The 57301-nt window shown below is 71.8% G+C and carries 53 protein-coding genes and 3 tRNA genes (2 of these 56 only partly in view); 33 read left to right on the plus strand and 23 right to left on the minus strand.

Annotated features, from left to right (window positions below):
• On the plus strand, positions 1–419 hold the 3' portion of the coding sequence (locus ODJ79_RS28870; RefSeq protein WP_263026746.1) for a Xaa-Pro dipeptidyl-peptidase. The gene continues 1477 nt to the left of window position 1, outside the view; only the last 419 of its 1896 coding nucleotides appear in the window; its start codon lies beyond the left edge, outside the window; its stop codon occupies positions 417–419.
• Positions 420–549: 130 nt separating this feature from the next.
• Entirely contained in the window at positions 550–2019 is a 1470-nt protein-coding gene (locus ODJ79_RS28875) for a glycosyltransferase family 39 protein (RefSeq protein WP_263026747.1), read from the plus strand.
• A 7-nt stretch (positions 2020–2026) separates the two neighbouring features.
• Here ODJ79_RS28875 and ODJ79_RS28880 read toward each other — a convergent pair whose 3' ends face one another.
• Entirely contained in the window at positions 2027–3100 is a 1074-nt protein-coding gene (locus ODJ79_RS28880; protein ID WP_263026748.1) for an alpha/beta hydrolase, read from the minus strand.
• Positions 3076–4077, minus strand: coding sequence for a hypothetical protein (locus ODJ79_RS28885; RefSeq protein ID WP_263026749.1), 1002 nt, complete (start codon positions 4075–4077; stop codon positions 3076–3078). The genes ODJ79_RS28880 and ODJ79_RS28885 overlap by 25 nt, the downstream gene beginning before the upstream one ends.
• A 95-nt stretch (positions 4078–4172) precedes the next feature.
• On the opposite strand from ODJ79_RS28885, the gene ODJ79_RS28890 reads away from it, so the two are divergent.
• From ODJ79_RS28890 to ODJ79_RS28900, 3 genes are read left to right on the plus strand one after another with little or no spacing between them, the layout of a single operon-like run.
• Positions 4173–4616, plus strand: a complete 444-nt coding sequence (locus tag ODJ79_RS28890) for a cytidine deaminase family protein (RefSeq protein ID WP_263026750.1) — start codon at positions 4173–4175, stop codon at positions 4614–4616.
• Positions 4616–5101, plus strand: coding sequence for a gamma-glutamylcyclotransferase family protein (locus tag ODJ79_RS28895; protein WP_263026751.1), 486 nt, complete (start codon positions 4616–4618; stop codon positions 5099–5101). Before ODJ79_RS28890 ends, ODJ79_RS28895 begins: the two co-directional genes overlap by 1 nt.
• 45 nt (positions 5102–5146) lie before the next feature.
• Positions 5147–6883, plus strand: coding sequence for an MOSC and FAD-binding oxidoreductase domain-containing protein (locus ODJ79_RS28900; RefSeq protein WP_263026752.1), 1737 nt, complete (start codon positions 5147–5149; stop codon positions 6881–6883).
• Positions 6884–6917: 34 nt separating this feature from the next.
• Here ODJ79_RS28900 and ODJ79_RS28905 read toward each other — a convergent pair whose 3' ends face one another.
• Complete coding sequence (locus ODJ79_RS28905) at positions 6918–7514, minus strand: hypothetical protein (RefSeq protein WP_263026753.1); 597 nt, start codon at positions 7512–7514, stop codon at positions 6918–6920.
• A gap of 177 nt (positions 7515–7691) precedes the next feature.
• A complete protein-coding gene (locus ODJ79_RS28910; RefSeq protein ID WP_263026754.1) occupies positions 7692–8735 on the minus strand; it encodes a chitinase in 1044 nt (347 codons plus the stop codon).
• A gap of 105 nt (positions 8736–8840) precedes the next feature.
• On the opposite strand from ODJ79_RS28910, the gene ODJ79_RS28915 reads away from it, so the two are divergent.
• Positions 8841–9524: a hypothetical protein gene (locus ODJ79_RS28915; protein ID WP_263026755.1), complete on the plus strand. Its 684-nt coding sequence runs from the start codon at positions 8841–8843 to the stop codon at positions 9522–9524.
• Here the strand turns inward: ODJ79_RS28915 and ODJ79_RS28920 are convergent.
• Entirely contained in the window at positions 9521–10189 is a 669-nt protein-coding gene (locus ODJ79_RS28920; protein ID WP_263026756.1) for a response regulator, read from the minus strand. The genes ODJ79_RS28915 and ODJ79_RS28920 overlap by 4 nt on opposite strands.
• Positions 10190–10326: 137 nt before the next feature.
• Positions 10327–11463: a sensor histidine kinase gene (locus ODJ79_RS28925; RefSeq protein ID WP_263026757.1), complete on the minus strand. Its 1137-nt coding sequence runs from the start codon at positions 11461–11463 to the stop codon at positions 10327–10329.
• A 108-nt stretch (positions 11464–11571) separates the two neighbouring features.
• Here ODJ79_RS28925 and ODJ79_RS28930 point away from each other — a divergent pair, with 108 nt between their 5' ends.
• Positions 11572–12084, plus strand: a complete 513-nt coding sequence (locus ODJ79_RS28930) for a hypothetical protein (RefSeq protein WP_263026758.1) — start codon at positions 11572–11574, stop codon at positions 12082–12084.
• A gap of 534 nt (positions 12085–12618) precedes the next feature.
• Positions 12619–13818, plus strand: a complete 1200-nt coding sequence (locus ODJ79_RS28935) for a S1C family serine protease (protein WP_263026759.1) — start codon at positions 12619–12621, stop codon at positions 13816–13818.
• 11 nt (positions 13819–13829) lie between these two features.
• On the opposite strand, the gene ODJ79_RS28940 is transcribed toward ODJ79_RS28935, so the two are convergent.
• Together ODJ79_RS28940 and ODJ79_RS28945 are read right to left on the minus strand one after the other, a co-directional pair.
• Positions 13830–14306, minus strand: coding sequence for a hypothetical protein (locus ODJ79_RS28940; RefSeq protein WP_263026760.1), 477 nt, complete (start codon positions 14304–14306; stop codon positions 13830–13832).
• A gap of 143 nt (positions 14307–14449) precedes the next feature.
• Positions 14450–14599, minus strand: a complete 150-nt coding sequence (locus tag ODJ79_RS28945) for a hypothetical protein (protein WP_263026761.1) — start codon at positions 14597–14599, stop codon at positions 14450–14452.
• A gap of 113 nt (positions 14600–14712) precedes the next feature.
• Between ODJ79_RS28945 and ODJ79_RS28950 the strand changes: the two genes are divergently transcribed.
• The 3 genes from ODJ79_RS28950 to ODJ79_RS28960 all read left to right on the plus strand — a co-directional run bounded on the left by ODJ79_RS28950 (position 14713) and on the right by ODJ79_RS28960 (position 18849).
• Positions 14713–15132, plus strand: coding sequence for a Fur family transcriptional regulator (locus ODJ79_RS28950; protein ID WP_263026762.1), 420 nt, complete (start codon positions 14713–14715; stop codon positions 15130–15132).
• A complete protein-coding gene (gene katG, locus ODJ79_RS28955; protein ID WP_263026763.1) occupies positions 15132–17354 on the plus strand; it encodes a catalase/peroxidase HPI in 2223 nt (740 codons plus the stop codon). The genes ODJ79_RS28950 and katG overlap by 1 nt, the downstream gene beginning before the upstream one ends.
• 217 nt (positions 17355–17571) lie before the next feature.
• On the plus strand, positions 17572–18849 hold the full coding sequence (locus ODJ79_RS28960; protein WP_263026764.1) for a LuxR C-terminal-related transcriptional regulator: 1278 nt from the start codon (positions 17572–17574) through the stop codon (positions 18847–18849).
• On the opposite strand, the gene ODJ79_RS28965 is transcribed toward ODJ79_RS28960, so the two are convergent.
• The 4 genes from ODJ79_RS28965 to ODJ79_RS28980 form a co-directional block, all read right to left on the minus strand.
• Entirely contained in the window at positions 18830–20611 is a 1782-nt protein-coding gene (locus ODJ79_RS28965; protein ID WP_263026765.1) for a copper resistance CopC family protein, read from the minus strand. The two genes, ODJ79_RS28960 and ODJ79_RS28965, sit on opposite strands and share 20 nt — an antisense overlap.
• A gap of 12 nt (positions 20612–20623) precedes the next feature.
• A complete protein-coding gene (locus tag ODJ79_RS28970) occupies positions 20624–22573 on the minus strand; it encodes a multicopper oxidase family protein (RefSeq protein WP_263026766.1) in 1950 nt (649 codons plus the stop codon).
• Positions 22574–22712: 139 nt separating this feature from the next.
• Positions 22713–24206, minus strand: a complete 1494-nt coding sequence (gene glpK, locus ODJ79_RS28975) for a glycerol kinase GlpK (protein WP_263026767.1) — start codon at positions 24204–24206, stop codon at positions 22713–22715.
• A gap of 31 nt (positions 24207–24237) precedes the next feature.
• Positions 24238–24999, minus strand: a complete 762-nt coding sequence (locus tag ODJ79_RS28980; RefSeq protein ID WP_263026768.1) for an IclR family transcriptional regulator — start codon at positions 24997–24999, stop codon at positions 24238–24240.
• A 123-nt stretch (positions 25000–25122) separates the two neighbouring features.
• Here ODJ79_RS28980 and ODJ79_RS28985 point away from each other — a divergent pair, with 123 nt between their 5' ends.
• The 5 genes from ODJ79_RS28985 (at position 25123) to ODJ79_RS29005 (ending at position 31424) form a co-directional block, all read left to right on the plus strand.
• A complete protein-coding gene (locus ODJ79_RS28985) occupies positions 25123–25968 on the plus strand; it encodes an MIP/aquaporin family protein (protein WP_263026769.1) in 846 nt (281 codons plus the stop codon).
• Positions 25961–27478 (plus strand): glycerol kinase GlpK, encoded by a 1518-nt coding sequence (gene glpK / locus ODJ79_RS28990; RefSeq protein WP_263026770.1) that lies wholly within the window; start codon positions 25961–25963, stop codon positions 27476–27478. The genes ODJ79_RS28985 and glpK (ODJ79_RS28990) overlap by 8 nt, the downstream gene beginning before the upstream one ends.
• Positions 27478–29181 (plus strand): glycerol-3-phosphate dehydrogenase/oxidase, encoded by a 1704-nt coding sequence (locus ODJ79_RS28995; protein ID WP_263026771.1) that lies wholly within the window; start codon positions 27478–27480, stop codon positions 29179–29181. The genes glpK (ODJ79_RS28990) and ODJ79_RS28995 overlap by 1 nt, the downstream gene beginning before the upstream one ends.
• A 161-nt stretch (positions 29182–29342) precedes the next feature.
• Positions 29343–29864, plus strand: coding sequence for a hypothetical protein (locus ODJ79_RS29000; protein ID WP_263026772.1), 522 nt, complete (start codon positions 29343–29345; stop codon positions 29862–29864).
• Positions 29865–29903: 39 nt separating this feature from the next.
• Positions 29904–31424, plus strand: coding sequence for a sialidase family protein (locus tag ODJ79_RS29005; protein ID WP_263026773.1), 1521 nt, complete (start codon positions 29904–29906; stop codon positions 31422–31424).
• On the opposite strand, the gene ODJ79_RS29010 is transcribed toward ODJ79_RS29005, so the two are convergent.
• Positions 31400–34279 carry a hypothetical protein gene (locus tag ODJ79_RS29010; RefSeq protein WP_263026774.1) on the minus strand — a complete coding sequence of 960 codons (2880 nt, stop codon included), beginning with the start codon at positions 34277–34279 and terminating at the stop codon, positions 31400–31402. The two genes, ODJ79_RS29005 and ODJ79_RS29010, sit on opposite strands and share 25 nt — an antisense overlap.
• Positions 34280–34349: 70 nt before the next feature.
• Between ODJ79_RS29010 and ODJ79_RS29015 the strand changes: the two genes are divergently transcribed.
• The gene (locus ODJ79_RS29015) at positions 34350–35978 is read left to right on the plus strand and encodes an alpha/beta hydrolase (RefSeq protein WP_263026775.1); all 1629 of its coding nucleotides are present in this window, start codon (positions 34350–34352) and stop codon (positions 35976–35978) included.
• A gap of 107 nt (positions 35979–36085) precedes the next feature.
• A complete protein-coding gene (locus ODJ79_RS29020; protein WP_263026776.1) occupies positions 36086–36757 on the plus strand; it encodes a DUF5753 domain-containing protein in 672 nt (223 codons plus the stop codon).
• 11 nt (positions 36758–36768) lie between these two features.
• On the opposite strand, the gene ODJ79_RS29025 is transcribed toward ODJ79_RS29020, so the two are convergent.
• Complete coding sequence (locus ODJ79_RS29025) at positions 36769–36966, minus strand: DUF397 domain-containing protein (RefSeq protein WP_263026777.1); 198 nt, start codon at positions 36964–36966, stop codon at positions 36769–36771.
• Positions 36967–37228: 262 nt separating this feature from the next.
• Between ODJ79_RS29025 and ODJ79_RS29030 the strand changes: the two genes are divergently transcribed.
• Positions 37229–38140, plus strand: coding sequence for a helix-turn-helix transcriptional regulator (locus tag ODJ79_RS29030; protein WP_263026819.1), 912 nt, complete (start codon positions 37229–37231; stop codon positions 38138–38140).
• On the opposite strand, the gene ODJ79_RS29035 is transcribed toward ODJ79_RS29030, so the two are convergent.
• Positions 38137–38577 (minus strand): DUF6232 family protein, encoded by a 441-nt coding sequence (locus tag ODJ79_RS29035; protein WP_263026778.1) that lies wholly within the window; start codon positions 38575–38577, stop codon positions 38137–38139. The two genes, ODJ79_RS29030 and ODJ79_RS29035, sit on opposite strands and share 4 nt — an antisense overlap.
• Positions 38578–39290: 713 nt before the next feature.
• Here ODJ79_RS29035 and ODJ79_RS29040 point away from each other — a divergent pair.
• From ODJ79_RS29040 to ODJ79_RS29060, 5 genes are read left to right on the plus strand one after another with little or no spacing between them, the layout of a single operon-like run.
• On the plus strand, positions 39291–40574 hold the full coding sequence (locus ODJ79_RS29040; protein WP_263026779.1) for an ABC transporter substrate-binding protein: 1284 nt from the start codon (positions 39291–39293) through the stop codon (positions 40572–40574).
• Positions 40575–40593: 19 nt separating this feature from the next.
• Positions 40594–41529: a carbohydrate ABC transporter permease gene (locus ODJ79_RS29045; protein WP_263026780.1), complete on the plus strand. Its 936-nt coding sequence runs from the start codon at positions 40594–40596 to the stop codon at positions 41527–41529.
• Positions 41529–42368 carry a carbohydrate ABC transporter permease gene (locus tag ODJ79_RS29050; RefSeq protein WP_263026781.1) on the plus strand — a complete coding sequence of 280 codons (840 nt, stop codon included), beginning with the start codon at positions 41529–41531 and terminating at the stop codon, positions 42366–42368. Before ODJ79_RS29045 ends, ODJ79_RS29050 begins: the two co-directional genes overlap by 1 nt.
• Positions 42369–42395: 27 nt before the next feature.
• Positions 42396–44312, plus strand: coding sequence for a glycoside hydrolase family 127 protein (locus ODJ79_RS29055; RefSeq protein WP_263026782.1), 1917 nt, complete (start codon positions 42396–42398; stop codon positions 44310–44312).
• Between the two features lie 24 nt (positions 44313–44336).
• Complete coding sequence (locus ODJ79_RS29060) at positions 44337–44552, plus strand: hypothetical protein (RefSeq protein WP_263026783.1); 216 nt, start codon at positions 44337–44339, stop codon at positions 44550–44552.
• Positions 44553–44681: 129 nt separating this feature from the next.
• On the opposite strand, the gene ODJ79_RS29065 is transcribed toward ODJ79_RS29060, so the two are convergent.
• Entirely contained in the window at positions 44682–45866 is a 1185-nt protein-coding gene (locus tag ODJ79_RS29065) for a glycoside hydrolase family 27 protein (protein WP_263026784.1), read from the minus strand.
• An 87-nt stretch (positions 45867–45953) separates the two neighbouring features.
• On the opposite strand from ODJ79_RS29065, the gene ODJ79_RS29070 reads away from it, so the two are divergent.
• The 7 genes from ODJ79_RS29070 (at position 45954) to ODJ79_RS29100 (ending at position 50615) form a co-directional block, all read left to right on the plus strand.
• Positions 45954–47279 carry a S1C family serine protease gene (locus ODJ79_RS29070; RefSeq protein WP_263026785.1) on the plus strand — a complete coding sequence of 442 codons (1326 nt, stop codon included), beginning with the start codon at positions 45954–45956 and terminating at the stop codon, positions 47277–47279.
• Between the two features lie 123 nt (positions 47280–47402).
• Positions 47403–48233 carry a CPBP family intramembrane glutamic endopeptidase gene (locus ODJ79_RS29075; RefSeq protein WP_263026786.1) on the plus strand — a complete coding sequence of 277 codons (831 nt, stop codon included), beginning with the start codon at positions 47403–47405 and terminating at the stop codon, positions 48231–48233.
• Positions 48230–49381, plus strand: coding sequence for a sensor histidine kinase (locus ODJ79_RS29080; RefSeq protein ID WP_263026787.1), 1152 nt, complete (start codon positions 48230–48232; stop codon positions 49379–49381). Before ODJ79_RS29075 ends, ODJ79_RS29080 begins: the two co-directional genes overlap by 4 nt.
• Before the next feature lie 61 nt (positions 49382–49442).
• Positions 49443–50102 carry a response regulator gene (locus tag ODJ79_RS29085; protein ID WP_263026788.1) on the plus strand — a complete coding sequence of 220 codons (660 nt, stop codon included), beginning with the start codon at positions 49443–49445 and terminating at the stop codon, positions 50100–50102.
• Between the two features lie 270 nt (positions 50103–50372).
• Positions 50373–50446, plus strand: a tRNA-Glu gene (locus tag ODJ79_RS29090).
• A 12-nt stretch (positions 50447–50458) separates the two neighbouring features.
• Positions 50459–50531, plus strand: a tRNA-Gly gene (locus ODJ79_RS29095).
• A gap of 11 nt (positions 50532–50542) precedes the next feature.
• Positions 50543–50615: transfer RNA gene (locus ODJ79_RS29100), tRNA-Gly, on the plus strand.
• 13 nt (positions 50616–50628) lie between these two features.
• Here ODJ79_RS29100 and ODJ79_RS29105 read toward each other — a convergent pair.
• The 3 genes from ODJ79_RS29105 to ODJ79_RS29115 form a co-directional block, all read right to left on the minus strand.
• Complete coding sequence (locus tag ODJ79_RS29105; protein ID WP_263026789.1) at positions 50629–51186, minus strand: dihydrofolate reductase family protein; 558 nt, start codon at positions 51184–51186, stop codon at positions 50629–50631.
• A 28-nt stretch (positions 51187–51214) separates the two neighbouring features.
• Positions 51215–52006 (minus strand): hypothetical protein, encoded by a 792-nt coding sequence (locus ODJ79_RS29110; protein ID WP_263026790.1) that lies wholly within the window; start codon positions 52004–52006, stop codon positions 51215–51217.
• A gap of 100 nt (positions 52007–52106) precedes the next feature.
• Entirely contained in the window at positions 52107–52961 is an 855-nt protein-coding gene (locus tag ODJ79_RS29115) for a helix-turn-helix domain-containing protein (protein WP_263026791.1), read from the minus strand.
• Between the two features lie 100 nt (positions 52962–53061).
• Here ODJ79_RS29115 and ODJ79_RS29120 point away from each other — a divergent pair, with 100 nt between their 5' ends.
• The gene (locus ODJ79_RS29120; RefSeq protein ID WP_263026792.1) at positions 53062–53964 is read left to right on the plus strand and encodes an LLM class flavin-dependent oxidoreductase; all 903 of its coding nucleotides are present in this window, start codon (positions 53062–53064) and stop codon (positions 53962–53964) included.
• On the opposite strand, the gene ODJ79_RS29125 is transcribed toward ODJ79_RS29120, so the two are convergent.
• From ODJ79_RS29125 to ODJ79_RS29135, 3 genes are read right to left on the minus strand one after another with little or no spacing between them, the layout of a single operon-like run.
• Positions 53954–55324 (minus strand): FAD-binding oxidoreductase, encoded by a 1371-nt coding sequence (locus ODJ79_RS29125; protein WP_263026793.1) that lies wholly within the window; start codon positions 55322–55324, stop codon positions 53954–53956. The genes ODJ79_RS29120 and ODJ79_RS29125 overlap by 11 nt on opposite strands.
• Positions 55325–55334: 10 nt before the next feature.
• Positions 55335–56159, minus strand: a complete 825-nt coding sequence (locus ODJ79_RS29130) for an alpha/beta fold hydrolase (protein WP_263026794.1) — start codon at positions 56157–56159, stop codon at positions 55335–55337.
• A gap of 39 nt (positions 56160–56198) precedes the next feature.
• A complete protein-coding gene (locus tag ODJ79_RS29135; RefSeq protein WP_263026795.1) occupies positions 56199–56624 on the minus strand; it encodes a hypothetical protein in 426 nt (141 codons plus the stop codon).
• 51 nt (positions 56625–56675) lie between these two features.
• On the opposite strand from ODJ79_RS29135, the gene ODJ79_RS29140 reads away from it, so the two are divergent.
• Positions 56676–57227, plus strand: a complete 552-nt coding sequence (locus ODJ79_RS29140; protein ID WP_263026796.1) for a TetR/AcrR family transcriptional regulator — start codon at positions 56676–56678, stop codon at positions 57225–57227.
• Position 57228: 1 nt separating this feature from the next.
• Here ODJ79_RS29140 and ODJ79_RS29145 read toward each other — a convergent pair whose 3' ends face one another.
• On the minus strand, positions 57229–57301 hold the 3' portion of the coding sequence (locus ODJ79_RS29145) for a phosphatidylinositol-specific phospholipase C domain-containing protein (protein WP_263026797.1). 959 nt of this gene lie beyond the right edge of the window; 73 of the gene's 1032 nt are visible here — the last part of the coding sequence; its start codon lies beyond the right edge, outside the window; the stop codon is at positions 57229–57231.

Genomic DNA, 57301 nt, shown 5'->3' on the forward strand with positions numbered 1-57301 from the left:
GCTGGGGCGCGTCGACCACGGCCGACGACGCCTGCTACTACGACACCGCCGAGGACGTGGTGACCGCCGACCACGCCGTGCTGACCCGCGGCTGGCAGGACGCCGCGCACCACGTCTCGCTGCGGTTCGTGACGCCGTTGCAGCCCGGCCGCTGGTACTCGATCACCGTGCCGATGCAGCCCACCGACCAGCGGCTCGCCGCCGGTCACGTACTCGGCCTGATGGTGCAGGCAAGCGACAACGAGTACTCGAGCCCGCAGTCGACCGGCGCCACGATCCGGCTCGACCTGCGCGGCAGCGCGCTCATGCTGCCGCTGGTGGGCCGCCTGCCCGTGCCGGGCGCCACCGCGCCGGTGGTGACCACGGCGCCGGCCGCCGCCGGCCTCGCACCGCAGCGGTTCCGCCCGCTGCTGCCCTGACCGGCCTTCTCCCCGGGGCATCCGCGCGATGCCCCGGGGAGAACAACCATTGTGGCGGGCGCCACTCTTTCATCAAATTGCCAGTCGGCTCACATGCGCATTTCAGTTTTCCCCGCTAAATCCGGCGTTGATGAAAACAAATCCGGGCGACGTGGGGGCCCGGCTCGCCGGTGCCGTTTGGATTCCGCCGGTGGTGCTCGCCGCCGCGATGGTCGGCTGGCAGGCCGCCCGGCCGCAGCTGTGGCGCGATGAGTTCGCGACCTGGTCGGCCGCCACCCGCTCGCCGTCCGCTCTCGATCGCCTGACCGAGCACATCGACGGCGTGCTCGAACCGTATTACCGCTTTCTGCACGTGTGGATCGGCATTTTCGGTGACTCGGTGGTCGCGCTCCGCTGGCCGTCGATGCTGGCCGCGGCGGCGACGGCCGGGCTGGTCGGCGTCCTGGGCGCGGTCGTGGGCACGCCGCGGGCGGGTCTGCTGGCCGGTCTCGTCTACGCGGTCCTGCCCTCCACCATCCGGTACGGGCAGGAGGCCCGGCCGTACGCCCTCGCCGAGCTTGCCGCGGTCGCGGCGACCCTGCTGTTGTTCCTCGCGCTGCGCCGGCGTCGCTGGTATCTCTGGGCCGGGTACGCCGTCACGCTGGCCCTGCTCGGCACCCTGCATCTGGTGATGCTGCTGGTGCTGGCCGGCCACCTGGTCGCCGTTCTCGACGACGTGCGGACCACGCGCTCCTGGCGGTCACTGCTCCCGCCGGGCGCCGCCGTGCTGGGGGCGGTCGCCGTGCTGGTCCCGCTCATGCTGCGCGGCTACACCCAGACCGGAGCCCAGCTGGGCAGCTCCCACCGCACCAGCCTGTACCTGCTGGCCGAGCTGCCGGTCGGGGTCTGCTACGGAGTCGTGGCGGCGGCCGCCCTGCTCGTGGCGGCCGTCGCGGGCGCGCTGCTGAACGGCCGGACCGGACGGGTGTTCGGGCTGATGACCCTCGCCCCGATCGCCGCTCTCGCCGTGCTCGCCCTGTTCGTGCCGGTCTTCAACCACCGCTACGTGATCTTCGTGGCGCCGCTCGCGTGCGTGCTCGCCGGTCTCGGCGTGGCCCGGTTGCGCCTTCCAGCCGGCCGGGAGGGCATGCTGTACGGGCTCGGCGCGCTGCTTCTGCTCCTGCTGATCACGCTGCCCGAGCAGGACACGGCCCGCCGGTCGCACGAGGAATTCTCCGCGCCGCTGATCGACTATCGCGGCGCCGCCCGTGTGATCGCGGTCGGCCGGCAGCCCGGCGACGCGATCGTCTACCAGCGCGGCGGATGGCAGTTCGCCGACATCGCGATGGAGTACTACCTGCGCCGCAACGCCCCGGCCGACGTCCTGGCCGCGACCACCCGCATCGCGGCCGGTGGCTTCTGGACCCCCGAGGAGCCCGCGCCGGACGCCGCGCTGGCCCGGGTGGACCGGGTCTGGGCCGTGCTCCCGGACGGGTCCGCGAGCGGGCCGGGACCGCGCTTCGACCGGGTGCGAGCCGCCCTGGCCCGAAGCTTTCGGGAGGCCGGCCGGTGGCGGCTGAGCGGCATCACGGTCCTGCTCTTTCTCCGCGGGCGCGCCTGAACCAGTCCTATCCGGTCGGGGGCACGGTGAAGGGCTGGCCCAGCCAGGTCGACAGCCAGTCGAAGGCGGGCGCCTCCATCGCGTGCCACGTCTGGGTGTTGTGGCCGCCGCCGTTGACGAACGCCGTCGTCAGGGCGAGCGGCGCGTGCGCCAGCTTGGCGACCGTCTGGGTGCCGCGCATCGCGTACTTGTCGCCCTTGCCGCAGGCCAGGTAGACGGCGACGGCCGGCTGCGGCAGGTGGGTCAGGCGCCAGAGCTCGTTGTAGGTGGTGTGCTCGGAGCCGTCCCCGACGTCGATGCCGGGGGTGGGGTAGCCGGAGAGGCTGGCGCCGGCCGCGTACTGGGCCGGGTGCCGCAGCAGCAGGTCGGTGGCGCAGTAACCGCCGGCCGAGAAGCCGATCAGGGCCCAGCTGCCCGGATCGCTGCGGACGTGCAGGTTGGCGGCGGCGAAGGCGGGCACATCCTCGGTCAGGTACGTCTCGGCCTGCGCCCCGCCGGCCAGGTTGGTGCATTCGGTGTCCAGCGCCGGGTCGGGCGTCTCGTAGGGGAACAGGACGACGGTCGGCGCCATCCGGCCGGCCCCGATCTCGCGGTCCAGGACGGCGGGCGCGCCCAGTTGGGTCATCCAGAACAGCGGCCCGCCCGGCACGCCGTGGAACGCCTCGATCACCGGGTAGCGCATGGCCGGGTGGGCGTCGTAGCCGGGCGGCAGATACGCGTACATCGGCATGGTGATCTTGCTGGCCGGGCCGGCGACGGTGAGGGTGACCACCCGGCCGCCGCCCGGCAGGCTCAGGGTCGCCGACGGGGCGGCGGCGTGGTGCCGCCCGTGCGGCACGGCCTCGGCGGCCTCGTCGGTCGAACCGAACAGGCGCGACCAGGTGGTGACCGCCTCGACCTGGCGGTTGACCCAGAACGCGCCGGCCGCGACCGCGGTCAGCAGGCAGACGAGCACGCCGGCCGCGCGGATCGGCAGGCGCCACCGGCCGCCGGCCCGGGACCAGGTGACCGCCAGGACGACCGGGGCCAGCACCGCGATCCCGATCGCGAGCAGCACTACCGCTTGGCTGTCGGGTGGCATCCGCATCTCCTGGTGGACGGTGGGGGCGAGGCCAGCGGCGGAGGTGTGCGCCCGATGGCCCAGGACAGCGCCGTGTACAGCGCGTCGGACGCGGTGCTCGGCAGCGGCACGACACCGGCCGGGGGTGCGGCGGCGGGGCTGCCCTCGACCACGGCGGCGGCGGTGACCCCGGCCGGCAGCGCGCCGGCCGGGGCGGTCGGCTGCGCGCCGGCCGGGGCGGTCGGCTGCGCGCCGGCCGGGGTGGTCCGCTGCGCGCCGGCCGGGACGACCGCGATCGAGGGGTAGCGCGCGGCCGCGTCGGCGACTGCGGTGTCCGCCAGGGCCGCGTCGTCGGCCGCGGCGACGATCGCCCAGCGGTGCGTGGTGACGCGCAGATCACGGTCCAGCCGGGCGGGCAGGGCGGTGGCGAGCGCCGGCGCCGTGGTGGCGGCCGTGGTGGTGGCGAAGACGACGACGGCCGAGATGCCGGTCGCGCTCGCCCGGCGGGCGGCCGATCCCTCCTGGGCGGCCGTCCAGGAGGCCGGATTCACGCCGACGACCAGCACCACCGAGTAGGCCCAGGTCGGGTGCAGCAGGTAGCCGGGCGGCGTGATCACGGTCGGCGCGGCGGCCAGCCCCCAGGCGTGCCAGTCGGCGGACTGCCACAAGAAGGTCTGCGCATCGCCGGTGCGGCCCGCGGCGCGGGCGGCAAGCTCCTGGTCGAGGGCGCCCGGCGTACTGCGGTAGGTCTTGTCTTGAGTGGTCACCAGCGAGGGCGCGGTGCCCAGCAGCGCGTCCCAGGTGGGGTAGAACTGCTCCGACCGGTTCACCGCCAGCCCGACCGAGAGCAGCAGGAGCACCTCGGCGAGCAGCACGCCGGCCACCCGCACGAGGTAGCGCACCCGGCCGAACCGGTTCCACCCCAGCACGGTCGCGGCCACGGCGGCGAGCGTTCCGAATGCCGCCAGCACGATCAGCGGACTCCCCGTCAAGGACACACCGGGGAGGGTAGACACCAGAAGCTAGGTGTTTGCTGTGTGCCGTTCAGCGGTAGATCTCGATCACCCCTCGGTCGGTCGATAGGCTGGCCGCGATGGACCTCCGCGAGCTGACCCCGGACGACCAAGACCTCATCGCGTACGCCGAGGCCGTGGTCGACGCGAACACCGACGGGGACGGCGGCGTCCACACCATGGGCGCCGCGGTGCGCGACGCGCAGGGCCGGATGCACGGCGGCATCAACGTGTACCACTTCCTCGGCGGCCCGTGCGCGGAGTTGGTGGCGCTCGGCCACGCCCGGGCGTCGGGGGCGCGCGAGCTGACCACCATCGTCGCGGTGGGCAACCGGGGACGCGGGCCGGTCGGGCCGTGCGGCCGGGACCGGCAGATCCTGTTCGACTACCACCCCGGCATCCGCGTCATCCTGCCGACCGACGTGGGAGTGCGCAGCGTGCGCATCGAGGACCTGATGCCACTGGCGGCGCGCTGGACCCCGGACGAGGGCACCCAGGCCTTCGACCCGACCCTCTTCGGCTGATGGCCGCCGTCTTCGCGTACGGGTCGCTGGTCTCCGGCGGCGGCACCCGTGCGCGGCTCACCGGGTGGTCGCGCACCTGGAATGTGTGCACCGACAACACCGCGAACGGCCCGGTCGTGTACGCGGACCCGGCCGACGGCACCCGGCCGCCGATCCAGGTGCTGTTCCTGACGATCGAGCCGGGCGCCGGCGCGGTCGAGGGAGTGCTGCTCCCGCTGTCCGACGAGGAGCTGCCCGCGCTGGACGCCCGGGAGGGCAACTACACCCGGGTCACGGTCGAGGTCGACGATTTCGGACCGGCCTGGGCGTACGTCGCCAAGGCGGAGAGCGCCGATCGCGCGCGGCGCGGCGTCCGGGCCGGCACCGCCCGGATCCGCCGGCATTACCTGGACACCGTGCTCGCGGCGTACCTGAACCACGAAGGCATACCGGCGCCGTGGCCGTTGCCGGCCCCGGTCGTCGACCTCGACCGCATCCGGCGATGACCATCACGGTGCTGGGGCCGTCCGGTGCTGGGGAAGGATGGGGTGATGGCGAGGCTGCGATCGGTCAACGTAGGGCTGCCCAAGGATGTGCCGTGGCGGGGGCGATCGGTCTATACAGGCATCTGGAAGTCGCCGGTGGGCGGGGCGGTCCTGGCGCGGCGGCTCAACCTCGACGGGGACGGGCAGGGTGACCTCGGCGGGCACGGTGGCGAGCAGCGGGCCGTGTTCGTGTATCAGCTCGACTCGTACGACTATTGGCGGAACTTCCTGGGCCGGGACGATTTCACGTTCGGGCAGTTCGGCGAGAACTTCACGGTCGACGGGCTCGCCGACGACGAGGTGCGGATCGGCGACCGCTACCGGATCGGGTCGGCGCTGTTCGAGGTGACCCAGCCCCGGGTCACCTGCTATCGGGTCGGGATGCGGATGGCCGACCCGCGGATGCCGGCCCTGCTCGTGCAGCATCGCCGGCCCGGGTTCTACCTGCGGGTGCTCGACGAGGGCGAGGTGCGGGCCGGCGACGAGATCGTCAAGGTGGCCGACGGGCCCGAGGCGATGACCGTGGCCGAGGTGGACGCGCTGCTCTACCTGCCGGGGCATCCGCGGGACCGGATCGAGCGGGCGCTGCGCATCCCGGCGCTCAGCCCGGGCTGGCAGGGGTCGTTCCGGGCGATGCTGGCGCAACCGGAGGCGGCCACCGGCAACGCCGGGCTGGCCGAGACCGAGCCGGCGCCGGCGTGGTCCGGGTTCCGGCCGCTGCGGGTGACCGCGGTGACGGCGGAGAGCAGCACGATCGCTTCGGTCCGGCTGGCCGACCCGGGCGGCACGCCGGTGGCCACGGCATTGCCGGGGCAGTTCTTGACCGTACGGCTGAAGCCCGGTCTTGTTCGTAGCTACTCGCTGTCCGGTGAGCCGGGCGACGCCGAGTACCGGATCAGCGTCAAGCGGGAGCCGCACGGGCAGGCCAGCGGATACCTGCACACGCATGTGCGGCCCGGCGACGTGATCGACGTGGCGGCACCGCGGGGGACGTTCGTGCTGCGGGCCGGGGCGGCGCCGGTGCTGCTGATCAGTGGCGGGGTCGGTGCCACGCCGGTGCTGGCGATGCTGCACGCCCTGGCGGCGGAGCGGTCCCGGCGTCCGGTGTGGTGGGTGCAGGCCGCGCGGAACGGGGCGGAGCGGCCGTTCGCGACCGAGGTGTCCGCGCTGCTGGCCGATCTGCCGGCGGCACACTCGTACGTCGCGTTCAGCCGGCCGGGGGCCGACGACGTGCTGGGGCGCGACTACGACGGGGCCGGCCGGCTGTCGGCGACGGTGCTGGGCGGGCTCGGCCTGCCGGACGGCGCCGAGGCGTACCTCTGCGGTCCTTCGGCCTTTCTCGGCGACGTCAGCGCGGCGCTGGCCGAGATCGGGGTGCCGGCCGGGCGAATTCACACCGAGATCTTCGGGTCGCGGCCGGGGCTCACGCCGGGGATCAGCGCGCAGGCGGCCCGGGCGCCGCACCCGCCGGCCGGGGAGCCGGGGGACGGGCCCGCGGTGTCGTTCGTGCGCAGCGATCTGAGCGTGCCCTGGCCGGAGTCGGCGGGCAGCCTGCTCGAGCTGGCCGAGGCGTGCGACGTGCCGGTGCGCTGGTCGTGCCGGGTCGGAGTGTGCCACACCTGCGAGACCGGGCTGCTCTCCGGCGAGGTGGAGTACGCGACCGAGCCGGTCGACCCGCCGGCCGACGGGAACGTGCTGGTCTGCTCGAGCCGCCCGCGCTCGGCCGTCGTCCTGGATCTGTGACCCGCCCACGAGTCCGACGCTGCCCCGGCTGACGTCAGGTCGTGGCGATCTCGTTGACCTTCGCCTGCACCGTCAGCTTTCGGGACGTGGTGCCGTCGGGTCCGATGGCCCTGAGCGTGTACGTGTGGGTCTGATAGGTGCCCGGGTCGCCGCTGCAGGGGAAGTTCAGGGTGGCGGAGTCCTCGGCGGCGTACTCGTTGTAGATGCCGGGGCCGTCCACGGACAGCGTGGTCTTGTCGGCGCCCCTGACCTTCCATTCGAGGACGACCGGCTGGCCCGGGTACTGGACCTGGTTGGTGCCGGACGGGCAGGACGGCTTGGTGCCGACGCGGAAGTAGGCGATCACCGGGCCGGCCGGGGCCGCGGTGGTCGGCGCTGCCGAGACGGTCACCTTGCGGGTGGGGACGGTCGGTGACGAGTGCGTGGTCGCCTGCGGAGTGGGGACGGAGGTGGTGCCGGCTGCCGCTTGCGTACTGGCGGCGGGACCGGCGCCGAGGCCGGTTGCCGCGTCGGCGTGGTGCAGCCGGGACAATGCGATCCCGGCCAGCACGGCCAGGATCACCATGGCGATCAGGACCGTGATGAACCAGCGCCATTTGGCCGCCGATGACGTGGTGGGTTGAGCCGGCACGTGTTCTCCCTGATGAGGCTGGTTTTCGGGAACTCTACGAGCGTTGCTCCCGGAACCCCCACCACTCGGGCCCACCTGGCACGAAGCCGGTATCTGCTGATCCTCTCGTTACTGACCGTGAGCACGGCGCGCAGGAGCCGGCGCCGGGCGTGGCCGACCACGCCCGGCGCGCTCGGCTCAGAATGCTCGTTTCATCAGGCTCGTGAACTGATACGGCGCCTGCGCCACGCCGGAGCAGTCGTCCGCGCCCGGCGTGCCCGGGCAGCCGCCGTTGTCGCGGCCGAGCGCCCAGAACGACAGCTCGCCGATGCCGTGCGTGCCCGCCCACCGGGTGATGTCGCGGGCGTCGGCGAGGGTGAACACCTCGAGCGGGCCGGTCTCGCCGCCCGAGCCGTAGTCGTCGATGCCGATCATCTCGGTGATGCCGACCATCGCCCACAGGTCCCGGGCGTCGCGCTGCGGGTACAGCGTCCGCAGCGTGCCGACCAGCCCGTTCGCGGCGGTCTTGGTGTCGGCGGCCATGTCGTGCGGCTGGTCGTCGTAGTAGTCGAAGGTCATGATGTTGACGATGTCTACGCGGGCGCCGTACCTGAGCGCGCTGGTCAGCACGTTGATCGCGTTGGGTTCGAGGCCGGCCGGCGTGGTCGGCAGCGTGTAGACGATCTGCAGCGGCCGGTGCTGCCGGGCGGCCCACCGCTGGACCAGGTGGATCGCCTGGTTGCGGCGGTCGATCGCGGCCGTGTTGTCCAGCGAGACGTCCTCGATGTCCATGTCGAGCCGGGTCACGTCGTACGTGCTGACGACCCTCTCGTACGCAGCGGCGATCTTGCCGACGTCGGTACAGCTGTCGGCGATCTCGGTGGCGGTGCTGTCCGCGCTGTAGCCGCCGAAGGACGGCACCACGTCGCCGCCGGTCGCGCGGATCCGGGCGATCTCCCGCCCGTAGACGGACCGGTCGACCGGTGTGGCCGGGTTGCCGTTCCACAGCACGTCGCACGAGCCGGTGGTCTGGGTCTGCAGGAACGCCATGGTGAGGTAGCGGGCGCCGGACGCCTGGCTGACGGCGGCCGGGTCGGCGTCGGTGTAGGTCTGGAAGTACGGGGCGAACACGTGACCGGGAAGCGTCCGGCACCCGGCGTTCGCAGCGCCGGGGGTGGCGACGATCGCGGCGACCGCGACGGTGGCGGCGAGGAGCCGCATCTGACCCTCCGTCCGTCTCATGGATAGTAAAGTTGACTGCCGATTGACCGTAAGATCGACCGCGGCCCATGTCAACCTGCTGACCAGGCGTTCTCGCCACCGATGCGAGAGGGCTACCGTGAGCCGATGGTGGACAGTTTTCTGCCTTCACTGCACGGTTTCGCGTTCGACAACGACTGGCCCGACCAGCCGGCCCTCACCCTGTCCACCCCGTTCGGCGACATCGGCATCGGCAACGCCGGCGGCGGCCTGTGCGGCGGCATGGTCTTCGCCGCCCTCGACTACTTCCTCGCCGGCAAGGACGCCGTGCTCGACCGCCCGGCCGCGGGCGACCCGCTGTACAAGTTCATCGTGAGCCGCCTGATCGACTCCTGGCACGTCCCGGCCGGCGTGGCGCAGTACTACCAGTGGATGAGTCTGCCCGACGGCGACCACGTCGTCCGGCTGTTCAACCGGCCGGTAGTCGCCGAGCGCGGCCTGGGCTGGCGCACCGTCCGGGTGCAGTGGCCGCAGATCCGGAAGGATCTCGACCGTGGCCTGCCGGTCCCGATCGGCGTGGTGACCGTGGCCTCCCGCAACCCGAAGGACCTGGCCCTCAACCACCAGGTGCTGGCCGTCGGCTACCAGGCGGACGGCCCCCGGGTGACCGTCCGGGTCTACGACCCGAACCGCGGCCGCCGGGACGACATAGCCATCGGCATGGACACCAGCGCACCGGGCCGCCCGGTCACGTTCGACCACAACCTGGGTTTGCGGCACCCGGTCCGCGGTTTCTTCCGAGTCGCCTACACGCCCCGCCCGCCGGCCTAGCCCTCCGCCGCTCCGGCGTCGTGCACGAGCAGCGCCAGCTGCACCCGGTTCGCCAGGTCCAGCTTGGTCAGCAGCCGGGACACGTGCGCCTTCACCGTGGGCACCCCCATGCCGAGCTCGTCCGCGATCTGCGCGTTGGACAACCCGCGCCCGACCGCGACGGCCACCTCCCGCTCCCGGCCGGTCGCCCGATCGAGCAGCGCCGCGGCGCCCACCCGGCGATCGTGCTCCACCGGATCGGCGACCTGCTCGATGAGCCGCCGGGTGACGGCCGGACTGAGGATCGGCTCCCCGGCCGCGACCCGCCGCACCGCCTCGATCAGCTCCCGGGGCGGCGCGTCCTTGAGCAGATATCCACTCGCACCGGCCCGCAGCGCCCGCAGCACGTACGCGTCGGCGTGAAAGGTCGTCAGCATGACCACCCGCGGCGGCCGCGGTCGGGCGCCCAGCCGCTCGGCCGCCACCAGCCCGTCCACCCGCGGCATCCGTACGTCGAGCAGCACCACATCCGGGAAGTGCGCGTCCACCAGCAGCGGCACGTCGGCGCCGTCCGCACCCTCGCCGACCACCTCGAGGTCGGGCGCGCTGGCAAACAGCAGCCGCAGCCCGCTGCGCACCAGCGGGTCGTCATCGACGATCACCACCCGGACCCTCAGGCCGGCCACGGCAGCCGCACCTTCAGGACGGTCACCACTCGGACCCTCAGGCCGGCCACGGCAGCCGCACCTCCAGGCCGTTCACCACTCGGACCCTCAGCCCGGCCACGGCAGCCGCACCTCCAGGACGTTCACCACTCGGACCCTCAGGCCAGCCACGGCAGCCGCACTTCCAAGCGGAACCGCCCGGCGGCCGTGCCGTGCGCCAGCAGCCCGCCGGCCAACTCGACCCGCTCGGCGACCCCGACCAGTCCGAGCCCGCTACCCGGGACCTGCCCCGCGCCGCCCGCCGAACCGGCGGTCACCGGATTGCTCACCGCTATCCGCAGGCCGTCGCCGGGGCCGCCCTCCAGGACCAGGTCGACCGGCGTGCCGGGGGCGTGCTTGCGGGCGTTGGTCAAGGCCTCCTGCACCACGCGGTAGGCAACCCGGCCGGTGGCGCCGGGCGGGTCGCTCGCGCGGGCCAGCCGATCGTCGAAGCACACCTCGCTGCCACAGCGCCGGGCGTCGGCCACCAGGTCGTGCACGTCGGCGAGGCCCGGCTGCGGCGGCTCGGGCTCGGCCGCGGTGTCGTCGCGCAGGACCCCGATGACCGCGCGCAGTTCCTCGAGCGCGTCGTGCGCGCCGGACCGGATCACGCCGGCCGCCTCGTGCAGGTCGGGGGAGAGGTCCGGGTGCAGCTCCAGCGCCCCGGCGTGCAGGCTGACCATGGAGAGCCGATGGGCCAGCACGTCGTGCATCTCGCGGGCGATCCGGTCGCGTTCGTCCCGGCGCGCCTGGGCCACCCGGGCCGCCTGCTCGGACTCGGCCCGGGTGGCGCGCTCGTCGAGGTGCCGGATCAGGGCGTGGCGCTCCCGGGCGTACAGCCCCCAGCCCAGGGTGGCGGTGACCAGCACGACGCGGACCACCACGTCCGTCCAGATCGGCAGCCGCGGCTCGGACTGCAGCAGCAGGTAGATCGGCAAGGTGGCCAGATAGAGCCCCGCGAAGCCGGCCGCCACCGCGAAACGGCGCCGCAGGGCCAGCCCGAAGAGAGCACCCAGGACCGCACCACTGGCCATGATGGACACGGCGCTGAGCGGCACCACGGCCGCCGCCAGGCCGACCGGCCATCGGCGCCGCAGCAGCAGGGCGAAGCAGGCGGGCACGCCGATGGCGACGTCCACCTGCCACGGGATCCGGCCCGGCACCGGCCCGGTCGCGTCGCCGATGGCCACCAGCAGCGCGCCCCCGGCGAGCGCGGCCACCACGGCGACGACGTCTCGGACCCGGCTCTCGGACACTGAGTCAGGCTAGCCCGATCCCGGGTGCCGGCACCCCCTACCAAAGTCGAGGGTGCGCCGACCGAAGGCAGACGCCGAGACCCCGGCGGGTCGAGCATCGTGGCCGGCATGACACACCCCGACTTCCGCGACATCCTCACACCGGTCCAGCTGGCGATCTCGGTCGTGGTGCCGTTCACCGGCGTGCTCGCCGTGACAAGCCCGCACCGCCGGCTGTCCCGACGTCTCCTTGCCGCCGAAGCGCTCGCGGCCGGCTGCGCGCTGGCCGGCGTGCTGCTGGCCGCGATCGTCAGCGGCACCCGGCCGCCGGCCGAGCGGCTGGCGGTGCTCGTCCTCGGATCGGTGCTGGTCCAGCTGATCGCGCAGTCGGTCGGCACCGGGTGCGGGCTGCTGGTGCGGCGGCGTCCGCTCGCGATGGCCGCGACGATCGTCGTGCCGATGGGCGTGACCGTCGTGCTGGGCGCGCTCGATCCCGGCGGCGGCCTGGTGCGCTGGCTGACCCCGTACGGCAATGCGCGGGCCTTGCTGGCCGGCAGGCCGACCGCCGCGCTCGCCGTCGTCGTGCTGCTGTGGTGCGTCCTGCCGAACGTCGCGGGCCGCAAGTCCACGGTGGACGGATGACGGACCTGGCCATCGGCGCGGACTCCGCGGCACCGCGACCCGCCGCACGGTGGCCACGGCCGCCGGCGTCCGGCCGGCGACCGTCGAGGGCGACGACGGCAACCCCGCCACGCACGGCGCAGACCGGGCCGCCGCCGAACTGGGGCCGGTTGGCACGGCGGGCGCTGGCCGATCTCGACCCGGCCCGGGTGCGCGCGGTCGTGATCGGCGTGGCCGGCCGGGCAACCCCGGACGACCCGCGCGCGATGCGGGCGTTCACCGGCGGGGGAGTGAGGGCCCCGGCGACCCGCTTTCATCCCGCCGGGAGGAGGCCGGCTCACCCGGACATTTGGTTTAATCCACCCTGGCGCCGGTTTCTGCATGCCTAGCTGCAACAGCGTGCAAATTCACGCGGCAGGACGGCGTCGTGGGGACGTGGCAGATCATGGAGCCGCTGCTCACCTGGCCACCGCGGGTCAGCGTGTACCAGCCGTTCCTGGGGACCGGCATCGCTGTTGCCATGTCCAGCGAAGATCATTTCAAGGGTGATAGTACGTGGAAAGCTCAAGTCACGGCCCTGATCCGGCCGCCGCTCCGCCGCCGGACGGTGGGCGCCGCAGCGTGCTTGTCGGCGACAAGATCGTCCTGCGCAAGGCCGGCGGGTGGATCACCTGGGGTGGCATGGTGATCGCCTTGATCGTCGGTGGCGTAGCCGGCGCCGTGCTGGTCGCCGCCACCCGCTCCACCGGGAACGCCGGGGCGCCCAGCGCGAGCAGTACGGCCGGTGTATCCGAGGCAAGCACCGCGAGCGTCTGCAACGCGACGACGGTAGCGAGAAAGACCCTGCCGTCCGTGGTCACGATCTCCGCCACCAACGGCAGCAGCGGAGGCACCGGGTCGGGCGAGGTCATCCGAGAGAACGGATACATCCTCACCAACAACCACGTCATCTCGATCGCCGCGGCCCCCGGCGGTCAGGTCGAGGTCCTGTTCAACGACGGCGGGACGGTACCGGCGACGATCACCGGCCGGGATCCGAAGGCCGATCTGGCCGTCATCAAGGTCGACGGGCAACCGCCGCTGCCGGTGATCCCCTTCGGCTCCTCGAAGAACGTGGTCGTCGGCGAGCCGGTCGTTGCCCTCGGCGCGCCACTCGGACTGTCCAACACCGTCACCTCGGGGATCATCAGCGCCCTGGACCGCACGATCGCGGTCCCGGGTGACAAGGGGCAGAACGCCCTGCTCGTGTCCGCGCTGCAGACCGACGCGGCGATCAATCCCGGCAACAGCGGCGGATCGCTGACCAACTGTGCCGGCCAACTCGTAGGCGTCCCGTCGGCGGGCGCGACGATACCGAGCTCGGAATCCGGCGGCGGCAGCTCGGGCAACATCGGCCTCGGCTTCGCGATCCCGGTCGACGTGGCGAAGGTCATCTCGGATCAGATCATCGCGACGGGGAAGGTGACCCACTCGTACTTCGGGCTCAGCGCCATGACCGTGCCATCGGCGGAGGCCGCCGCCAGCGGTGGCCAGGGCGGCATCTACGTCGCCTCGGTCGTGCCGGGCGGCCCCGCGGCCAAGGCCGGTATCAAGGAGGGCGACGTCATCACCTCCCTGGACGGAAAGCCGGTCACCAGCACCGATGATCTGGCCGCCGTCACGCTGACCAAGCCGCCGGGCGAGACCGTCACCGTCGAATACACCCGCAACGGACAGCCGGCAAGCACCAAGGTGACCCTGGGGGCGGCACCCTGACGGCGCGACTCTCAGTTCCACGGCTGATCCGCCGCGGCCGCCTCCCGCTCGGCCCGCTCATGGCGACGAACCAGCAGCGTCGTCTCCACCGCGTACGTGACGATCGTCAGTGCGCCCGCAACCATCAGGGCGAGCAGCCCGCACACCGCGATCTGCGCGCCCGGCCCGCCGCCCATAGCGGCGATCCGGGTCTGCAGGTCCTCCGGCCCCCCGCCCCGGCAGTACGTCTCGACGCACGAGTTCCCCGACCTCGACGGCGACGCCCACGCCAGCACCCCGATCAGGATGACGGCGATCGCCCCCAGCGGGGCCAGCCCGGCAAACCACAGCCGCGCGCTGCGGCTCGCCCACCACAGGCACGTCCAGGCCACGACCAGCAGTCCCGGAAGAACCCAGTACCCCCACGTGAGCTCGGAGAGGATGATCAAGTCGGCGACCGCCTTCCCGAGCCGGGGTTTGCTGACGGCGATCCTGTCAGGCTGAGACAAGTCGGGCCGAGCACGCCGCCGGGACGGATACTCCTATGGATGTCAAGCAGTGTTGAGGGCTGTGCGAGGACTACAAACGCCTCGTAGTACACGCCGGTGGCCGCTGGCGGCTGCTGTACCTGCTCGTCGACCGGGATGAACTGCTACGCCGCCTGACCGAACGCAACCGCCGCGACGACGCCAACGCCCTCGTCGTCACCGCCCACATGCTCGACGACTTCATCGCCCGGTTCGAGCCTCCCCACAACGAAGGCGAAGAGATCATCCAGCCATAGCCCGACAACGTCATCCACGAAGAGGCAGTCGACGACGGTGAGCTGGGCCGGCCTGCGGTGGCGCCGGAGCGGAAGGTGAACTCCAGGTGGCCAATCTTGATTAATTCCAGATTAGGTCCTATGTTCGTCGGGTGACGTCCGATCCAGCGGCGCGGCTGCGTTCGGTCTCGTTGCGCGTGACCCGCCCCCGGCTGGCGGTGCTCGAGGCGCTGCGAGACCACCGCCACGTCGACACCGACGCGGTGATCGCGCTGGTCCGGGCCGATCTCCCCGCGGTCTCCCACCAGGCGATCTACGATGTGCTGCGGGCGCTCACCGAGGCCGGTCTGGTGCGGCGCATCCAGCCGGCCGGCGCGACCGCGCGCTACGAGTCCCGGGTCGGGGACAACCACCACCATGTCGTGTGCCGCTCCTGCGGCGCCATCGCCGACGTCGAGTGCGCCGTCGGCCATGCCCCCTGTCTCACCGCCTCGAACGACCACGGCTTCGTGATCGACGAGGCGGAGGTCGTCTATTGGGGCGTCTGCCCCGACTGTTCGGAAGGAATCTGATGAGCGACACCCAGGACCCCAAGGCCGGCGGCTGTCCGGTCGCGCACGGCAGCGAAAGCGAGAACCCGGCGATCGACGCGCCCACGCCGCAGACCCCCGGACGTCCGCGTACGAACCGGGACTGGTGGCCCAACCAGCTCGACCTGTCGGTGCTGCACGCCCACTCGGCCAAGGGCAACCCGCTCGGCGCGAGCTTCAGCTACGCCCAGGAGTTCGCGAAGCTCGACGTCGACGCCCTCAAGCAGGACATCGTCCAGGTCCTCACCACCTCGCAGGACTGGTGGCCGGCCGACTTCGGCCACTACGGCGGCCTCATGATCCGGATGAGCTGGCACGCCGCGGGCACCTACCGCATCCAGGACGGCCGGGGCGGCGCCGGCGACGGCGGCCAGCGGTTCGCCCCGCTCAACAGCTGGCCGGACAACGCGAACCTGGACAAGGCCCGGCGCCTGCTCTGGCCGGTCAAGGCCAAGTACGGCCAGAAGGTCTCCTGGGCCGACCTGCTGGTGCTGGCCGGCAACGTCGCGCTCGAGTCGATGGGCTTCAAGACCTTCGGCTTCGGCTTCGGCCGGGCGGACGTCTGGGAGCCGGACGAGATCATCTGGGGCCCGGAGGACACCTGGCTGGCCGACACCCGGTACGTCTCGGACTCCGCGATGACCGACGACACCGTCGGCGCGACCGAGATGGGCCTGATCTACGTCAACCCGGAGGGCCCCCGCGCCAGCGCCGACCCGGCCGCCGCGGCGCACTTCATCCGCGAGACCTTCCGCCGGATGGCGATGAACGACGAGGAGACCGTCGCGCTGATCGCCGGCGGACACACCTTCGGCAAGACCCACGGCGCCGGCGTGGCCGACGATCACGTGGGCCCCGAGCCCGAGGCCGCCCCGATCGAGGCGCAGGGCCTGGGCTGGCTGAGCACCAACGCCAGCGGCAAGGGCGCCGACGCGATCACCAGCGGCCTCGAGGTCACCTGGACCGACAAGCCGACGCAGTGGAGCAACCGCTTCTTCGAGATCCTTTTCGGGTACGAGTGGGAGCTGTCCACCAGCCCGGGCGGCGGCAAGCAGTACGTCGCCAAGAACGCCGAGCCGATCATCCCGGACGCGTTCGACCCGTCCAAGAAGCACGTGCCCACGATGCTGACCACCGACCTGTCGCTGCGCGTCGACCCGGCGTACGAGAAGATCTCCCGCCGCTTCCTGGCCAACCCGGACGAGTTCGCGCTCGCCTTCGCCAAGGCCTGGTACAAGCTGCTGCACCGCGACATGGGCCCGGTCAGCCGCTTCCTCGGCCCGTGGGTGGCGGAGCCGCAGCTCTGGCAGGACCCGGTGCCGGCCGCCGAGGGCCCGCTGGTCTCCGACGCCGACGTGACCGCCCTCAAGGCAAAGGTCTTCGAGTCGGGCCTGTCGGTTGCCCAACTGGTCTCGACCGCGTGGGCGTCGGCCGCGAGCTTCCGCTCCACCGACAAGCGCGGCGGCGCCAACGGCGGCCGGCTGCGCCTCGAGCCGCAGCGCAGCTGGGAGGTCAACCGGGGCGCCGCGGATGTCATCGCGGTCCTCGAGAAGATCCAGCAGGAGTTCAACGCGGCCGGCGGCGCCAAGGTCTCGCTGGCCGACCTGATCGTGCTGGCCGGCTCGGCCGCGGTCGAGAAGGCGGCGAAGGACGCCGGCGTCGAGGTGACCGTGCCGTTCCACCCGGGCCGCACCGACGCGACCCAGGAGCAGACCGACGTCGACGCGTTCGCGGTCCTCGAGCCGCGGGCCGACGGCTTCCGCAGCTACCTGCGCCCCGGCGAGAAGACCCAGCCCGAGATCCTGCTGGTCGACCGCGCGTACATGCTGAACCTGACCGCGCCGGAGATGACCGTCCTGGTCGGCGGCCTGCGTGCGCTGGGCAACAACGTCGGCGGCTCGCAGCAGGGTGTGCTCACCGACCGGCCCGGCAAGCTGACCAACGACTTCTTCGTCAACCTGCTCGCACCGGGCACCAGGTGGAAGGCGTCGGAGACCGCGGAGCACGTCTACGAGATCCGCGACGTTACCACCGGCGAGCTGAAGTGGACGGCCGGCGCGGTCGACCTCATCTTCGGCTCGAACTCGCAGCTGCGCGCCCTCGCCGAGGTCTACGCCAGCGCCGACGCGAAGACGAAGTTCGTCAATGACTTCGTCGCGGCCTGGACGAAGGTCATGGAGCTGGACCGCTTCGACCTTCGCTGATACTCCGTATCACCGGCAAGCCCGGCCGATCCGCGATCGGCCGGGCTTGTTCGCGTTTTACGCGGAGATGATGCTGATTTATCGGCCACCCCCAAGGGACTTTCTCGTCCACCCATTTTCGCCCTGCGTGCGAAGGGTGATCCGAAGTGGTCGAATTCATGGATACACTTACATACGTTAATCGGGCGCCCCCATTAAACGCTCGGTGGGAACCGCTATGCAAGCCACTGCGCACGACCGCCGTACCCGGATCGCGATCACCTCTGATCGACGGCTCTTCCGGGACAGTCTCGCCGCGATTCTCGAGCACGCCCCCGGGCTCGAGGTGGTGGGACACATCCCCGAGGCCGCGCTGCCGGCCCTGACCGGGCTGAGCCGGCCGGACATCGTCCTCTTCGACGTCGGCATCGACGTCGAAGCGAGCCTCGCCGCCCTCGAAGCGTTCCATCGGCGGTGTGCCGGAACCCGGACGATCGTGGTCTACGACCGGCTGACCGGACCGGAGATGGACCGCGCCTGGCAGGCCGGCGCGAACGCCCTGATTCCGGCGAGCCGGGCCCTCGACGCGCTTCTGCTGCTGCTGCGCCGGTTCGTCGACCGCACCGACGAGATGGCCGAGAACCTGCTCGACGACCAGGAGCGCAAGATCATGGCGCTGGTGACCGCCGGGCACACCGCGGCCCAGATCGCCGAACTGCTGCGCCTGACCCCGGCCGCGGTCGAGAAGGCGAAGCACCGCATCTACCGCAAGCTCGGCGTCGGCTACCAGGGCGAGGCGGTCGCCCGGATGCTCGGCCTGGGCCTGCTCGACCACGATCTCGACCGGGCCCCGGACCGCACCGGCGGCGGGGAGCTGCTCGTCGTGCTGCGCGGCTCCGATCCGGCCACCCGGCTGGCCGTGCTCGCCGCCCTGCTCACCGCCCGGGTCGCCGTGCAGCAGGAGCTCCAGCCGTGCCTGGTGGGCAAGCCGTGGGACGAGGTGCAGCGTGGCCCGGTGGTCCTCGTCCTGCTGGACCCGGGCGCGACCGAGTGGATGCGCGCCGACGACGGCACCACGCCGACCGTCCTGGTGCACTCCGGCCCGCTGTGCCGGGCTCAGGTGGCCGACCTGCTGCTGCACGGGGTCTGCGCGATCGTCGCCGCCGAACGGGTGCGCGACGACCTGCCGCCGGTGCTGGCCGTCGTCTCCCGCGGCTACCTTTCCATCGACACCGGCGAGGCCCGCGCCCTGCTCAGCCGGCATCTCGGCCCGGCCGGCGACGCGGGGCTGCCCGACCTCACCCCGCGGGAGGCGGAGATCCTCCGGTCGATCGCCCTGGGCCACACCGTCCGGCAGACCGCCCGCGCGCTCGGCATCGCCGTCAAGACGGTGGAGAACACGCAGGCCCGCATGTTCCGCAAGCTCGGCACCCACAACCGCGTCGGCTCGCTGCGCGTCGCGCACTCGCTGGGCCTGGTCGAGACGGAGGAGCCGGTCATCCGGGCCGCACGGTGACGGTGCCGGTGACCACCGCCGATTGCGCCGCGGGGAGCGTGATGGTGAACCGCAGACGCCACGTGCCCGGCCACGGCACCGCAAGGACGGCGGTCGCGTGGTTGCCGCTGACCCTGATCAGCGGGATCCCGAGCGGTGCCCGCCCCGGCAACTCGGCTGTACCGGCCCAGCCCAGCACCGTCAGCGGGGCGCCGGCCCGGCCGTACGCGTAGACCTGGACGTGGTTGATGCCGGTCACGGCCGGTGAGAAACGAACCCGCACCATGGCCGTCGAGCCCACCAGCATCCCCATGTGGGACAGGCCGCCCACCACCCCGCGACCGGCGCCGGGGTCGACCGGCGTCGCGCCCGCCGGCGGGGGAGCGGTCTGCACCAGCGCCATGGCCACGGCGAGCACCACGCCGATGCCCGCCGTCTCGGCCAGCACCGCCCGCCGCAGCCGGCGACGCGCCGACGGGGGTGCCGCCTGCGCCCGAGAGCCGGCGGGCCGGTCGACGGGAGGCGGGCCGCCACCGCCGGCGGCCGCGGCCACCAGCGCGGGCGCCGGCGACCGGTCGTCCAGCTCCACGGCGGCGAACCTGCGCACCACCAGCCGCCGGGAGTGTCCGGCGACCGCCAGCACCACGGCCAGCACGGCAATCTTGACCAGGACCAGGCGGCCGTACGAGGTGTCCACCAGCCGGCCGAATCCGCGGACCTGCACCACCGCCTCGGCGCTGCCGGCCGCGACCAGGACCACGACCGCCCACTGCGCCCATCGGGACCAGGCCGGCAGCACCCTCGACAGCTCGGCCGTGCTCGCCCGCGGCAGCACGAACGCCAGCAGGGTCACCAGGCCGCCGAGCCACAGCCCGAGCGCGCCGAGATGCGCCGCGTCGGCCACCACCGTCAGCGCGGGCAGCGCCGAGGTCCGCGGATGGCCGGCCAGCGGCCACGTCGCCAGGCCCAGCACCGCCAGGACCAGCACCGCGAGCGTGCCGACCGGCGCCCGCCGGCCGCGGCCGGCGATCATCCGGCCCAGCGGCGCCGCGATCGCGGCGAGCACGCCGAGCCGAGCCAGATGCGCCAGCCCGTACGGGCTGACCAGCGCCTGCCGGACGGCGTCGCCGGTCACCGGACCGCTGCCCGCACCGTAGGGAACCTGCAGGCACAGCTCGGCCACCGTGCCGGCGGCGACCGCGACGAGCCCGATCCGGGCGAGCCGGCGTGCCCCGCGCCGGGCCACCCCGGCCGGCCAGAGCCGCCACAGGAACAGCACCGGACCGGCCAGCAGCGCGAGCCCGGCGACGGCCGCGAGGTGTGCCGCACCCATGGCGAGCACCAGCGGGGCGGCGACGGCGGGCGCGTCGGCGGCGACCGGTATCGGCGGGACGGCCGACGGCGCGCCGACCGAGAACGTCAGGACGCCGACCATCGGGTGCCCGTCGTCGGAGACGACCCGGTAGCTCAGCGCGTACGTGCCGGTCGGGCCGCCGGCGCGCAGCGGGACCCGGACCGTCGCGGTGGCCCGCTCGCTGACCCGCTCGCCGTCGGCCCGGCCGCCGTCCGGGGCGATCACCCGGATCTGGGCCGCGACCGGCTGCACCGGCTCGCTGAAGAAGAGCGTGACGGCCGCGGGCAGGCCGCCGACGACCGTCCCGGCGGGCGGGTCGGTGCGCAGCAGGTCGGCGTGCGCGGCGGCCGGCCCGGCCGGTGCGCCCAACGCCAGCAGCACACCGGCCGCGACCCCGCATCCGATCGCCGCCCACCGGGTCCCGCGCATCCGGGTTCCCGCCTAACCGACCTGGTAGGGGCGCATCATGTCGTTGTCCTCGTGATCGAGGATGTGGCAGTGCCAGACGAACCGGCCGGACAGGTCGAAGGTGGCCTTGATCCGGGTGGTCTGCCCGGGCAGCGCCACCACCGTGTCCTTGGTACCGGACTCCCAGCTCTGCGGGCCGGTCGCGGCGCCGCCGAACGGCCGCCGGTCGAGCACCTTGAACTCCACGAGGTGTAGGTGGATCGGGTGCCCGTCGTCGGTGAAGTTGTGGAACTCCCAGATCTCGGTGGCCCCGGCCCGCGGGTTCTCGGTCACCGGCGCGTCCCAGTGCAGCGGGTTGGGCGTGCCGTCCGGGTTCATCGTGCCGAGCAGGCCGACATCCGGTGCGTCCGGGAAGTCCGCGGAGTCCATCTCGTTCAGCGACAGCGTCCGGGTGACCGAGGCGGCGCCCGGCATGGCGACCGACGGCAGGCGCAGGCGGCCCGGCGGCACGCTGGTGTCCCGGGAGGCCGGCGGGCCGACGACGAACTGCATGATCTGGCCGGTGGTGCCGGTGTCGGCGGGTTCGAAGTCCACGCCCGGTGCACCGCCGCCGTACGGCTCGTCCGGCCCCTCGTTGATCAGGTGGAGCCGCGTGCCGACCGGGAGACCGGTGAAGTCGACGATCACGTCGAGCCGCTCCGCCACGCCCAGCCAGGCCGTGTCCACCGCGGCGGGGGCCGGCAGCAGTCCGCCGTCCGCGCCGATGACCCACATCGGCAGGGCCGCGGTCGCCGGCCGTGCCGCCGTCGGGTCGGTCACGATCTTCAGCAGGTAGGTGCGGGCGTTGCAGGCGTTCAGGACCCGGAACCGGTAGCGGCGCGGCTCCACGGCCAGGGTCGGCCAGGTGCCGCCGTTGACCAGGTTGGTGTTTCCGAAGAACTCCGGGTTCCAGTAGGGCGAGGTGTCGCTCGCCGGCAGCCACGGCCCGTCCGGCGGGGTGTCGCCGAAGAACCCGCGGCTCGTGGGGAAGAACAGCGAACCGTCGGCATTGAACGACTTGTCCTGGATGACCAGCGGGATCTCGTAGTACCGCGTGCCCGGCGGATCGCCGGCCCGCGGCGCCGGACCGGGCAGCACCCCGGCGGCGACATCGGTCGCGCCGCCGCGCAGCAGGTACAGGCCGGACAGCCCGGCGTTGACGTTCACCCGGGTCAGGCCGAGCTCGTGGCTGTGATACCAGAGCATCGTGGCGCGCTGGTCGTTCGTGTACTGCAGGACCGCCCTGCCCGGGGCCCACAGGCCACCGAACCGGGCGTGGGCCGCCTGGCTGAACCGGTCCCAGTAGGAGCCGACCGTGGCGTACCCCTGGGGGATGTTTCTCGCCGCCGGCAGGGTCCACGCCTCCGGGTACCCGTCGCTGTCCTCGTGGGTGTGCCCGCCGTGCAGGTGGACGACCAGCGGGATCGGACCGGTGTACGGCGGCGGCGTCGAGGTAAAGCCCGGCGTGTCGTCGCGGCCGCTCACCCCGCCCGGCGGGTTGGCCCAGTGGACCGTCGGATCCACCGTCAGCGGGTGCGGCACGAAGTTGTTCTGGCTGTCCACCATGCGGTTCCACCAGGTGGCGCGGACCGGGCGGCCGACGATCGCCTCGATCGTGTACGCGGGCGTGTGGAAGGTCCGCGAGTCGGTCGTCGAACCGAACCCGAGCACGGTCGTCGAGCCGAAGCCGGCCGGCAGGATCTGCTGCCGGAACCGGCCGGCCGCGATCGAATATCCGTCCATGCTCGACGTCGATCCCGACGAGGGCATCGCCGGTATGACGAACAGCGGCGTCACGTACTTGGGAATGGTCGTGGGGTCGAGCGTGCCGCCGGGCACCGGCTGAGCCAATGCGGTTCCGGTACGCAGAAGAATTCCCGCGGGAACGAGTGCGGCGGCACCGGCAATGGCGCCCGTTTTCAGCAGTTGCCGTCGAGTGGGCATGCGCGACTCCCAGTCGTGAGAATGCGGGGATATGAGTGCGCGCGAATACAGTGAAGTACCGGACGACGGATTCTGCCAATGGGTTACGGCCGACCAGAAACCCCCAAGGGGCGCCGGAAAACGATTACGCAGGGACCGGTCAGGAAGGGCGGGTCCAGTCGAAGGTGCGCTCGACCGCGCGCCGCCAGTTGCCGTACTCGACCGTGCGGATCTGCGGGTCCATGGTGGGCAGCCACTGCGCGGCCCGGTGCCAGTTCTGCCGCAACCCCTCCAGGTCCGGCCAGTAGCCCACCGCGAGCCCGGCCGCGTACGCCGCGCCCAGCGACACCGTCTCGGCGGCGAGCGGGCGGACCACCGGCACGTCCAGCACGTCGGCGATGAACTGCATGAGCAGGTTGTCCGCGGTCATCCCGCCGTCCACCCGCAGCGAGGTCAGGTCCAGGCCGGAGTCGGCGTTCATCGCGTCCACCACCTCGCGGGTCTGCCACGCGGTCGCCTCCAGCACCGCCCGGGCCAGGTGACCTTTGGTGATGTACGAGGTCAGGCCCACGATCACGCCGCGCGCCTCGCTGCGCCAGTACGGCGCGTACAGGCCGGAGAAGGCCGGCACGATGTAGCAGCCGCCGTTGTCGGCGACCGTGCGGGCCAGCGTCTCGATCTCGGGCGCGGTGGCGATCAGCTCCAGCTGGTCGCGGAACCACTGGACCAGCGAGCCGGTGATCGCGATCGAGCCTTCCAGCGCGTACGCGGCCGGCCCGCCCGCGATCTGGTAGGCGACCGTGCTGAGCAGCCCGTGCGTCGATCGCACCAGCTCGTCGCCGGTGTTCAGGAGCAGGAAGCTGCCGGTGCCGTACGTGCACTTCGCCTCGCCGGGGGCGAAGCAGGTCTGCCCGAACAGGGCCGCCTGCTGGTCGCCGAGCGCGGCGCCGATGCGTACCCCCGGAAAGGCCGCCACCGCGGTGCCGAAGACGCCGATCGACGGCCGGACCTCGGGCAGCATGGCCCGCGGGACGCCGAAGAAGGCGAGCGCGGCCGGCGACCAGTCCAGGCTGTGCACGTCGAGCAGCATCGTGCGGCTGGCGTTGGTGACGTCGGTGACGTGCAGGCCACCGGTCAGGTTCCAGATCAGCCAGGTCTCCATGGTGCCGAACAGGATCTCCCCGCGTTCGGCCCGGTCCCGCAGCGATGGGTTGCCGTCCAGGAGCCACTTCACTCGCGGCCCGGAGAAGTACGTGGTCATCGGCAGCGCCGAGCTGTGCTCGACCTCGGGCGCGCCGTCGGACTCCTTCAGGAACCGGACCAGATCATCCGTACGCGTGTCCTGCCAGACGATCGCGTGGCCGACGGGAGTGCCGGTGTCGCGGTCCCAGAGCAGCGTGGTCTCCCGCTGGTTGGCGATGCCGACGGCGGCGACCTGCTCCTCGGTGATCCCGGCGTTGCGCAGCGCCTCGGGGGCGAGCCGCTCGACGTGCCGCCAGATCTCGGCGGCGTCGTGCTCGACCCAGCCCGGCCGGGGGTAGAACTGCTTGTGCTCCTGCTGGGCCAGGGAGACGAGCCGGCCGCGGCGGTCGAACACGATGCACCGGGTGGACGTGGTCCCCTGATCGATGGCGACGACATAACGCTCGGTCATGGTCCCTCCCCTCGAGGCCCCCGAAGATGGCTCAGCGCCGGGCGGCTCCCAGTTCCCGGGAGATGGCGCGGGCCGCGTCCCGGACGTAGGCGACGAGATGCCGGTGCGGCCGGTAGCGGCTGTCGCAGATCCGCTCGACCAGGCCGTTGATGCCGATGGCGCCGACCACCAGGCCGCCGTACCCGCGGATCGGCGCGGCCACCGAGGCGGTGCCGGGCGTCATCTCCTCCGCCTCCAGGCTCCAGCCGTTGTCGCGGACCTGCTGAAGCTCGGCCGCCAGGGCGCGCGGCGTGCGGATCGTGCGGCGGGTGAAGCGGTCCAGCGCCTCGGCCGGTTCGGGGCCGGTCGCCCGGTACGCGAGCAGCACCTTGCCGATCGCGGTGGCGTGCAGCGGCAGCGTGGCGCCGACGCCGAGGATCTGAAACGTGTCGTCGGGGCGGAACACGTGGTGCACGACGAGCGCCTGTCCATCCCGGAGGGCGCCGATGCGGACCGACTCGCCGGTGCGCGCGGCCAGCGGGTCGGCCCAGTTGATCGAGCGGGAGCGCAGTTCGTTGACATCCAGGTAGCCGGAGCCCAGGTGGGGGAGGGCCGGGCCCAGCTTGTAGTGCCCCGAGGCGCGATCCTGCGCCACGAAGCCGACGTGCTGCAGCGTACGCAATATGCCGTGGGTTGTTCCCTTCGCCAGGTCGAGGGAGCGGGCGATGTCGCCCAGCGCCAGATGGCCCGGTCCACCGGCGAGCAGACGCAGGATCGCGGCGGCCCGCTCGATCGACTGCACTGTTCCGGGCACGTAACCGACTCTATGCCACCGTGTGAACGCGCACCGTTGTCGAAGTTCGACAATGCCGAACGCCCTTCATTGCTCGGGTCCTGACCGCTACTTAGCGTCCACGGCATCGAGCAAGGAGGGCACATGGCAGAACGTCTGAAGATCCCGGGCTTGCTGGGCGAACTGATCGCCGAGTTCGCCGGGACCATGATCCTCATCCTCTTCGGCGTCGGCGTGGTCGCGCAGGTGGTGGCGGGCGGCTTCGGTGACCACGACAGCATCGCGTGGGCGTGGGGCCTGGGTGTCGTGCTCGGCGTCTACGTCGCGGCCCGGACCAGCGGCGCGCACCTCAACCCGGCCGTCACCGTCGCGCTGGCGGTCTTCAAGGGCTTCGCCTGGCGCAAGGTCGTCCCGTACTCCCTCGCGCAGTTCCTCGGGGCGTTCGTCGCCGCCCTGATCGTCCGCTGGACCTACAGCGACGTGCTGCACGCGAAGGACCCGTTCCTGACGATCAAGACGCAGGGCGTGTTCTCGACCCTGCCCGGCAACGGGGCGCTGCCGGTATCGCACTGGACCGCGTTCCTCGACCAGATCGTCGGCACGGCCATCCTGCTGTTCCTGATCCTGGCCATCACCGACGAGCGGAACACCTCGCCCGCCGCGAACCTGGCGCCCTTCATCATCGGCCTGATCGTGGTCGGGATCGGCATGGCGTGGGGCACCAACGCCGGGTACGCGATCAACCCGGCCCGCGACTTCGGCCCGCGACTCGCCAGCTTCCTCACCGGCTATGGCGGTGCTTTCCGGGACCAGACCGGGTATCTCTATTTCTGGATCCCGATCGTCGCACCCGTCATCGGCGGTGTGCTGGGCGCCGGCCTGTACCAGTGGTTGATCGCGCGGTTCCTGCCGTCCCCGGACGAGCCGCAGGAGCCCGGCCGGATCCCGACCCCGCCCGGAGAAGAGAGAGTGGAGGCAAGCCGTGGCTGACTTCGTCGGAGCCGTGGACCAGGGCACGACCAGCACCCGTTTCATGATCTTCGATCACGGCGGTAACGAGGTGGCCCGGCACCAACTCGAGCACGAGCAGATCCTGCCGCAGGCCGGCTGGGTCGAGCACAACCCGGTGGAGATCCTCGACCGCACCACCACCGTCGTGCGCACCGCGATGCAGAACGCGAATCTGCAGGCCACCGACCTGGCCGCGCTCGGCATCACGAACCAGCGGGAGACCGCCGTGGTGTGGGACCGGCGCACCGGCCGGCCGTACTACAACGCGATCGTCTGGCAGGACACCCGCACCGACCGGATCGCGTCCGCGCTGGACCGGGACGGCCGGGGCGACGTGATCCGCCGCAAGGCCGGGCTGCCCCCGGCCACGTACTTCTCCGGCGGCAAGATCCAATGGATCCTGGAGAACGTCGACGGGGTGCGGGAGGCGGCCGAGCGCGGCGACGCGATCTTCGGCAACACCGACAGCTGGCTGCTGTGGAACATGACCGGCGGGATCGACGGCGGCAACCACGTCACCGACGTCACCAACGCCAGTCGCACCATGCTGATGAACCTGGAAACGCTGGACTGGGACGACGAGCTGCTCAGCTTCTTCAACATCCCGCGGTCGATGCTCCCGGAGATCCGGCCGTCGTCCGATCCCCACACGTACGGCGTGGCCCGCTGGCCGGGGCCGCTGGGCGGCGAGGTGCCGCTCACCGGTGACCTCGGCGACCAGCAGGCGGCCACCGTCGGGCAGGTCTGCTTCTCGCCCGGCGAGGCCAAGAACACCTACGGCACCGGCAACTTCATGCTGCTCAACACCGGGACCGAACTCGTACGCTCGGAGAACGGCCTGCTCACCACGGTCTGCTACAAGCTCGGCGACGCTCCGGCGGTCTACGCGCTGGAGGGCTCGATCGCGGTGACCGGCTCGGCCGTGCAGTGGCTGCGCGACCAGCTCCACGTGATCGACTCGGCGGCCGAGAGCGAGACCCTGGCCGCCACGGTGCCGGACAGCGGCGGCGTCTGCTTCGTGCCGGCGTTCTCCGGCCTGTTCGCGCCGTACTGGCGCTCCGACGCCCGCGGCGCGATCGTCGGCCTGTCCCGGTTCAACACGAGCGCGCACATCGCCCGGGCCACCCTCGAGGCGATCTGCTACCAGAGCCGCGACGTGATGGACGCGATGGCGCAGGACTCGGGCGTCCGGCTGGACGTGCTCAAGGTCGACGGCGGCATCACCGCCAACAACCTGTGCATGCAGATCCAGGCGGACGTGCTCGGCGTGCCGGTCAGCCGGCCGGTCGTGGCCGAGACGACCGCGCTGGGCGCGGCCTACGCGGCCGGTCTCGCGGTCGGCTTCTGGAAGTCGACCGACGAGCTGCGGGACAACTGGAACGAATCCCAGCGTTGGCAGCCCACCTGGACGGATGAACAGCGCACCGATGGGTATGCACGGTGGAAGAAGGCGGTGCAACGCACTCTCGACTGGGTGGACGTGGACTGATGGTTGCTCTGTCACCGGAGTATCGGGATTCGGCGCTGGCCGCGCTGGCCGGCGCCGAGCTCGACGTACTGGTCGTGGGCGGCGGCGTGGTGGGCGCGGGCTGCGCCCTCGACGCCGCCACCCGCGGCCTCACGGTCGGGCTGGTCGAGGCGCGCGACTTCGCCTCCGGCACCTCCAGCCGGTCCAGCAAGCTGATCCACGGCGGGCTGCGCTACCTGGAGATGCTCGACTTCGCGCTGGTCCGCGAGGCGCTGCGGGAGCGCGGACTGCTGCTCACCCGGCTGGCGCCGCACCTGGTCCGGCCGGTCCGCTTCCTCTATCCGCTGCAACATCGGGCCTGGGAGCGCCTGTACGCCGGGGCCGGCGTCACGCTCTACGACACCATGGCGATGAACGGCGGGCTGCCGCACCACCGCCACCTGTCGCTGCGCGGTGCGCTCCGCGAATGCCCGGCGCTCAGGAAGGAGTCGCTGGTCGGGGCGTTGCAGTACTACGACGCCCAGGTCGACGACGCGCGGCACACCATGTTCCTGGCCCGGACGGCCGCCTCGTACGGGGCGCACGTCGCCTCGCGTACCGAGGTCATCGGTTTCCTGCGGGAGGGCGAGCGGGTCACCGGGGTCCGCGTGCACGACCTCGAGCACGACCGGTCCTTCGAGATCCGCGCCCAGCAGGTGATCAACGCGACCGGCGTGTGGACCGACGACACCCAGGCGCTGGTCGGCGAGCGCGGCCAGTTCCACGTGCGCGCGTCCAAGGGCATCCACCTGGTCGTGCCGCGGGACCGGATCCAGTCCCGGACCGGGCTGATCCTGCGCACCGAGAAGAGCGTGCTGTTCGTGATCCCCTGGGGCCGGCACTGGATCATCGGCACCACCGACACCGACTGGACCCTCGACAAGGTGCACCCGGCGGCGTCCAGCACCGACATCGATTACCTGCTCGAACACGTCAACTCGGTGCTGTCCACGCCGCTGACCAGGGCGGACGTCCAAGGCGTCTACGCCGGCCTGCGGCCGCTGCTCTCCGGCGAGTCCGAGTCGACGTCGCAGCTGTCCCGGGAGCACACGGTCGGCAGCCCGGTCCCGGGCCTGGTCGTGGTGGCCGGCGGCAAGTACACGACGTACCGGGTGATGGCCCGCGACGCCGTGGACGCCTGCGTGCACGGGCTGGGCCGCTCGGTCCCGCCGTCCTGCACCCAGTCGGTGCCGCTGCTCGGCGCCGACGGCTTCGCCGCGCTGTGGAACCGGCGGCGGCTGCTGGCCGCCGAGTCCGGCCTGCACGTGGCCCGGGTCGAGCACCTGCTCGGCCGGTACGGCACGCTGGTCACCGAGGTGCTCGACCTGGTCGCGGCCGACCCGTCGCTGGCCGGCCCGGTCGAGGGCGCCGACACCTATCTGCGCGCCGAGCTGCGGTACGCGGCCAGCCACGAGGGCGCGCGGCACCTGGAGGACCTGCTCACCCGCCGTACCCGAATCTCGATCGAGACCTTCGACCGCGGGGTCGCGGCGGCACCGGTGGCGGCATCGCTGGTGGCCGGGGTGCTGGGCTGGAGCGAGGAGCAGACCGAGCGGGAGGTGGAGAACTATCGGTTACGGGTCGAGGCGGAGCGGCGTTCCCAGGAACAGCCGGACGACGAGACCGCGGACGCGGCCCGGCTGGGCGCGCCCGATGTGGTGCCGCTGAGCACGGCACCACGATAAGAAGGAGGCCGTCACTCAACCGGGCGATGGCTCCGGATAACGGTCCCCGCCTCGACGGCCGCCGGAAAGATCCTCTTTGGAGTCCGGAATGTCCGGACTGGCCGGAGGGGACATTCGTCATGGTCATCAAGCCTGGGCGCCTACGCCGACATGTTGCGGCGATGCTGGCGGCCGTCTGCGCCGTCACAGCAACCTCCGGGCCGGCTCTCGCCCGGCCGCCGGACCTGTCCAACGGCACGGCGGCTCTCACGGTCTGGCAGCGGTCCGTGCTGCTGCACGCGACCCGGCAGTTCCGCGACGTCAAGAATGCGATCGCGGCCGGCTATCTGCCCACCACGCAGTGCGTGCCGGGGATGGGCCTGCACTACGTGCAGCGGTCGCTGGCCGCCGACACGAACATCGACCCGACCCTGCCGGACATCCTGATCTACGAACCCGTCGCCGGCGCGCCCGTGCGATTGGCCGCGCTCGAGTTCTTCCGCGCCGACGCCGACCAGGACCTGAAGACCGACAACGACCGGCCCACGCTGTTCGGCATTCCGTTCAACGGCCCGATGACGGGTCACCCGCTGCCGCCCGGCCAGCCGACCATGCCTATCCATTACGACCTGCATGTGTGGCTCTACCAGGACAATCCGGCCGGCGAGCTGGCCACCGACAACCCCAACGTCGACTGCAAGTAGGCCGAGTTGCCTCGTGGTACCGGGCGTGCCAGGGTGTGAGTGACAGGCATCGATGCCTACTGGGGGGTGCTCATGCGTACGGTCCGCAGGGCGATCATTTCGGGTGGCTTCTCGATCTCGGTAATCCTGGCCCTCGCGCCGGCGGCGAGCGCCGCGCAGGCGGGTGTCGCGCAGGCGGGTGTCGCGCAGGCGGGTGTCGCGCAGGCGGGCGTCGCGCAGGCCAAACCGGTGGTGCTGACCGTCGGGCAGGCCGCGAGTCAGGACGTGCCGCCCGCGGCGGGCTCGGAACCGGACACCCTGGTCGAGCCGGACGCGGCCGCCGACCCCGAGCACCCCGGGGTCGCGGTCGTGGTCGGGCACGACGGCCGGTACTCCGACGGCGGCGCGGTCGGCATCACCCACGCCTGGACCCGCGACGGCGGGCGGACCTGGCGGCACGCGCCCGTCCCGTTCATCACGACGGCGGCCGGCGGCGCATGGGACCGCGCCTCGGACCCGGTGCTCGCGTTCGGGCCCGGCGGTGTGCTCTACCTGTCGACGATCGCCTTCAACAGCAGCGCCACCGACTGCCGCAGCGTGGTCCTGGTCTCGCGGTCGACCGACGGGGGCGCCACGTTCGAGCCGCCGTCGACGGCACAGTCGACGAACGACTGCACCATCTTCAACGACAAGAACTGGCTGACCGTCGACGACAATGCCCGCTCGCCCTACCGGGGCCGGGTCTACCAGTTCTGGAGCTACTTCGTCGGCGACTTCGCCAAGCAACAGGTCCGCTGGTCGGACGACCGGGGACGGACCTGGAGCGCCGCCGTCGTGGTCACCCCCGACGCCACCGACACCCAGGCGTCGCAGGCGCTCGTGCACCTCGACGGCTCGATCACCGACGTCTACCTCGACTACACCGGCACCGGGCGGACGCCGGACCGCGAGCGCGAGCAGGCCGAGGCGCGGGCCGACGCCGCGGCGGCCGAGCCCGGCGTGCCGCTGCGGGCGCGCACCTCGCACGACGGCGGCCGCACCTGGTCGGGCGCGGTCACCGTCACGACCGACGTGGGCGGCGACGTGCCGGGCGTGCGCTGTTGCCTGCCCTCCGCCGTGATCGATCCGGTCACCGGCCGGATGCACGCGGTCTGGCAGTCCACCGACCTGTCGCTGCTGCAGGAGTCGTCCTCGCCGGACGGCGTGCACTGGAGCGCGCCGGTCACCGTGAACCCCGACCGCACCGCCACCACACAGGTGATCAATGCGGACGTCGCGGCGTACGCGGGAAGGGTCCTCGTCTCCTACGGCGTCCGGGACAGCGCGGTGGCCGACGGTCGATACGTGCGGCAGCGGGCGGCCTTCTCCTACGACGCGGGCCGCTCGTTCCCCGGCCGGGTGCGGCTGGGGCCGATCTCCGACCTGACCTATGCCGCGCAGGCCGGCGGCGCCTTCCCGGGCGACTACATCGGAACCGCGGTCTCCCGCGGGCTGTTCTACGCCGCCTGGCCGGTGTCCTCGAAACCGCCCTACGGCGGGACCTACCACCAGGTCCTTTACGCCGCCGCGATCCGCCCCTGACGGACCGACCAGGTCAGCACGAGACCGACGGCGGTCAGCAGCGCGCCGACCGCCAGAAGCCAGAGCGGCAGCTGTGGCGGGATGCCCAGATAGGTGACCATGCCCAGGATGCGGTGCAGACCCCAGGGCAGTAGCGCCATCTGGTCGTTCCAGATCGTCAGCGAGCGTTCCAGACCGACCGACCAGATCAGCGCGCCGAGGGCGAGCATCGGCAGGCCGCCGGCGAGCGTGACCGCGCCCGCGACGCGGCGGCGGGACCAGCAGTATCGGGTGCGCAGCACCGATCCGGTCGCGACGAAGAGCCAACCGAAAAGAGCAAAACCGATCGTCACGTACGCCGAGCGAGCGGTCGGATTCGTCCAGAACTCGAACCAGTAGTGTCCCGGGCCGCGGATCGCCAGGGCGGCCAGCAGCAGCGCCGAGCGCAGCAGCGCGACCCCGCCGATGACGGTCCACAGCGGATAGGGGTCGCGGCCGCGCACGAGGAGGCGGACGACCAGCGCGAACAGCGCCCAGCAGCCGAGCGTGACGAGCAGTTCGGCGGGCGCGGCGAACCAGGTGTGGATCCCGCGACTGAGCACCAGCACGGCGGCGGGGAAGAGGATGGCGACCCACCGCGCGTGGTCGGCCGCGGGCGCGCCGGCGCGCCACGGCATGATCGCAGCGGTCCACAGCGCGCGTAGCGGTCGCCAGGGAACCAGGACGGACACGATCAGCACGCCGAGCAGGACGCGGGCGAGAACCGCCATGAGCGGGTCGCGATCGAAACGGCGCATCCCCAGGTCGGCGGCCGTGAAGTTGTAGGCCGGCAGGGTGACGTCGCCGCTGTACCGGCGCACGTGGGTGGCGCGCGCCGCCTCGTACACCTTCTCGGCCTGCTGCCATTGCGACCGGGCCGCGGCCGAGCCGGTGTCGATCCACTGGGCCCGGCGCAGCACCATCGTCCGGTAGGCGCCGAGGGTGCGGAACAGATCGCTCTGGTAGTCGAGCGCCGCGAGCAGTTGCGCCCGCAGCGCCGGATCACGCCAGGTCGCGGGATCGGTCGCGCTGACCAGCGAGCGTTGCTGATCGGCGAGGGCGATCGCCCGGTCGCCGGCCGCGATCGTTTCGTCGACCCGGTCGCGTCCGATCGCATAGATGCTGTCCAGCACCGCCGAGTCGCCGGTGACGATGTCCCACTCGAAGATCCACATCATCGGCGGCGGTTCGAGGCCGAGCGCCTTGACCGAGTTGTCCGCGTACGGCGTGAGATAGAGGCCCTTCGTGATCGCCTCCCGCGACATGGCGAACATGTGGCCGACCGCGGTCGCCGTCGCCGGATCGGCCGAGAACGTCTGGCGCACCCAGTCGGCGGTAATCCCGGCCGGGTCGGCGTCGGGTTGCCCGGCGAGGCGGGCCATCGCGTACGCGTTGAGGTCGTAGAGCTGCCAGAAACCCGTACGCAGATAGAGGGTCATCGGTCCGGCCTTGAGCGGGCCGCCGTCCTGGGTCCACAGCCAGACGCCCTCGATGCGCGGGTTCTCCGCCAGCAGCTGCCGCAGCGCCGACGCGTGCAGCGCGGTCAGGTCGTTGGGCAGCGAGCCGAAGCCCTCGAACTCGCGCCGGCCCTGGAACTCCACGATCCGCCGCTGGTCGCCCACGCCGAACGTGGTGTTCAGCGGCAGGTGGCCGTAGAAGTCGCCGAGCGTGAACTTGGTCGAGACGATCAGGTGCGGGTCGTGCAGCCCGCCGAGCACCTTCTCGTACGACTCGGGATTGGTGTGCAGGTCGCCGACCGCACCGACGCCGACCGTCCAGGTCCGGAAGATGATGTCCCGGTCGCCCTCGGCCGCCACCGCCAGCAACGCCGTGAGCATCGCCCGGACCTTCTCCGGCGTGGTGACCGCGATCCGTGAGTAGTAGTCCCAGCCGGGCGCGTGATAGGCCGATCCGCCCTCGCCGACCCGGATCATCAGCCCCGCCGCGAACGGCATGCTCGCGAACAGCTCGCGCAGCCCGGCCTGGTAGATCGGCCAGGGGTCGTTCTGCTTCGTCAGGTAGGCGTCGAGCGGGCCGGAGAGCGCGAGCATGTCGGTCAGGAAGTAGACCCGCACGCCCATCTCGGCCGCGTACCCGAAGACCGGGGCGAAGGCCTGCACCATCGCCTGCGCCCGGGCGATGTGCGGGTCGCCGGCCGGGTAGACGGCCTTGCCGAACGTCACGTACTCGAGGAAGCCGGGCACCACGACGCCGTTGTAGCCCTGCGCCACGGAATGGTCGATGAACTGCCGGAACTGGGCCGCCACCCGATCCACCGCGGCCCGGTCGACCCAGGGCGCCCGGGGCAGCAGCGTGCCGGTGACGATGTCGGTGTTGAGCGAGTAGTCGGTGCCCTTGCTCCACGTCCGCGGGTCGGGCTCGCGGCCGACCGAGCCGGCGTCGGTCAGCCGCAGGCCCAGTTTCGGGGTGCTCTGTCCGGTCGCGATCGGCGCGCCCGATCGGATCCGATCGGCCACGGCGTACAGGCCGGCGGCCGCGCCCGCCTCGCCGTCGGCGCTCAGCACGAACCCGTCGGCGGTGCGATCGATCCGGTACGTTTCGCCGGAGTTGTCGCCGCGGACCACCACGCGCAGAACGCCCCGATGTCCCCGCCCGGCGTCGGTGACCGCCCGCGCCGCCACGTCCAGCCGATGCGAATGGCGGTTGAGCGTCACCGACCCGACCTCGGCCGGGACCGCCGCACGCACCGGCGCCACGCCGGACGGCTCGGCCATCACCTGCGCCGGGACCCAGGACAGCCGCAGCGCGCCGCTCAACCCGAACGCCATCCCGAAGCCCACGGCCAGGAGCAGCACAACCACCAGGAGACGACGCACGGCGCTATTTGTAGATCATGAGCGCGTCCGGGTCCACATGCATCGACACATTCAAGTAATTTGAGGTGTCATGACGCGTCTTCGCCTCGTACTGGCCGCCGCTGTCATCGCAGCCCTCGGCGGCACCCTGGTCGCGCCGGCCGCGGCCTCGGCCGGCAACGGCCCACCCGGGTGGTCGGATTGCGGCAACGGCTTCCAGTGCGCCACCGTCCCGGCCCCGCTCGACTACGACCACCCGCGCGGCGCCCAGATTGCCCTGTCCTTGATCAGATTGCCCGCTTCCGACCCCGCACATCGGATCGGATCACTTCTGATCAACCCGGGCGGTCCCGGCGGATCCGGGGTCGACTTCGTCCGGGCGGCCGGACCGTACTACCCGGCCTCCGTCCGGGCGCGCTTCGACCTGGTCGGGTTCGATCCGCGCGGCATCTACCGCAGCTCGCCGCTGCTCTGCTTCGACTCGCTGGAGCAGGCCATGGCGTCGCTGCCGCCGTTCCCGTTCCCGCAGACGCCGGCCGAGGAGCAGCAGCAACGGGCCGCCGACGGCCGGCTCGCCGCCGCCTGCGCGAGCCACGGCGGCGCCATCCGGGACCACATGTCCAGCGCCGACGCGGCCCGCGACCTGGATCTGCTGCGCCGGGTGCTCGGCGACCGCAAGCTCACCTACCTCGGCTACTCGTACGGCTCGCTGCTCGGCCAGACCTACGCCAACCTGTTCCCGCACAACTTCCGCGCGCTGGTCATCGACGGCGTGGTCGACCCGGTCGCGTGGAGCACCGGCCGCGGCACGCAGGCGCTCACCACCCCGGTCGGCACCCGGATCGGCAGCGCCGACGGCGCCCGGGCCACGCTCGGCGAGTTCTTCCGGCTCTGCGACGCGGCCGGGAGCGGCTGCGCGTTCTCCGGCGGCGCGAGCCGGCGGTTCGCCGCGCTGGCCGGCCGGCTGCTCGACCACCCGGCACAGGTGGTCAACCCCGCGACCGGTCAGACGATCACCTTCACCTACAACGACCTGATCGGTCTGACCCTCGGCGACCTCTATCGGGCGTCGACCTGGGCCGATCTGGCCTCGATCCTCGCCTACCTCGAGGGGCAGGTCTCCCCGGCGGTGCTGGGGGAGAAGCTGGCCGCCAACCGCGCCCGCTTCGGGCTGACCGCCGCCTACTACGCCAACGACGTGGAGGGATCGCCGGGCGTCACCTGCTCGGACACGCTCAACCCGCGCTCGTTCGGCGCCTGGCAGCGGTCCGCCGATCGCAACGAAAGCCGGTACGGCTACTTCGGGCGGGTCTGGAACTGGACCTGGAGCTCGTGCCGGGTCTGGCCGGCCGGCGCCGGACAGGACCGCTACCTGGGGCCGTGGACCACGCGTACGGCCGCCCCGGTTCTGGTTGTCGGTAACTACTTCGACCCGGCGACGCGCTATCAGGGCGCGGTGACGGCGTCGCAGTTGCTGCCGAACTCGCGGCTGCTTTCCTACGCGGGCTGGGGACACGCGGCGTACCTGCTCGCCGGCAACGTGTGCGTCAACGACAACGTCTCGACCTACCTGGTCACCGGCGAGCCGCCGGCGGCCGGCACGGTCTGCCGGCCGGAGGGCTCGCCGTTCGACGCGTCCTCCGCGGCCGACGCGGTCGCCGTCTCCGCCACCGGCGTCGTTCTTCCGGCGGCCGTACGCCAGGCTCTGCACGCCAACTGACGCACCCTTCGTTGCGCTCCGGATCGGCCGATCCGGAGCGCAACTCGTGTGATGGCCAAGTCGCTGAGCCCCGGCACGTGCGCGGGGGTGTACTCTGCAGTCCGCCTTTGGAAATCTGCGTTCTGCAGATCGCGAGCCGCACTTACATTAGCGTTGGGCCATATGGAGGGCGTGAGATGACGAAGATGTTCGACGTGCGGAACTCGGTCGAGTTCCGGCGGCTGCGCGACACCGAGAGGGTTGCCCACAGCATCTTCCTCAATCAGCCGAACTTCATCCCGGGCGTCCTCCAAGATCCGGCATACGCGCAGGAGATGATCAGCCGTATCTCCGGCCTGCCGGCCGGGGATGCCGAGGTCGCCGAGCGCGTGCAGGTGCGCGAGGAGCGTCACCGCGCTTTCCTGGAGCGGCTTTCGGGTGATGACGCGCCACAGGTGCACGTCGTGCTCGACGAGTCCGTGCTGCGCCGGACACACACCGGTTCGGACACGATGCGCAAACAGATCGAGCACCTCATCGAGGTCTCCCGCCGGCCAACGGTCAAGCTCGGCATCCTCGCGTTGGATCATGGGCCGCACCAAGGCCTGGCCGGGTCGTTCGAGGTCCACGACACGGCGGACACCAGCCTGGTGTTCTTCGAGGGGGCCGAGGGGGACCGGATCCTGGAAGGCGACGACGACCGGATCGGCCTCTACCGGGCCCTGGTGGGTTCGTTGATGGACATTGCCGCGTCCGGTGAGGATGCGCGCACGCTGATGGCCAAACTCGTCAACCACTGATCCGAGCGTGGTCAGTCGGCGAAGATGTCGCCCGCCTTCAGGTCCTCGATGAATGCGCGCCACGCCTCGCGGTCGAAGTGGAGAACGGGGCCCTCGCGATCCTTGGAGTCCCGCACCAGCACCTCGTCATCGGTTTCCCTGACCTCGACGCAGTTCCCGCCGGAGCTTCTCGAGCTTTTGCGCCATCCGGGTTCAATCTCGTCATGCATTGCGCCTCCTGCAAACCCGAGCAAATGCCCTTGGAGTCAAGACCCCCATCACCTGGGTACGGACGAACCACCCCATCGGAGCCGGCCGATCACCCACAGTACCTGAGATTCAGTCGTCTGGATCCCTCCGGAGAATCGATCGGCACAGCGTCCGGCGCGGTCCGTGATGGAAGTCAACGCATGGGGTAAGGTCAGCAGATGGCGTCAGCTACCTGCGTTTTGCAGTTTGCCGACGGCGATCGGGGATGAGGCGGTGACGGAGATGCACGAGGCGTCCGGCCAGTCCGTCCTGCCGCCCACCACGCTCGGGCCGAAGATCGCGAGGGCCAACGTCGCGCAGCGTCTCCGGACATTGCGCGTCCAGGCGAAGATGAGCCCGCCCGATGTCGCCGACGCCATGGATTGGTCGGTCTCGAAACTGACTCGAATCGAAAAGGGCGAGGTGTCGATTCAGCTCTTGGAAGTTCGGGCGCTACTGGCGCACTACGGCGTCACCGACGAGGAAACGGTCGCCGACCTGTCGCGGCTCGCCCGCATTTCCCGTACTCGCCAGTGGTACAGCAGGCATCGGCTCACCGGCGCCTTCGCCGATTTCGTCGCCTTCGAGCACGAGGCGGCGGTCATTCGCACGTGGCAGTTGCTTTTCATTCCCGGTTTGCTCCAGACGCGCGATTATGCGCGCGCCAACACGGCCCTGACCCTGCGCGCCGACCCGAACGATGAGCAGGTCGAGGCACGGGTCCAGCTGCGCATGGACCGTCAGCAGGCGTTCTTCGAGCGCCTGGAGGGATCGAACGCTCCTCGCATCGAGGCGGTGATCGACGAGTCGGTGCTCCGGCGGCCGATCGGCGGGCGGGACGTCATGGTTCGGCAGCTCGACCACCTGCTCGACCTCGCGGAGAACACGGACCGGTTCTTCTTCGGCGTGACGCCGCTCGACCTGGAGCATCATTCCGGGCTCGGCGGCTCGTTCGAGCTGCTCCAATTCTTTGGACGTAGCCACGGCGACGTGTTGTTCGTCGAGGCGGCGGCGGGCGCCGACTTCCTTCTGACCGATCACGACCTGACCGTGCGGCACAACGCCCTGTTCAAGGATCTCCTCGACTACGGGCGCCAGGGCGACCGTGCACTGCGGATGATTCGATCCGTCCGGGACGCTCTGCGGGCGCCCTAGGGCCTCGGCCGGCGACCGGACTCCCGGGCGCGGATGACAGCCCGCCGGACCTGCTCGAAGCGGCGCCGGTCGTTCGAGGCGAACAGCAGGACGCGGCGTCCTTCGTACCAGGCGGCCAGTTCCATCCGCCGGGGGTTGCGATGGCCGTCGATCAGGACGGCGCCGGCCAGGCCGATCGCGACGACCGCTCCGGCCAGGCAGAGCCATACGGCCGAGCCGAGCACGACGGCGACGACCATCGCGAGCAGAAACTCGACCACCCCGCAGTACAACGCCGCCGTCATCGCCTTGTAGGCGTAGAAGTAGGACGGATCCTCAAGGATCAGATCGCGGAGCCGGTAGCGCGCCTCCGACGTCTCGATGTAGAGGCCGGTGACGACGATGCCTGGACCCGGATAGTAGGTCCGGTCGTCGGCTGAGGTGTTCGAGTTCGACATGACGCACCTCCTGTAAGACATCGTCAGTCGTACGCTGGCCGACAGCAACCGTCATTCCAGAAAACTCGGTTCGCGTCTGGCTATCTGCGACCTGCAGATTAGGTTTTATGGGTGATAGACCCCGATTAGCCGGGTCGATTTGTGCATTTGGTAGGGCATCGCCTCTTGCCACGCTGAACGAACGCCGAGGCGGCCGCCGGTCCAGCCGGGAAGCTGATCGCGGCTGCTCGCCGGTGCGGTCGATCGGCTACGGCACGACGATGCGAGAAAGGGTTTTCCGAAAAGGTTTCAGGCCGTCGAGGTGGCGTCGGCTCGGGCGCCCATAACATCCGGGACAGCCGCAATTCCAGCGCGTTCTCATGGTTTCGAAGCATCGCCGGTGGCCGTCATTGACAACCGTCACGGCACCGGCCTAAAGTTCGGCCGAAAAGGTTTTCCGGACTCAATGAGGCCGCCTCCCGGCAGGGCTTCGCGGTTAAAGCGCCGGCGCGTCAGCCGCCGGCCGGGTACTCGCTGCACGTCGACGGCCGGTGCGTGTTCACCGCGCGCGACCTGACCCACGTCGTGGTCCCGGCGCCGCTGCCGGCCGCCGACGAGAAACGACGTCACGTTCCCGCCGATCGTGGCGCGGCAGGTACGCATGCTCGTCACGCCCGCTGCCGGGCGAGCGGTCGGCATCCAGCAGCTTCAGATCTTCGACGTGAGGAGCGGACATGGTCCTTAACAGGTGGCGATTACCGGTCATGGGCGTGACCCTGGCACTGACCGTGGCGGCCTGTGGCAGCGGCGACAACAAGACGAGCAGCGGCAACCCGGACGACGGCACCCAGCTCACGATGTGGGTGCGCTCCGCGACCGACCAGTTCAGCCAGCGCCTGGTCGACGCGTACAACTCGAGCCACAAGAACCACGTGGCGCTGACCATCATCCCCAACGACAGCTATCTGACGAAGGTCGGCGCCGCCGCCGGCTCGCACAGCCTGCCCGACATCCTGGCCTCCGACGTCGTCTACTCGCCCAACTACACCAAGCAGGGGCTGTTCCAGGACATCAGCGCCGACGTGAAGGCGTTGCCGTACTACAGCAGCATCGCCCAGTCCCACCTGAAGGTCGCTTCGTACGAGGGCAAGATCTACGCGGTGCCGCACAAGCTGGACTCGTCCGTGCTGTTCTACAACAAGGACCTGTTCAAGCAGGCCGGCCTCGACCCGGAGAAGCCGCCGGCCAACTTCACCGAGATGCTCGCGGACGCCCGCAAGATCACCGCGCTCGGACACGGCATCACCGGCTTCGACTTGGCCGGGAGCTGCGGCGGCTGCGGCGTCTACACGCTCTTCCCGTACGCGTGGGCGGCGGGCGAGCCGGTGCTCTCCGACGACGGCAGGAAGGTGTCGATCGACTCCCCGGCGTTCAAGTCGATCTTCGGCCTCTACCAGCAGATGAGCGACGAGAAGCTGGTCGACTCGAGCGACAAGGCGCAGGACGGCTCGACCTGGCCGGCCAACTTCGAGGCGGGCAAGGTCGGCATCCTGCCGCTGGGTTCCCCGATCGTCGGCGACCTGCTCAAGCAGAAGAAGTTCCAGTGGGGTGTGGCGCCGCTGATGGCGCCGGACGGCTCGGGCACCGCGACGTTCATCGGCGGCGACGTGGCCGGCATCTCCGCCACCTCCAAACACCGCGCGCAGGCGTGGGACTTCCTCAAGTGGACCCTCGAGGACAACGCCCAAGTGGAGATCATCGCCAAGAACGGTGACCTGCCGGGACGCACCGACCTGGCGGGCAACAGGTACACGGCGGCGGATCCACGGACCAAGCTGATCGCGGACGGCCTGAAGAACGGCCACACGCCGTTCGCCCTGCCGTTCGGCGACCTGTTCAACAACCCGAACGGGCCGTGGCTGGCCACGATCCGGGCGGCACTCTACGGCCCCGACATCGACCAGGCGCTCGCCGACGGGCAGTCCAAGATCCAAGCGGGCCTGGACGCGGCGAACTGATGACGAGGATGTCGTGTCGTTGACGACGACTCGGGCGGGAGCCGAGGCCCCCGCGACCGGTGCGACGACGCGCCGGTCGCGGGGCTCCGCCGCCCGGCGACCGCTGACCGGGCTGCTGTTCGTCACCCCCACCGCGGTGATCGTGGCGGGACTATTCCTGGTGCCGCTGGCGATCCTCGTCGCCATGTCCTTCATGGACTGGCCGCTGCTCGGCTCGCCGACGTTCGACGGGTTCGACAACTACCGGCACCTCGCCCACGACAACCAGTTCCTCGGCGCGATCACCTTCACCCTGGTGTACACCGCGATCACCACGGTGGTGCTGTTCGCCGTGGCGTTCGTCCTGGTGGCCGTCGCCAACGCGCCGCGCCGGGGCGTCCGCTTCTACCGCACGGCGTTCTTCCTGCCGTACGTCGTCGGCACCGCGGCCGCCTCCACGATGTGGTGGGTGGACTCCAGCGACCGGCTGGGCGTGTTCAACCAGGCGCTGCAGGCCGCCTCGATCACCGACCAGCCGGTCGGCTTCCTGGACACGCCCGGCAAGGCGCTGTTCTCCGTCATCACGCTCGTGACGTGGAAGTTCGTCGGCTTCCAGATGGTGGTGCTGCTGGTCGGCGTGCAGTCCATCCCGGGCGAGCTGTACGAGGCGGCCCGGGTGGACGGCGCGTCGATGCTCCAGCGGCTGCGGTACATCACGCTGCCGGGCCTCAAGCCCACGATCGCGCTGCTGACCGTGCTGTCGGTGACCGGCTCGCTGCTCGCGTTCGACCAGTTCTACGTGCTGACCCACGGCGGGCCGGACAACAGCACGGTGACGGTCGTGCTCGCCCTGTACAACAAGGCGTTCCAGTCGTTCCGGCTGGGCGACGCCGCCGCCGAGGCGGTCGTCCTGCTGATCGCCCTGGTCGTGCTCACCGTCCTGCAACTCCGCCTGCTGCGCCACCGGGAGGACTGATGTCGGCAAAGGCGGCCCGCAGCACGCTGTTTCACCTGGTCAGCATGGCGATCGCGAGCGCCTTCCTGTTCCCGCTGCTGTGGGCGCTGCTCAACTCGTTCAAGACCAGGGCCGAGGCCAACCAGCAGCCACCCACCTGGTTTCCGCACAGCCTGTCCATCGCCAACTACCGCAGCCTGGCCGGGTTCGACCAGGGCATCGGGACGTACCTGGTCAACAGCGTGCTGCTCGCCGTGCTGACCGTGATCGGGTCGGTGGTGGTGTGCGTGCTGGGCGGGTACGGGTTCGCGCGGTTCGCCTTCCGCGGGCGAACCCTGCTGTTCGCCGCCACGCTGGCCATTCTCATGGTGCCGTACGCGACGATCCTGCTTCCGCTGTACATCGTGCTCGGCCACCTCGGCCTGCAGAACAGCCTGATCGGGCTCGCCCTGGTGCTGGTCATGTTCCAGCTCCCGTTCGGCATCTACCTGATGCGCAACAGCTTCGAGTCGGTGCCCCGGGAGCTGGAGGAGGCCGCCCTCGTGGACGGCGCCTCCAGCTTCGGCGCGCTGCGCCACGTCTCGCTGCGCATCGTGCTGCCCGGCGTCGTCACCGTCGCGCTGTTCTCGTTCCTCACCTCCTGGAACGAGTACCTGGCACCGTTGATCTTCCTCAACGACGGCGCCAAGTACACGCTGCCAGTGATGCTGGTGAACATCCGGTACGCCTCGTACAACATCATCGATTTCGGGGCGCTGCAGGCGGGTGTCGTCGTGGCGATGATGCCCTGCCTGCTGGTGTACCTGCTGCTGCAGCGCTTCTACGTCAGCGGCCTGGTCACCGGCGCGCTGCGTGGCTGATCCGCCCCGTCGACAAGGAGAACCGCCGTGACTTCTGTGCTCGGACCCGTCTCCCCGCGGTCCGCCGAACACCTCGCCGTGCGCCCGCTGGGCCTGCGCGACGCGGTGCTGACCGGCGGCTTCTGGGGCCGGTGGCAGCAGGTCAACCGGGAGGTCACCACGCCGCACGCGCTGGGCTGGCTGGAACGCGACGGCTCCGTCGACAACCTGCGGCGCCTCGCCGGCCCGCATCGGGGCCTGTGGTTCAGCGACTCGGACGTCTACAAGGTGCTGGAAGCCATCTCCTGGGACGTCGGCCGCGATCCGGCGGCCGGCCTCGACGCGGCGGTGAGCGATCTGACCCGTGTGCTGCGGGCGGCGCAGGAGCCGGACGGGTACCTCAACTCCAACGTCCAGGCCGGGCACGAGGTGCAGTGGAACAACCTGGTGATCAGCCACGAGCTGTACTGCATCGGGCACCTCATCCAGGCGGGCGTGGCGCATCGCCGCGGCACCGGCGGCGACGAGCTGTTCGACGTCGCGCGCCGGGCCGCCGACTGCGTCGTGACCGAGTTCGCCGATCGGCGGCGCAAGGACACCGACGGGCACCCCGAGATCGAGATGGCCCTGGTGGAGCTGTATCGGGAGACCGGCGACGCCACCTACCTCGACCTGGCGCGCCAGCTCCTCGACGTGCGCGGGCACGGCGTGCTGGACGCGAACGGCCACTTCGACTCGACCTACTTCCAGGACGCCGTGCCGGTACGCGAGCAGTCCACCGTCGCCGGGCACGCGGTACGCGCGCTGTACCTGCTGTGCGGCGTGGTCGACGTGTACCTGGAGACCGGGGAGCGGGCGCTCCTGGACAGCGCACTGCGGCAGTGGGAGTCGATGACCGCGACGAAGACGTACCTGACGGGCGCGGTGGGCTCCCGCTTCGACGGCGAGGCGTTCGGCGAGGAGTACGAGCTGCCGCCGGACCTCGCGTACGGCGAGACGTGCGCGACGATCGCGAACATCATGCTGTGCTGGCGGCTGCAGCTGGCCACCGGCGAGGGCCGGTTCGCCGACGCGATCGAGCGGGCGCTGTACAACCTGCTCGCCGCGTCGACCTCGACCGACCGCACCGGGTTCTTCTACAACAACCCGGCACAGCGACGGGTGGCCCGGCCGGCCGCCGCCACGCAGACGCGCCCGGCCCGCGCCGAGGCGCCGGGCACCCGGCCGCCGTGGTTCGCCTGCGCCTGCTGCCCGCCGAACATCATGCGCACGGTCGCCTCGCTCGGCGGTTACCTGGCCACGTACTCGGATTCCGGCGTCCAGCTCCACCAGTACGTGCCCGCGACCATCCGCACCGGCACCGTCACGATCGCCGTCGAGACCGAGTACCCGCGGGACGGCGCGATCGAGGTGAGCGTGCTCGAAGCCGGCGACGGGCCGTGGACGCTCGCGCTGCGGGTGCCCGGCTGGTGCCGGGGCGCCACCGTGTCGGTCAACGGCACGCCCTGGCCGGCGTCCGCCAACGCGGCCGGCTATCTGGTGATCGAGCGGCAGTGGCGGGTCGGGGACCGGGTCGCGTTGACCCTGCCGATGCCGGTGCGGCTGACCGTCGCGCACCCGGCGGCCGACGCGATGCGCGGAGCGGTGGCGATCGAGCGCGGGCCGGTCGTGTACTGCCTGGAGAGCGTCGACCAGCCGGAGGCCGTCGACGTCAACCGCGTGGAGCTGTGCGTCGACGAGCCCCTGCACGAGCAGGTGCGAGAGGGCTTCCTGGGTGAGGACCCGATCCTGGTGACCGCGACCGGGCTGGCCCGCGACGACTCGGGCTGGGCGGGCACCGGCTGGGCGGACCTGTCGGAGCTGCCGCCCGAGGTGGGTCGCCGCGTCACCCTGACGGCGATCCCGTACCACCTGTGGGCGAACCGCGGCCCGTCGGTGATGCGGGTCTTCATCCCCGCCCGATGACCGGCCGGGTTGATATCGGGCGGGATGGGGTACCTGAGGTGGATGTTCCTGAACCTGTTCCGACGTTTTGTTCTCCTGGCGATCGCCGTGCCGCTGGCGGCGTTCGGCGCCCGCAAACTCAGCGACGCCGTCGAGCGGCGGCGCGGCCCTAACAGCCGAGCGACCCGCCTGCTCCGGCAGGGCGCGGACACCCTGCAGGGCTTCCGCAGGCCGAAGAGGCGGCGGTTCTCCTTCCGCTGACGGCGGGCCGGATCGGCCGGCGACTCGGTAAGCCGCTGACGGCGGGCCGGATCGGCCGGCGACTCGGTAAGCCGCTGACGGCGGGCCGGATCGGCCGGCGACTCGGTAAGCCGCTGACGGCAGGCCGGGTCAGCCGGCGATTCGGTAGAGCATCGCGCCGTGAGCCGGCACGGTCGCTCGGAGCGCGCCATTCGTGGTCGTGGTCGCTCCGGTCCAGACGTCGGTCGCGGTGCGGCCGGGGGCGGGCGTCGCGATCGTGGCCGGCTGATCGGTCTCGTTGAACAGCACGATCGCGGTGTCGCCGCCGGCCAGCGGGCGGGACAGCACGTCGAGGCCGTTCGCGGACGACACCGGCCGGGCCGGGCGGCCGAGCGGGTCCTGGTCGATCGCGATCACCCGAGGGTTGGCGAGCAGCGCGAGCGTTTCCGGCCGGGCGTGCACGAGATCGGTTCCGATCATCAGCGGGGCGGCCAGCGCGGCCCACAGGGTGAGTTCGGTCCGATCCTCGACGGCCGTCATGCCGTTGCCGACCTCAAGCATGTCCGGGTCGTTCCAGCCGCCCGGCCCCGCGTGATCGCCGAGCCCGACGGTCTGGTGAAAGATCGAGACCAGGCTCGCGTACGTCGCCGTGATGTCCCCGGTGGTGCGCCAGAGGTTGCCGTATCCGGCCGCCCACCGCGCTACATCGCCGGTGCCCCACGAGCAGATGCTGAACACGATCGGCCGCCCGGTCGACAGCAGCGCGTCCCGCATCCGCGCGTACCGGTCGCGGGCCGGCTGCTCGGTGCCGTCCGGGCAGGAGTTGGCGGCGCAGCCCGGCCCGGCGTAGCAGTTGTCGTACTTCAGGTAGTCCACGCCCCAGGCCGCGAACCGGTCGGCGTCCGCACGCTCGTGCCCGAGACTGCCGGGCAGCCCGCCGCAGGTGTGCACCCCGGCGTCCGCGTAGATGCCGAACTCCAGGCCGCGGGCGTGCAGGTAGGCGGCCAGCGCCGCGATCCCGTGCGGGAAACGGGCCGGGTCCGGCTGCAGGTTCCCGTCCGCGTCGCGCCGCGCCGCCATCCAGCCGTCGTCGATGGTCACGTAGCGATACCCGGCGTCCCGCAGACCGGAGGACACCATCGTGTCGGCCGTCCGGCGCACCAGATCTTCGGTGACGTCCAGCCCGACCGCGTTGTAGTCGTTCCACCCCATGGGCGGCGTCGCGGCCAGCCCGTTGTAGCCGCGCGCCATCGGCGCGGCCCCGGAGCGCTCGCCGGCCAGGACGGCGGGAACGACGAGCAGGACGGCCAGCACGAGGGCGAGGCGGACGATCACGGTAAGCAAGTGTGCCAACCGAATCTGTGCGGCGACTGTCCAGCGGTCTCTCAGCCCACTCCTAGAAAAGCGCAGTACAACCGAGGAGTGACCATTCCCGATCAGTACACCTACGCACCCGGCCCGGGCGGGTGGCCACCTCCGGGCCAGTGGCAGCCGTACCAGGATCCGTACCAGCAGCCGGCCCCTCCTCCGCGGAAGCGGACCGGTCGCGTGGTCGCCGCGGTCGGCGGCGGCATCGCCCTGCTCGCGCTCGTCGGCGCGGGTGGCTTCGCCGCGGGCTGGTCGCTGCGGCCGGTCGCCTCGTCCCCGGCGTCCGCCAACAGCGGTTACTCCGCCCCCTACCTCCCCCTCAACCCCGGCAGTGACAACGGCAACGGCGGCCTCCCCCAGGGCGGCGGCCAGGACCAGGGCGGCGGCCAGGACCAGGGCAATGGCGGCTCGACCGGCGGGACCGGCGCCACCGACGCTCAGGTGGCCGCGGTCGCGCAGAAGGTCGACCCCGCCCTGGTCGACATCGACACCGTGCTGGGCTACCAGAACGGCGAGGCCGCCGGCACCGGCATCGTGATCGCGTCGGACGGCGTCGTGCTGACCAACAACCACGTGGTCGCGGGCGCCACCAGCATCACCGTCACCGACATCGGCAACCAGAAGCGGTACCGCGCGGCCGTGATCGGGTACGACCGGTCCGGCGACGTCGCGGTGCTGCGGCTCTCCGGCGCCTCCGGGCTGGCCACCGCCAAGCTGTCCACGGCCACGGTCAAGGCCGGCGACCCGGTGGTGGCGATCGGCAACGCGGGCGGCACCGGCGGCACCCCGAGCGCCGTCGGCGGGTCGGTGACCGCGCTGAACCAGTCGATCACCGCGCAGGACGAGAGCACCGGCTCGTCGGAGAAGCTCACCGGGCTCATCGAGGTGAACGCCGACATCCGTGCCGGCGACTCGGGCGGCCCGCTGCTGACCACCTCCGGCGAGGTGATCGGCGTGAACACCGCGGCGTCGGCGGGCTTCCAGTACCAGTCGGCCGGCGGCGACGGCTTCGCGATCCCGATCGCCACCGCCACCGAGATCGCCGACCAGATCCGGGCCGGCCAGTCGTCCAGCAAGATCCACATCGGCGAGACCGCGTACCTCGGCATCGGGGCCTCGAGCAACACCGGCCGCGGGTCCACCGGCGAGTCCGGCGCCGCCGTCACCGGCGTGGTCCAGGGCACCCCGGCCGAGGCCGCGGGCCTGAGCCGGGGCGACGTGATCACCTCGGTGGCCGGCAACCAGGTCACCTCCGCCACCGACCTGACCACCGTGCTCGACCAGCACCACCCCGGCGACAGGGTGAAGGTGGTCTGGACCGACCTGTCCGGCCAGTCGCACTCCGCCTCGGTGAAGCTGGCCACCGGACCGGTCGGCTGACCCTTGTCCCCCTCGCGAGCTACCCGCAGGTGTCCACCGTGCGGTGACGATTTCGGGCCGTCGAATCCATAGCGTTCGACATGTCCGCGGCGACCGGCCGCGACAGCCCTCGAAGGAGTCGTCATGCGCCTGTTGAAGCAGCTCGTGGTCGTCGCGGCGATCGCCCTGGCCGGCAGCCAGGCGGTCGCCGCCGTCGACTGGAACACCCCGCTCACCCTCATCCTCGGACTGGCCACGGCGGCGCTCGCGGTCCTCGGCTACCGCTGGATCGTCGGGCGCACCGAGAAGCGCGAGGTGACCGAGCTGGCCCGGCCGGGCGCGGTCGGCGCCCTGAGCCGCGGGACGCTGCTGGGCATCGGGCTGTTCGCCGCGGTGATCGTGAACATCGCCTTCGTCGGCGGCTACCACGTGCACGGCTGGGGCTCGGTGGCCGGCGCGATCGCGCTGTTCGGCTTCATGGCCGCCGCGGCGGCGACCGAGGAGCTGCTGTTCCGCGGCATCGTCTTCCGGATCGTCGAGGGCCGGTTCGGCACCTGGTTCGCGCTCGGCCTCACCGCCGTCCTGTTCGGACTGTCGCACCTGTTCAACCCGCACGCCAGCCTGTGGGGCGCGATCGCCATCGCGATCGAGGCGGGCGCCATGCTGGCCGCCGCGTACGCCGCCACCCGCAGCCTGTGGCTCCCGATCGGCCTGCACTTCGGCTGGAACTACGCCGAGGGCGCGATCTTCGGCACCGACGTCTCCGGCAGCAACACGCCCGAGGGCCTGCTGCACGCCACGACCTCCGGGCCGACGCTGCTCAGCGGCGGCGTCTTCGGGCCGGAGGCGAGCATCTATTCGGTGCTGGCCGGCACCATCGTGACGATCGTCTTCCTGGTGCTGGCCCGCCGTCGGGGCCACATCGTCCCGCGCCGCGGCCGCGGTGTTGCCCCCACCGCTACGCTCGTCCCGTGATCGACCTCCGGAGCATCCCGGACCGCTGGCGTCGGCTCGACGTCACGGTCCGGGATTTCCCGCTCGGTCTGCTGCTGGTGATCGCCACGGTGACGCCGGGGCTGCGCGGGCAGGGCACGGTGCTCGGCGACCTGCCGGACCGGCCGTGGGACGCCGGCACCCTGCTGGTCGTCGCGCTCGAATGCCTGCCGCTGGCGGTGCGCCGGCGATGGCCGCTGATCTGCCTGACGCTGGTGTCGCTCGGGTTCGCCCTCGACCAGTTGCGCGGCTACCACACCGCGGCCGCGATCGCCCTGCCGATCGCGCTGCTCAGCGCCGGTGCCCACGTCGAGCGACACCGCCGGGTCACGATGGTCCTGGCCACCGCGGCGTACGTGCCGCTGGCCGTCGCCCTCACCCGGCGCGGGTCGGCCGAGGGGCTCACCGGGTTCGCGACGTTCTACCTGATCCTGGCCATCTTCTGGGGAGCCGGGGCGTGGCTGCGGTCCACCCGGGCGGCCGAGGCCGAGCGCCGCCGCCACGTGGCCGAGGCGACCCGGGCGGCCGAGCGCACCCGGATCGCCCGGGAACTGCACGACGTGGTGACCCATCACGTGACGGCGATGGTGGTGCAGGCCGAGGCGGCGCGCTACCTGACCGGGGCGCCGGAGCGCCTGGACGAGACGCTGACGACGATCACCGACACCGGACGGCGGGCCGTCGGCGATCTGCGGCACCTGCTCGACGTCCTCAATCCTGATCATGAGGCGCCGTTTCCGAAGCGCCGTGCGCAGCTGCGGGAACTGGTCGAGCAGACCCGCCGGGCCGGGCAACCGGTCGAGTTCACCGAGGACGGCAGCGCGCGCGACCCGGCCGGGAGCGCCGAGGTCGCGGCCTATCGGGTGGTGCAGGAGGCGCTGACCAACGCGCTCAAATACGCACACGGCAGCCGCACCGAGGTCCTCGTGCGGCACCGAGCAGCGGAGATCTTCGTGCAGGTCAGCACGGACGGCACGGCGACCCGGCCGGCGGCGGTGGGCGGCAGCGGGCGCGGGCTGGCCGGGCTGCGCGAACGGGTCGACCTGCTCGGCGGCGAGTTCAGCGCGGGCGGGCGGGCCGGCGGCGGCTTCCGGGTGACGGCCCGGATCCCGGCCGGGAGCGCGACGTGACCGCGCCGCTGCGTGCCGGGGAGCGCCTCGTGACTGTGCCGCCGCGGGCCGGGAGCGCGACGTGACCGCGCCGCTGCGGGTTCTGGTCTGCGACGATCAGGCGCTGATCCGGACCGGGTTCGCCACCATCATCGACGCCCAGCCCGACCTCGAGGTGGTGGGGGAGTGCGGCGACGGCCGGGCCGCGATCGAGCTGGCCACCCGGTTGCGGCCGGACGTAGTCGTGATGGACGTCCGGATGCCGGTGCTCGACGGCATCGAGGCCACCCGGCGGCTGGCCGGCTCCGGCGTCGCCGATCCGGTCAAGGTGCTCGTGGTGACCACCTTCAACCTCGACGAGTACGTGTACGAGGCGTTGCGCGCCGGAGCCAGCGGCTTCCTGCTCAAGGACGCCCCACCGGCACAGCTGTTGCAGGGCATCCGCACCGTGGCGAGCGGGTCCGCCCTGCTCGCACCGGAGGTGACCCGCCAACTGGTCGGCCGGTACGCCGCCCGGATCCGGCCCGCGGCCGACCGGCCGGACGACGTCCCGCTGACGCCGCGCGAGCTGGAGGTGCTGCGGCTGATCGCGGACGGCCTCTCCAACGGCGAGATCGCGGCGGCCCTGGTGATCAGCCACGAGACCGTCAAGACGTACGTCTCGCGGATCCTCACCAAGCTGGACCTGCGCGACCGCGTCCAGGCGGTGGTCTACGCCTACCGCCGCGGGCTGGTGACTTGAGCCCGGCCCGCATTTAATGCGTTGCCGGCACCGGCGGGCGGCCTTACCGTAGTGATCACCACCGACGAGCACGGCAAGGAGCACACCGATGCAACGGCAAGCCACGATCACCCAGCAGCGGCCCGAGCCGCGCGGTGGGTCCGTCGTGGGCTCCTCCTACCGGGAACGGTGGCGTCGCTAGCAGCGCCAGTCAGGCTTGCCGCCGCCGTTCCCGATCCGGGACCGGCGGCTTTTTCGTCTTTGACAAATTCCACAGCGGACAGCAACGAACGCCCGTGAGGCTGAGGCAGGTAGACCACCGGACTCTCACTCCGGAAGACCGGGTTCAACCCCCGGACGGGCGACGCACCAAACGTGCGGTCCTGGTGAACTCGGCGGACACGCCGGTCTTCCGAACCGGAGCAGCGGGTTCGATGCCCGCGGGCCGCTCGCTGCACCACGCGGTTGTAGCTCAGTTGGTAGAGCGCCACCTCGCCATGGTGGAGGTCACCGGTTCGAACCCGGTCAGCCGCTCGACTCCGGCGATTCAGCGCGCCCGGCGGTAGTGCATGGCCACCACGCCGTTGCGGAGCGGCTCCGCCGAGATCAGCTCCAGCCGGCGCGTGCCGGGCAGCCCGCCCTGGTACAGCGTCGGCCCGTGGCCGGCGATCCTGGGATGGACGAGCAGCTGGTACTCGTCGATCAGGTCCAGCCGGTCGAGCTCGGTCGCGAGCTTCCCGCTTCCGAGGAGGACCCCGGCCGGGGTCGCGTCCTTGAGCTTCTGCACGCCCTCGCGCAGATCACCGGCGATGTGGTGGCTGTTCGTCCACGGGAAGTCCGTGCGCGTCGACGACACCACGTACTTGGGTTTGGCCTCCAGCTTGACCGCCCACTCGCGGAGGGCCGGCGGGGCCTCCTCGTCGCCGCGGGCGACGGCCGGCCAGTAGCTCTCCATCATTTCGTAGGTGACGCGACCCCACAGCATTGCCCCGCTCTCGTCCATGAGACGGGTGAAGAAGGCATGCGTCTCGTCGTCGGCGATCCCCTCCTGGTGGTCGACGCAACCGTCCAGGGTGAGGTTGAGGCTGAAGGTAAGGAGTCCCATGCCCGGCGACTCTAACGCCCCGACGGCGTCACGATCGGTGTGGTGGCCAGTGGCCGGGCGATGAGGTCTGCGGTACCTGCGGGTATGCCCCGTACTCGTGGGCGGCGGTGTGTGCGGGCTGGTAGCCGAGCGCCGGAATGAGCTGAGTGGCGTCCGGATCCGGGTAGCCGGGCGGATAGTTCGAGTGGAACGCGTGCTCGGGTGCGGCATGAGTAGGGGCGAAGTGGGCCGGTGCCGGGAAGGCGGGCGCCGGGTTCGGGTACGCCGTCTGCGCCTGTTCGGGAAGGCACTGATGCTGCGCCGTCGGCTCGGCGTACCAGGACAGGCCCGGCGCGTTGGCCAGCCCGGAGGGCAGGTCCTGATAGGAGCTGTACGGAGCGAACGGCGCCTCGTGGGCCGGCTGCGGCGGCGACCCGGGGCCGGCCTGGATCGGCTGTGCCGTGAACTCGCCGTCGATGGTGGTTCCGGCACCGGCCACGGCGGGATACCAGGGCTGCGGGACGACCGGCGTGAACCCGCCTCCGTAGCCGCCCGAGGGCGTGGCGTCCGAGGTGGGAGCGGTCACCCGCGCCGCCTTGTGCGCGCGCCGCACGTGGACAACCGCCCAGATCGGCACCGCGAACGCGTAGGAGAAGATCCGGACGGTGGCCGGGTCGCCCACCACGAGATAGGCGGCGTAGCCCAGGAATCCGATGCTGAAGAGGCCGTCCACCACCCGGGCGCCCATGGACTGACCGAACCCGCGCACGGCGAGCACCGACAGCACCAGGCCGCTGACGACAAGCAGGGCGACATAGGCATGAAATTCGCCGTCGGACACGCGCAGCTCCGATCGAGGGAGGGGGCTGTCCACGCTCGGTCCGTACGGGTGCATCGCGGTTGTCTTTGGGTTGCAGCGAGGTAGCAGTGGTCCTCCGGCGTCACCCGGCCACGAGCCGCAGCGGCTGCGGTGGGCGGCTGTCGAGCCGGTCGAGCGCCGTCGAGGTCGCCGCGTCGGCGGGCAGGTAGACGATCAGACGCTGATCGTCGTCGACCGGGAGCTCGAGCGTCTCGCGGGCGAGCCGGAGCAGGCCCGCCTCGGGGTGGGCCAGCCGGATGACGCCGCCGGGCCTCGCCCGCGCGGGAATGCCGGCCACTCGCCGGGTGAAGGAGTCGCCCGCGGTGACGGTCAGTTCGTCGGCCAGGGCGGCCATCCGCGGCTCCGCCCGGAACGGGCCCTGCTTGAGCGCCGCGACCTGCTCATCGGCGATCTGGTCCCAGTCGGGGTAGGCGGCGCGTGCCCGGTCGTCCGCGAAGACGTACCGGGCGTGGTTGGGGGCCGTCGCGTCCAGCAGGCCGATCGGTCCGGCCAGCCATTCGAAGCCGGCGTTGTGCGCGAGGATGTCGCTGAGCTGGTTGAGCAGCACGGCGGGCGTCGGCTCGAGGCGGTCGAGCAGCGCTCGGACGGTCGGCCGCACCGTGCGGTCCGGGGTGGCGTGGCCCCGGCAGTTGAAGCCGGGGTCGGCCGCCTTGGTGAGGCGGTACAGGAGGGTGCGCTCGCCCGCGCTCATCCGCAGCGCGTCGGCGAGGGCGGACAGCACCTGCGGGGACGGCCGGCGGTCGCGTCCCTGTTCGAGCCTCGTCACGTACTCCACGCTGACCCCGGCGAGGGCCGCCACCTCGGAACGGCGCAGCCCGGGGGCGCGCCGGCGCGGCCCGGTGGGCAGTCCCACCTCGGCCGGGGTGACCGCCGCCCGGCGTACGCGCAGGAACAGCCCGAGCTCGTTGTCGCTCACCGTTCGAACGTAGCAGCGTCGATGATCGCGATGGTGTCCCTGCCGGTACCACCCTCGGCCCGGCCTTCCTGTCCGCCGGCCGGCCGCCGAGAGTGGGGTGGTGAGCAGAACACTCTTCGGATTCGGCGCGCACAGCGACGTCGCCGACGGTCCCGAGCTGTTGCGCATGGCGGATCAGGCCGATCGCGACGGGCTGGACCTCTTCTCGCTGTCGGACCATCCCTATCTCGGCGGCCGGGCGGACGCGTACGCCGCGATCGGTTTCATCCTCGGGCGTACGCGAGGGCTCTCGGGTCTCGCGAACGTCACCAACCTCCCGACCCGGCCCGCTCCCATGCTGGCCCGCGCGGTGACGACGCTGTCGGCGCTGTCCGGCGGCCGCATCGTGCTCGGCATGGGTGCCGGCGGCCGGTGGGATCGGATCGCCGGCATGGGCGTGCCGCGGCTCTCGCCGGGTGCCGCCGTCGACGCCTTCGAGGAGGCGATCGTCCTGGTCAGGATGTTGTCCGGGGGCGGACCGCCGGTCACCTACCGGGGTCGCTACTACCGGGTCGACCAGATCGAGCCGGCCCCCGTGCCCGCGCCCGCGGTGTGGACCGGATCGGTCGGCCCGCGGTCGCTGGCCGCCACCGGCCGGGTGGCCGACGGCTGGATCCCGGGTCACGCCGCGGACTGGCGCAGCGAGCGATACCGGACGTCGCGGCCGGTCATCGACGAGGCGGCGGCGGCCGTGGGCCGTGATCCGGGCGAGATCGGTACGGTCTTCAACCTCCCCGGGCGCATCACCGACCGGCCGCTGACCGCCACCCGTGATCGGGACGGCCGGTGGGTCGGCGGCTCGGCCGGCCAGTGGGTCGAGGAGCTGACCACGGCGGTGCTGGAGCACGGCGCGTCGGGCTTCATCCTCTTCGCACCCGACGGCGGCGCCACCGACCTGGTTTCCCTCGGCCGCTGGGCCGGCGAGATCGTCCCGGCCGTGCGCGAGGCGATCCTCAGCCGATGACCTTCCCCGGGTTGAACAGGCCGAGCGGGTCCAGCGTCCGCTTGACCGCGACCTGCATGGCCAGCACCGCCGGCGACAGCTCCTGCCGCATCCCGCCGCGCTTCAGCAGACCGACCCCGTGCTCGCCGGTGACCGTCCCGCCCATCCCGATCGCCGCGGTCAGCATGTCCTCGAACGCCGCCTGCGCGACCCGCCGCGCCGCGTCGTCGTGCGGTGGCGCCATGATCATCGGGTGCAGGTTGCCGTCGCCCGCATGCGCGATCGTGGCGATGCTCGCGCCGTGCCGGGCGGCGATCTCTTCGATCGCCAGCAACATTTCCGGTACGCGTGAGCGCGGCACGCAGACGTCCTCGGTCAGCACCGGGCTGAGCCGTTCGAGCGCCGGGTAGGCCAGCCGCCGGGCCGCGAACAGCGCCTCCGCCTCGATCTCGTCGGTCGACCGCTCGGCCCAGATCGCCCCGGCCGCCCGGAACACCTCGGCGACCGCGGCGGCCTCCTCGTCCCCGGCGGCCCCGGGCGCATCCAACTGCGCCAGCAGCAGCGCCGCCGCGTCCGCCTCCAGGCCCAGCCTCTTCCACTCCTCGACGGCCCGCAGACAGGTGCGGTCGAGCAGTTCGAGCGCGGCCGGCAGCAGCCCGGCCCGGGTGATCGCGGCGACCGCCTCGCCGGCCGCGACCACGCTGCCGAAAGCGCCGACCACCGTGCGCGGGGCCTCCCGGCGGGCCGGCCGCAGCCGCACGGTGATCTCGGTGATCACCCCGAACGTGCCCTCCGAGCCGGTGAACAGCCCGGTCAGGTCGTAGCCGCTGACCCCCTTGGTGGTGCGCCGGCCGAGCCGGACCACCGTGCCGTAGTCGCCGGCCGGGCCGCCGACCACCGCTTCGAGCCCGAGCACGTAGTCGCGGGTGACGCCGTACTTGAGGCAGCAGAGCCCGCCCGCGTTGGTGGACACGTTGCCGCCGATCGTCGACCAGGGCGCGCTGGCCGGGTCGGGCGGATACCACAGCCCGTGCTCGGCGACCGCCTTCTTGAGGTCGTCGTTGACCACGCCCGGCTGCACCGTCGCGGTCATGTTGTCGGCGTCGATCTCGACGATGCGGTTCATCCGGGACAGGTCGACGATCACGGCGCCGTCCACCGCGTTCGCCCCGCCGGAGAGCCCGGTGCCCGCCCCGCGGGGCACGATCGGCGCTCCCTGCCGTGCGCAGGCCGCCACGATGCGGCGTACGTCATCGGTGGTCCTGGGACGGACGGCCGCGACGGCCGTCCCGTAGGGTGCCCACTCCGCCTCGTCGTGGCTCAGACCGTCCAGGACGTCCGCGTCGTCGACGACGTCGAGACCGGTCAGCAGGTCCCTCATCTCAGCGACCCTACGCCGGGGGGAGCGTGGCGAGGAACGCGCGCACGGTGGTCAGCCAGGCGCCGGGCATCTCGGCGTGCGGTTCGTGCCCGCACCAGAAGCGGCTCAGCCGCGCCCCCGGCAGCAGCCGCGCCGCCCGTCGCCCGTCGCTGAGCAGCGGCAGCACCGGATCGCCGCGTCCCCAGGTGAGCAGCACCGGCACCGGCAGGCCGGCGACCCGGTCGCGCAGGTCGTGCTCGGGGTCGAGGAACGAGCGCCAGACCGCGCACGCGACCGCCCGCTGCCGGGGGTCGCGGGCGGTGGCGTAGGCCCGGCGCAGCGCCGCCCGCGCGGCCGGGGTGCGGCGCCAGGTGTAGGCCGAGGCCAGCGGTCCGAGCAGCCACCGGGCCGTGGCCGGGGTGCCCATCAGCCGGCAGACGGTGCGGGACAGCGGGTTGAGGCGGGTGAAGCCGCCGGGCGCGATCAGCACGAGACCGGCGACCCGGCCGGGTTCGCGCAGCGCGTACGCGAGGGCCGCGTACCCGCCGACGCTGTTGCCGACCAGGACGACCGGGCCGGGCTCGTCGGCGCGAAGTTCGGTGAGCACCTCGCCGAGCACCCGGGCGAACTGCGGGGCGCCGGCCGGACCCTCGGGCGCGGGGGAGTCGCCGTAGCCGGGCCAGTCCAGCCGGATCACCGTGCGTCCGCCCTCGGCGAGGGGAGCGACCACGGCGTCGAAGTCGCGGGCATCGCCGGGGTTGGCGTGCAGCAGCACGATCGCCGGGCCGGCGCCCCGCAGGTGGCAGGCGACCGGGCCGGCCGAGGTCGGCACCAGCCGGGTGTGCTCGTTGGTCATCGGCTCATTCTCGCCGTCGCGTCGCGCAGGCGCGGAACACTACTCATCGAGTCGGCTCATCCTCGCGGTCGCGTCGCGCAGGACCCGGGGCACCAGCCATCGATGCACGGCGGACAGCGGCGGCCAGATCAGCCTGGCGGGCGCGCGGTCGTAGCGCAGCAGGGTCGTCAGCGAGACCTCCCCGCCGCCCGCGCGCACCACGAGGTTGGCCGTCATCGCCGGGGACGCGGCCTCCAGCCGGATCCAGTCGTCGCCGCGGCCGCCGATCCGCCAGCCGGCCACGGTTTCCGGCGAGGGCGAGCGGTCGAGGCGCAGTCGCAGGCCGAGGACGACGCGCCAGATGAACACCTCGCCGGGGCTGGGCACGTTGCCGAACATCGCGCGGGCCCACTGCTCGGCCGTGCCGGGAACGTCGGTGCGGACGCTGAAGTGGTCGGTGTAGTCCACGGTGGAAAGCTCGGTCATCGCCGGTCTCCGTTCGCTTATACGGTGCCGTATATACGGTACCGTACAAGGATGCCGCGGGAGCGATGGATCGAGCAAGGGCTGACGGCGCTGGCCGCCGGCGGTCCCGACGCCGTACGGGTGGAAGCCCTGGCCAAGCAGCTGGGCGTGACCAAGGGCGGCTTCTACGGCTACTTCGCCGACCGCGACGCGCTGCTGACCGCCATGCTCGACACGTGGGAGCGGGAAAGCATCGACGAGGTGCTCGACCGGATCGAGCGCGAGGGCGGCGACCCGAAAACCAAGATCACGCGAGCCGGGCTGCTCACCTTCTCCGGCGACCGGCTCCTCCCGATCGACCTCGCGATCCGCGACTGGGCCCGCCGCGACGAGGCGGTCGCCGAGCGCCTGCGCCGCGTCGACAACCGCCGGATGGCCCTGCTGCGCGAGATGATCGGCACCTTCTGCGCCGACCCGGACGAGGTCGAGGCCCGCAGCGTCCTCGCGTTCTGCCTGCTGATCGGCGAGCACTTCCTGGCCGCCGACCACGGCGACCGCACCCGGGCGCAGGTGCTGGCCCGGGCCGGCGACCTGATCCTGTCCAGGACCGCCGGCCCCGCCTAAGTCAGCCGCGGTCGACGACCTGCGCGTCGACCGACGGCATCGAGGCCCAGTCGGAGGAGGCGACGCTGGCGTGC

The organism is Actinoplanes sp. KI2, from assembly GCF_025630775.1.
GTDB lineage: Bacteria > Actinomycetota > Actinomycetes > Mycobacteriales > Micromonosporaceae > Actinoplanes.

Coding starts and splice junctions, on each gene's coding strand:
- ODJ79_RS28875 (WP_263026747.1), top strand. CDS start 550: ATGAAAACAAATCCGGGCGACGTGGGGGCCCGGCTCGCCGGTGCCGTT.
- ODJ79_RS28880 (WP_263026748.1), bottom strand. CDS start 3,100: ATGCCACCCGACAGCCAAGCGGTAGTGCTGCTCGCGATCGGGATCGCG.
- ODJ79_RS28890 (WP_263026750.1), top strand. CDS start 4,173: ATGGACCTCCGCGAGCTGACCCCGGACGACCAAGACCTCATCGCGTAC.
- ODJ79_RS28895 (WP_263026751.1), top strand. CDS start 4,616: ATGGCCGCCGTCTTCGCGTACGGGTCGCTGGTCTCCGGCGGCGGCACC.
- ODJ79_RS28900 (WP_263026752.1), top strand. CDS start 5,147: ATGGCGAGGCTGCGATCGGTCAACGTAGGGCTGCCCAAGGATGTGCCG.
- ODJ79_RS28910 (WP_263026754.1), bottom strand. CDS start 8,735: ATGAGACGGACGGAGGGTCAGATGCGGCTCCTCGCCGCCACCGTCGCG.
- ODJ79_RS28915 (WP_263026755.1), top strand. CDS start 8,841: ATGGTGGACAGTTTTCTGCCTTCACTGCACGGTTTCGCGTTCGACAAC.
- ODJ79_RS28930 (WP_263026758.1), top strand. CDS start 11,572: ATGACACACCCCGACTTCCGCGACATCCTCACACCGGTCCAGCTGGCG.
- katG (WP_263026763.1), top strand. CDS start 15,132: ATGAGCGACACCCAGGACCCCAAGGCCGGCGGCTGTCCGGTCGCGCAC.
- ODJ79_RS28960 (WP_263026764.1), top strand. CDS start 17,572: ATGCAAGCCACTGCGCACGACCGCCGTACCCGGATCGCGATCACCTCT.
- ODJ79_RS28965 (WP_263026765.1), bottom strand. CDS start 20,611: ATGCGCGGGACCCGGTGGGCGGCGATCGGATGCGGGGTCGCGGCCGGT.
- ODJ79_RS28970 (WP_263026766.1), bottom strand. CDS start 22,573: ATGCCCACTCGACGGCAACTGCTGAAAACGGGCGCCATTGCCGGTGCC.
- glpK (WP_263026767.1), bottom strand. CDS start 24,206: ATGACCGAGCGTTATGTCGTCGCCATCGATCAGGGGACCACGTCCACC.
- ODJ79_RS28985 (WP_263026769.1), top strand. CDS start 25,123: ATGGCAGAACGTCTGAAGATCCCGGGCTTGCTGGGCGAACTGATCGCC.
- ODJ79_RS28995 (WP_263026771.1), top strand. CDS start 27,478: ATGGTTGCTCTGTCACCGGAGTATCGGGATTCGGCGCTGGCCGCGCTG.
- ODJ79_RS29000 (WP_263026772.1), top strand. CDS start 29,343: ATGCTGGCGGCCGTCTGCGCCGTCACAGCAACCTCCGGGCCGGCTCTC.
- ODJ79_RS29015 (WP_263026775.1), top strand. CDS start 34,350: ATGACGCGTCTTCGCCTCGTACTGGCCGCCGCTGTCATCGCAGCCCTC.
- ODJ79_RS29025 (WP_263026777.1), bottom strand. CDS start 36,966: ATGCATGACGAGATTGAACCCGGATGGCGCAAAAGCTCGAGAAGCTCC.
- ODJ79_RS29030 (WP_263026819.1), top strand. CDS start 37,229: ATGCACGAGGCGTCCGGCCAGTCCGTCCTGCCGCCCACCACGCTCGGG.
- ODJ79_RS29035 (WP_263026778.1), bottom strand. CDS start 38,577: ATGTCGAACTCGAACACCTCAGCCGACGACCGGACCTACTATCCGGGT.
- ODJ79_RS29040 (WP_263026779.1), top strand. CDS start 39,291: ATGGTCCTTAACAGGTGGCGATTACCGGTCATGGGCGTGACCCTGGCA.
- ODJ79_RS29050 (WP_263026781.1), top strand. CDS start 41,529: ATGTCGGCAAAGGCGGCCCGCAGCACGCTGTTTCACCTGGTCAGCATG.
- ODJ79_RS29060 (WP_263026783.1), top strand. CDS start 44,337: ATGGGGTACCTGAGGTGGATGTTCCTGAACCTGTTCCGACGTTTTGTT.
- ODJ79_RS29075 (WP_263026786.1), top strand. CDS start 47,403: ATGCGCCTGTTGAAGCAGCTCGTGGTCGTCGCGGCGATCGCCCTGGCC.
- ODJ79_RS29105 (WP_263026789.1), bottom strand. CDS start 51,186: ATGGGACTCCTTACCTTCAGCCTCAACCTCACCCTGGACGGTTGCGTC.
- ODJ79_RS29125 (WP_263026793.1), bottom strand. CDS start 55,324: ATGAGGGACCTGCTGACCGGTCTCGACGTCGTCGACGACGCGGACGTC.
- ODJ79_RS29130 (WP_263026794.1), bottom strand. CDS start 56,159: ATGACCAACGAGCACACCCGGCTGGTGCCGACCTCGGCCGGCCCGGTC.
- ODJ79_RS29135 (WP_263026795.1), bottom strand. CDS start 56,624: ATGACCGAGCTTTCCACCGTGGACTACACCGACCACTTCAGCGTCCGC.
- ODJ79_RS29140 (WP_263026796.1), top strand. CDS start 56,676: ATGCCGCGGGAGCGATGGATCGAGCAAGGGCTGACGGCGCTGGCCGCC.